The sequence below is a fragment of the Algibacter marinivivus genome (assembly GCF_003143755.1).
Lineage (GTDB): Bacteria > Bacteroidota > Bacteroidia > Flavobacteriales > Flavobacteriaceae > Algibacter_B > Algibacter_B marinivivus.
On sequence record NZ_QFRI01000001.1, the window covers coordinates 1,298,079 to 1,355,749 of the forward strand.

Sequence of the window (57,671 nt, forward strand, 5' to 3'; positions counted from 1 at the left end):
AACTCTTGTTATTTGCAAAAGATTTATAATACTCTTCTATTAAGAAAAGTTTATAGATAAACTTTTAAATAAATAAACTTATTTTATGATTATATATAATGTAACAGTAAACATAGACGAATCCATTCATGATGAATGGCTTGTTTGGATTAAAGAACATATCCCACAAGTTTTAGGTACTGGCAAATTTGAAAAAGCAACCTTATCTCAAGTTTTAGTTGAAGAAGATATGGGAGGCGTTACTTATTCAATTCAATACCGCTCCTATTCTCGAGAAGCTTTAGATGCGTATTATAGAGAAGATGCTGAAAAATTAAGAACTGAAGGCATGAAAAAGTTTGCAGATAAAATGTTGGCTTTTAGAACAGAACTTCAAATTGTTGATGAGTATACGGTTAATTTTAAATAATCTGAAACTATGATTTTCAGAAAAGCTACAGAAAAAGATTTACCTCAAATAATTGAAATGATAGCTGATGATGAGCTTGGGAAAACAAGAGAAAATTATCAAACACCATTGCCAAAAGAATATATTAATGCTTTCAAGAGAATCGATTCTGATGAAAACCAAGAACTCATAGTTGTTGAAAACAAAAATTTTGAAGTAATAGGGACTTTACAGCTTACATGTATTCAATACTTAACTTATAAAGGAGGAATTAGAGCACAAATAGAAGCTGTAAGGATAAGAAAAGATCAAAGAGGCATTGGCTTAGGCAAGAGCATGTTTGAATGGGCCATTAACAGAGCTAAAGAAAAGAAGGCTCATGTATTACAGTTAACAACTGATAAAAAAAGATTACAATCCATAAAATTTTATGAAGATTTAGGATTTAAGTCATCCCATGAAGGCATGAAAATGCATTTCAATTAAATGTTTGCAACTTACCATCTTAGAGAGCAAAACTTATTATCTTCGTAGTATCATAAACACCCTTAAACTTGTGGCATATAAACCCAATCAACATCAAGTAAAAGCAAAAAAACATTTAGGACAGCATTTTTTAAATGATGAATCTGTAGCAGAAAAAATAGCAGATACTCTTCTTTTAAAAGATTACAAAAATGTTTTAGAGATTGGTCCTGGTATGGGTGTACTTACAAAGTATCTACTCAAAAAAGATATTACAACATATGTTATTGAAATAGACACTGAATCAGTTGAATATCTTCAATCAAATTACTTAAATCTTGCACCAAGAATTATAGAAAAAGATTTTTTAAAATATGATTTAAACGAGGTTTTTAATCTAGAACCTTTCGCAATCATTGGTAATTTTCCATATAATATTTCAACTCAAATCGTTTTTAAAACTCTAGAAATGCGAGATCAAATTCCAGAATTTTCTGGAATGTTTCAAAAAGAAGTGGCACAACGTATTTGCTCAAAAGAAGGCAGCAAAGTCTACGGGATTATGTCTGTATTAACCCAAGCCTTTTTTAATGCTGAATATTTATTTACAGTGCCACCAAATGTTTTTAATCCGCCACCAAAAGTAGATTCTGGAGTTTTAAGATTGACTAGAAAAGCAGATTATACGTTGCCATGTGATGAAAAATTCTTTTTTAAAGTGGTAAAAGCCGCTTTCCAACAGCGCAGAAAAACACTTCGTAATAGTTTAAAAACATTCAATTTATCTGATAATTTAAAAGCAAATAGTATATTTGGCAAACGTCCAGAACAATTAAGTGTTCAAGCTTTTATAGAGCTTACGCAATTAATAGAAAAAGACGAATAAAATCTTTTTGTCATTTCGACAGCATGTAACGACAAGAAATTTCATGTCAGAAGAAACAGAAAACATACAATTTCAACTCACGGATGAACTCATCAAGCAAGTCGAGTTATTTATCGAACAAGAAAACGATAAAGAACTTAAAACTTTATTAGACGAGTTTCATTACGCTGATATTGCTGAAATTTTAGATGAATTAAATCTAGATCAAGCAGTGTATGTTATTAAACTTCTTGATTCTGAAACCACATCAGATATTTTAACGGAGTTAGATGAAGACAATCGAGAAAAAGTCTTAAAAAATCTTTCTGCCAAAGAAATTGCCGAAGAAGTTGAAGAACTAGATTCAGATGATGCAGCAGATATTATTGCAGAACTTCCTGAAGCACGACAACAAGCTGTAATTTCTCAAATTGAAGATGAAGAACACAAGGCTGAAATTACCGAGCTTTTAACATATGAGGAAGATACTGCAGGTAGTCTTATGGCAAAAGAGCTTGTTAAAGTTTATGAAACTTGGACGGTTGCTGGCTGTATGCGTAGAATACGTGGTCAAGCTAAAGAAGTAACTCGCGTCCATTCCATTTACGTTGTAAATAAAGAAGAAAAGCTTATCGGCAGACTCTCTTTAAAAGATCTTATTGTTGCAAAAAGTGAACAAAAAATAGCAGACCTTGTTAAGGTTAACGTAGATTATGTGAACGTAGAAGAAGACGTGGAAGAAGTTGCTAAAGTCATGGCAAAATATGATTTAGAAGCTATTCCAGTAGTTGATGAAAACAAAACACTTTTAGGTAGAATTACCATTGATGATATTGTTGATGTTTTAAAAGAAGAGGCTGAAAAAGATTACCAAATGGCAGCTGGTATTACAGGAGACGTAGATTCAGATGATAGTATTTTAGAACTTACTAGAGCTCGTTTACCTTGGTTGTTTTTAGGTTTAGTTGGTGGTATAGGAGCATTTTTAATCATGGAAGGTTTTCAAGATACATTCAAAACATACGCCGTTTTATTCTTTTTTACACCATTAATTGCGGCTATGGCTGGTAATGTTGGTGTTCAATCTAGCGCTATCATTGTACAAGGTTTAGCTAACGATGATGTAAAAGGAAGCATCAATAGTCGATTAATAAAAGAAATGCTTTTAGCAGCACTAAACGGGCTCATATTAGCTATATTTCTTTTCTTTTTTGTTTGGGTAAGTAAAGGCGAAATGAACACTGCTTTTGCCATTTCAGTATCACTTGTTGCAGTCATAATTGTTGCAGGACTCATTGGTACTTTTGTGCCATTATTTTTAAATAAACGTGGTATAGACCCAGCTATAGCAACTGGTCCTTTTATCACAACAAGTAATGATATTTTAGGAATTCTACTCTATTTTTGGATAGCAAAAATGATTTTAGGTATTTAATATTTGGGTGTTACCACAAGGGTCGGGCTTTTATTCATGCATTCTATTGTAAATTTTGGAATTCATGAACATAAATGTATCGTTACAATCTTTTTCCTCGTGCCTTACAAAAAGGATTTCCTCTGCAATCCCTAACGTAAAACTTCGTAATTTTATAGCATGAACACAATTAATATTAAAGAAAAGTTTACCAAGTTTAGTAAAAATTGGCATCCACATCAAATTGCTGTTGTAGATGGTATGCAAGTTATTTTAGCAAAGTTAAAAGGCGAATTTGTATGGCACAGTCATGAAGATGAAGACGAGCTATTTCAAGTTATTAAGGGTACATTATACATGCAATTTAGAGATAGAACAGAAGTTGTAACCGAGGGTGAAATTATTGTGGTTCCTAAAGGTGTAGAACACAAACCATGCACAAAAAATGAAGAAGAAGTTCATGTATTACTTTTTGAAAAATTAAGTACTGCGCATACAGGAAAAGTTGAACACGAAAAAACCCAGACGCATTACCCAAAAATATAATCAAATGTCAGGTCGAGCGCAGTCGAGATCTTTATCATTCACATATGAAAATATTACACTTAGATACCAACCACGAATTACTAATAAATCAACTTAAAGATTTGGGCTTTACAAACCACGAAGATTATGCGTCTTCAAAAGAACAAGTGGAAGCTAAAATTCATCAGTATGATGGTATTGTATTAAGAAGTCGTTTTACTATAGATAAACAATTTCTAGATGCAGCAAAAAATCTAAAATTTATAGGGCGCGTTGGCGCAGGTTTAGAAAATATAGACTGCGATTATGCTAAAAAAAAGGGCGTGTATTTAATTTCTGCACCTGAAGGCAATAGAAATGCAGTTGGAGAGCATACATTAGGAATGTTGCTATCCCTTTTTAATAAACTTAATAAAGCTGATGCTGAAGTTAGAGAAGGCAAATGGCTAAGAGAAGATAATAGAGGTATTGAACTTGATGGAAAAATAGTAGGTTTAATTGGCTACGGAAACATGGGTAAAGCCTTTGCAAAAAAACTACAAGGTTTTGATGTTGAAGTACTTTGCTACGATATAAAAGATAATGTTGGGGATGTAAATGCAAAACAAGTATCGCTTTCAGAATTTCAAAAAAAAGTAGATGTGGTAAGTTTACACACCCCACAAACACCATTAACCTTAAATATGATAAATGACAGATTCATTAATCAATTTAAAAAACCATTTTGGTTTTTAAATACCGCAAGAGGAAAAAGTGTAGTAACTAAAGATTTGGTTTCAGCAATAAAATCGGGTAAAATACTTGGAGCTGGATTAGATGTTTTAGAATATGAAAAGAAGTCTTTTGAAAGCTTATTTTCTTCCAAAATACCAGAAGCTTTCCAATATTTAATAGACTCAAAAAATGTATTACTTTCACCACACGTAGCTGGTTGGACTATTGAAAGCAAAGAAAAGTTAGCCCAAACTATAATAGATAAAATTAAAGCTAAATTTTCTTAATTTTAAAGCATGAAGAAAACCGTTCTTGTTTTTTCTCTGCTTATTTTGGCATTGTTACTTCTATTTCAATTTAGCAAGTATACTGTTATTAGTGGTGACTTAAATATTGAATACATTATGGCAATAATTGCTATTGCTTTTTTAGGTATAGGTATATTTATTAATAAGAAAACTCAAAAACAACCAGAAACCTATAACGATCAAATAAACCTTCAAAAAGTTGAAGAATTAGGACTTAGTAAACGAGAGTATGAAGTTTTAAAAGAAGTAGCCCTAGGGTTATCTAATCAAGAAATAGCAGAGAAACTATTTGTTTCAGAAAGTACAATTAAAACTCATGTTTCCAACTTACTTTTAAAGCTAAATGCTAAACGACGCACACAGGCAATTCAAATTTCAAAAGACCTCAATATTATATAATTCAGAAGTTTTACAACTAAAGTAGTATCAATTTAGTACTTTAGTATGAGCTTCAATTCTTCCTGTCACCTTACTTTTGAGTTACTAATCAATACATAATTTAAAATGAAAAACACTGTAATTAAGTTTGGCCTTTATGCATTAATAAGTGGCTTTGTATTATTTGGGTTGCCCTTCTTTTTAGGAATGGGTGTAGATTTCGACTATGGAGAACTTATAGGTTATACATCTATGATACTCTCTTTGTTGTTTGTTTATTTCGGAATCAAACACTACCGAGATAAAGTAAATTCTGGAAAAGTATCTTTAGGAAAATCAATCAAAATTGGAATGCTAATAGCGTTATTTTCTGCTGTTGGAGTTGCAGTTTTCGATTACATTTATACTTCTCAAATAAATCCAGACTTTGCAAGTGAATATTTAGAGTATTCAGTAAAAAAAATGGAAGAAACGTTATCTGCTGAAGAAGTAAAACTTAAAACGGCTGAGTTAACTCAACAAATGGAAGATTATGGAAGTCCTAGTTTTATGGCTTTGATGATGTTTGTATCAGTTATGATTCTTGGATTTATCATATCTTTAATTTCAGGATTAATTCTTCAACGTAAATAAAACAACATGCAATCAAAAGCAACAACACCAAAACAATATCTGGATGAATTACCAGAAGACAGAAAAGAACCAATTTCTAAATTAAGAAAACAAATCTTGGATAACCTTCCTAAGGGAATAGAAGAAACCATGAATTATGGAATGCTTGGATATGTTATTCCGCATTCAGTTTATCCAGATGGTTACCATTGCAATACAAAATTGCCATTACCATTTATGAATTTAGCATCTCAAAAAAACTTTGTTGCGGTTTATAGTATGGTAATCTATGCAAAAAAAGAGTTGATGGATTGGTTTGTTTCAGAGTATGGTAAGCGTTGTAAATATAAATTGGATATGGGAAAAAGCTGTATCCGTTTTAAAAGGATGGATGATATTCCTTTTGATTTAATAGGAGAATTAACAGCTAAAGTTAGTGCTGAAGAATGGATAGAAATCTATGAATCTGCAGTAAAAAACAAATAAATATAAAATAGCACAATGAAATTAGGAGCATTTTCAATTAGTTTAACAGTTAAAGATCTAAATGCATCAAAGACATTTTACGAAACCTTAGGTTTTACAGTTTTTGCTGGTGATATGAATATGAATTATCTGATTATGAAAAACGGGAATTCATTAATAGGGCTTTTTCAAGGTATGTTTGATAATAATATTATAACGTTTAATCCTGGTTGGGATGAAAGTGCAAATAAGGTGGAACCATTTGATGATGTTAGAGCCATTCAAAAACACTTAAAAGACAATAATATAAAGCTTGAGAAAGAGGCAGGTAATAATACTTCCGGTCCAGCAAGCTTAGTGCTTTTTGATCCAGATGGGAATACTATTCTTATTGATCAACATGTGTAAATTATAAAAAGAAATATGAAAAATAGAGTAACAGGAATAGGTGGTTTGTTTTTTAAAACAAAAGACCCAAAGGCTTCAAAAGATTGGTATAAAAAACATTTAGGTTTTAATACCGATGATTATGGTTGTACCTTTTGGTGGAAAGACGATGAAGGAAAAAAATGCTCCACACAATGGAGTCCATTTCCAGAAGACACCAAGTATTATGAACCTTCAAAAAAAGATTTCATGTTTAATTATCGTGTTGAAAATTTACATGAATTACTTAAAGTTTTAAAAGAGGAAGGTGTAACTATTGTTGGAGAGGTTGAAGAACATGAATATGGAAAATTTGGTTGGATTTTAGATAACGATGGTAATAAAATTGAACTTTGGGAGCCAATTGATTCTGCTTTTTTATAAATTTATTCCTTATTAATAACTATTGACTTACTTAGAAATTCTACAATCATATAATCTAACTGCATTACAATGGGTTGCCATTGGATTTGCAGTTTTTTTATTGGGTTTATCTAAGTCTGGCATTAAAGGAATAGGAATTATTATAGTTATAATTCTTGCATTTGTTTTTGGCGAAAAAGCATCTACGGGTATTTTACTTCCTTTGTTAGTTTTTGCTGATATTTTTGCAATTATATATTATATAAAACATGTGCAGTGGAGCATCATTAAAAAACTAATACCATGGATGATTTTTGGTGTTTTGGTTGGTGTTTGGATAGGTAACGATATTTCAGAAATAGTCTTTAAGAGATTAATGGCTGTAATAATAATTGTTTCGGTTCTTATCATGTTTTATACAGAAAGTAGAGCCTCTAATAAAGTACCAACTAACAAATTTTTCGCTATTATTACAGGGTTTTTAGCAGGTTTTACAACTATGATAGGAAATCTTGCTGGTCCTATATCAAATGTTTATTTCCTAGCTATGCGTTTTCCTAAGAATGAATTTATAGGTACTGCAGCGTGGTTATTTTTTATTATTAATGTGTTTAAACTACCTTTTCATATTTTCATCTGGAAAACCATTACAACGCAAACATTAGTTTTAAATTCAGTGCTTATTCCTGCGGTTGTAGTTGGTTTTTTCTTAGGTGCTTATATTGTAAAGTTAATATCTAATGTAAATTACAGGCGCTTTATTTTAATTGTTACCGCTATCGGTGGTGTTATTATGTTGTTTAAATAATCTGTAACATTATACTTAGTTAATATACATATAGTTAATAAAGAGTTATTTTTATTAACTTTATAGTCTAACCAGAAAAACAAATATTAAAATGTCTGATGAAAAAAATTTAGGAGATGATCTTAACGATATGTTAGGTGACGCAAAAGAAGGAGCTAAAAAAGCTGCTGATAAAGCTGAAGAATTAGCAGGAGAAGCGAAAGAAAAAGCTAAAGAATTTGCTAGTGAAGCAAAAGAAGCTGCATCTGATTTTGCTGATGAGGCAAAAGAGGTATATGAAAAGGCTACAGGAGAGAACAAAAAAGTTCTTGCTGGTGTTTTAGCTATTTTACTAGGAGCATTAGGAATTCATAAATTTATTTTGGGTTATAACAAGGAAGGAATTATTATGCTTGTTATCACATTAATAATTGGAGGATTTACTTGTGGTATCGGAGTTGGTTTAATGAGTATTGTTGGTTTAATAGAGGGAATTATCTATTTAACAAAATCCGATGAGGAATTTTATAATACTTACCAAGTTGGTCAAAAACCTTGGTTTTAATAGCCTTTAAGAAGATATAAATAATTAAAAAAGTCAAAATAATTGTTTTGACTTTTTTAATTTAAATTAATATCGTAATATTGCAATATATAATTTAAATCATGGGAATAACAAAAACTCAAATATTTACAGATAAGCAAAATGACTTAGCACAATTTTTTAAAGTGTTAGGGCATCCAGCTCGTGTTGCGATTCTGCAATACATAAGTAATCAAAATGCATGTATTTGTAATGATTTGGTAGAAGAAATAGGTTTAGCACAAGCTACCATATCTCAGCATTTAAAAGAATTGAAAAGTATTGGTCTATTAAATGGGGAGGTTGAAGGTAAAAGCATGTGTTATTGTATAAATGTTGAACGTTGGACAGATATTCAAAAGAAATTAAACACTTTTTTTAATAAAACAAAATCTAATTGTTGCTAGCCGATAATCGGCATTTGGCAATTCACTCAAACGCAAAAGTTAAAAATATATAGTATTATGAAAACTCAAGAATTTTTTAAAGTATTAGAAGTAAATAAAGATAAATCTTTATTGTTTGAATATGCTCCAAATCTATTGGTTGGTGCTAATTACCATATTACTGAAGTTAAGCACACTAAAGTTGACTCAGTTGACTGTGGATCGCAAACTGATGCATGGAATGAAACTATTATTCAATTATGGGAAAGCCCACTTGAGCTTGGTAAAACAGAATATATGTCTGTTTTTAAAGCTGCAGCTATTCTTAAAAAAGTAGGAGAAATGAAACCTTATGATTTAGATTCTGAGGTGAAATTTGAATATAGTAATGCAAACTTTCATACAGCACAATTGTTTGTTAATGATTTTGAAATAAAAGAAAATAACTTAATTATTAAATTAGCCATTCAAAAAACGGATTGTAAAGCAAAAGAACTTTGTGGTGTGCCAGAACAGGTTGTTGAATTAGCCGAAAAAGTGGTTGAAAAAGTAGAATCTTGTTGTTCGCCAAGTTCAGGTTGTTGTTAATTAATATATAAATATGAATAAAATAAAGTTATTTGATGCGGTTTCTAAAACGATAAGTTCATTAGAAATTAATACCGTTTCAGAAGATAGAAAAGCAGTTCTAGAACCATTAATAGATTATTTAAAATTGAAAATTAAATCTAATGAATCTATTCGATTAAATTTTATTTGTACACATAATTCAAGAAGAAGCCATTTATCTCAAATATGGGCGCAAACTATGGCATCTTATTATAATATTAAAGATGTATCATGTTACTCAGGAGGTACTGAAGCAACTGCAATGTTTTCAAAAGTGGGAGAAACATTAGTTAATCAAGGGTTTAAAATAGCCAAATTATCTAATGAAAGTAATCCTGTTTATAGCATTAAATTTTCTGAAAACGAACCAGCTATTATAGCATTTTCAAAACAGTTTAGTGATGATTTTAATCCAGCATCTGAGTTTGCTGCTATTATGACTTGCTCTTCTGCTGATAAAGGTTGCCCAATGGTTTTTGGATGTGATAAACGCATTGCAGTAACTTATGAAGACCCTAAAAAATCTGACGGAACACCACAACAAACCGAAACGTATTTTAATAGAAGTTTAGAAATAGCTACTGAGATGAAATATGTGTTTTCTAGTTTGGTTTAAATAGTAGATTTTATAAAAAGTATTTCTAGAGACTCTTCAGGTTTATAAAATTTGAAGGGTCTTTTTTTTGCGTTAGGGATTGAACGGTATGTTTGATCTCCCCGACGCAGGAGGGAGCGAGTAGTGAAAGCCCGACCCTTGTGGTAACGCCCTAATTAAGATTTTAGTAATGTATTTGCGTAATTTAATTGTTGTTATTGCTAAAAACTTTGCGCTCTAACTCTGCTTGAAATTCTTCCATAACAGGGCGCACAGTACTTTCTGGCAAGTCTGCAATTTTAATATACATTAACCCATCTACAGAATTATTAAATAGAGGGTCTACGTTAAAAGCAACTAAGCGTGCATTTTGTTTAATGTATTTTTTAAGAAGCACAGGTAAGCGTAATGCTCCTGGTTCGATTTCATCAATAAACTTATCGAATTTATTTAAATCAGCTTCGGCTTCATCAAAAACAAAATCTTTATCGGCATCCTTTAATTTTACTTTAAATTCTTTTTTAGGATGCACATATTGCGCGATATATGGGTCGTAATAATGAGATTTCATAAACTCAACCATAAGCGATTTTGAGAAGTTAGAAAACTGATTACTTATACTTACGCCACCAATTAAATATTTGTGTTCTGGAAAACGTAATGTTGTATGTACTATACCTTTCCAAAGTAAAAATAATGGCATTGGTTTTTGTTGATACTCTTTAATAATGAAAGCCCGACCCATTTCAATAGACTGACTCATCATTTTGTACAACTCAGGCTCAAACCTAAATAAATCTTGAAGATAAAAACCATCAATACCATAGCGTTCAAAAATCTTTGAACCTAGACCCATTCTATAAGCACCTGCGAGAACATTTTTTTGATTATCCCATAAAAACATATGATGATAATAATTATCGAAAACATCTAAATCTATAGCTTCGTTTGTGCCTTCTCCAATTTCTCTAAAGGTAATTTCTCGTAATCGACCAATCTCACGCAGAATGTTAGGAATTTTACTAGCCTGAGCTAAAAAAACTTCGTAATTCTTACTTTCTAAAAGTCTAGAATCATCTTTCCTGAGCGATTCAACTTCTTTAATCATTAATCCATTGTCAACTGGCGTTACAATGTTTTTAGGTGCTTTTGGGGTTTTTAAGCTAGAGGATAAGTTGTCTAATATTTTAGGTTTATCTTCAAATGCATTGGAAAGCATATATGTTTTTCGTCTTAAGAAATCAGTAAATTCCTGAAGTGAACCATATTCTTTTTGATCATTAACAGATATAGCTTTCCCGATTCTTACTCGAATAGTTCGCCTTTTCTGAGTAAGTAATTCAGAAGGTAATTTAGCGGTTCTAAAGGTGTCACTAATTTTAGAAAGCTTGTAAAACAACTTACTGTTTTTTGCATGGAAATATATAGGTACAACTGGAACTTCTGCTTTTTTAACCAATTTCATTGCAGCTTCTTCCCAAGGTTTATCAACTACTAATTTTCCATCTCTATAAGTAGAAACCTCACCAGCAGGAAAAATACCTAAAGGATGTCCGTCTCTTAAATGAAGAATGGCATTTTTAAATCCTGCAACACTAGATTTTACATCCTTTCTATCTTCAAAAGGGTTAACAGGCATAATGTAAGGTTTTAAAGGCTCAATTCTATGTAATAGAAAATTAGCTATAATTTTAAAATCTTTGCGTTGTTCTAGCATTAATTTTAAAAGTAAAATACCATCTATTCCACCAAGAGGATGATTTGAAATAGTTATATAAGCGCCATCTTTTGGCAAGCGTTTTAAATCTTCTTCAGGGATTTCAAACTTTATTTGAAAATCATCTAAAATGCCATTCAAGAAGGGTAACTCGTTAAGGTGTTTATTACGTTTATATATTCTATTGAGCGTAGATATTTTAAGAACTTTCATCAGAATCCAACCAATAAAAGTGCCAATAAAGCCGTATTTATCTAATTGAATAGCTTTTGCAACCTCTTTTGCATTTACTAATCCTATATCTTCTGGTTTGCTCATGAGTGTAAATGTACTAAATAAACTATTTAGTTACTATCTGAACGGTCTCTTGTGTTAATTGTTTCAGCAAAACTGTTTTATCTGTTTCAATTTGATTTATTGCAGAGGCGTTGTAATGACGAATAGTATAAAGCGATACATTTTGGTTGCATGTTACTTTAAATTTAGCTTTTAAATGGAGTAGTAACTTGTCGAGATTATTGTAAATATTATCTACACAAACTGAAAAGCTAATTGCTGAATTTTGAATAACATCTACCTTCATTTTGTATTTATGAAGCAGATTGAAAATTTCGCTTATGTTTTCTTCAACAATGTAAGAGAAATCTAGAGAAGACAAAGATATTAATACTTGATTCTTTTTCACAATAAAACAAGGAATCATAGGCTCTAAAGTAGTGTTTTTGCCTATTTGAGTGCCTTTAGCTTCAGGGTTTAAGAATGACTTTACATACAATGGAATTTCTTTGCCTTGGAGAGGTTGTAATGTTTTAGGGTGAATTACTGAAGCACCATAAAAAGCCAACTCTATAGCTTCTCGATATGATATTTTATTTAATAGTTGGGCGTTTTCAAAATACCTAGGGTCTGCATTTAAAACTCCAGGAACATCTTTCCATATAGTAACACTGTTAGCATTTAAACAGTAGGCATAAATAGCTGCGGTGTAATCACTACCTTCTCTACCAAGCGTGGTGGTGAAATTATTTTCATCGCTCCCCAAAAATCCTTGAGTGATATTCAAAATTGATTTATCAAATGTTGATGAAATAATTTGTTGTGTTTCATCCCAATTAACATTAGCGCGTCTGTAATAATTATCTGTTTTAATTTGATTTCTAACGTCAATCCAATTATTTTTTAATCCAATAGTGTTTAAATACTCACTGATTATTGTTGTTGATACAAGTTCTCCAAAACCAATAACTTGATCATACACAAAATTATAATCTGGAGATTTATTAGTTTTAAAAAAGCTTTCTAACTCATCAAATAAGCTATTAATTTTTTTAAATGCTTGATGGTTTTCATTCTCAAATAAATCAAGTAAAATTTGATTGTGGTACTTTTTTACCTCTTGAAGTGAACTTTGAAACTCTTTTTTGTTTTCAAGATAGTTTTTAATAACAAGCTCAAGAGCATTGGTGGTTTTTCCCATAGCAGAAACAACAACCAAAGTGTTATTATACCCGATTTTTTTTAAAACTGAAGCTAAATTTTTGACTCCTTTTACATCTTTTACTGATGCTCCACCAAATTTAAATACTTGCATCTTATAATTTTGCTACATAATTTTTTATGCCAATTTCATCTAACCAAACTACATCCCAATCACGTAGTACTTTAGCGCCTTTTTTCTCGTAAAATGCAATAGCTGGTTCATTCCAATCTATTACCTCCCAGTTAACACGTTTTACACCTAAATCATAGGCATGTTTAACCACTTTATCTAAAAGCGCAGTGCCTAAACCAGAGCCTCTCATAGATTGACTTACAATCAAATCTTCTAGATGTAAAATTTTTCCTTTCCAAGATGAATAGCGGTTATATATTAAAGCAATGCCCTCAATTTTAGAATTTACTTCAGCAACAAAACAATGAAATGCTGGGTGCTTTCCAAATCCATCTTCTTTTAAACTTTCAGCTGTAACTTCAACAGCATCAGGTTCTTTTTCAAAACTAGCAAGTTCTTTAATTAAATGTAATACCTGAGGCATATCATTTTTTACGGCATTTCTTATTGTGTAATCCATAATTTTGTAATTCGTCCAAATATAGTTTAAAGTTGTTAATTTATTAAGCTTTATACTTAACGAAAGCGTTGTAGTTTGATAAAATTTATTGATATTTGTAAAAATTAAAATATTGTTATATATGGCTCATAAAAAGCAAACTTTAGGAGAATTTATTATTGAAAATCAATCTTCATTTCAATATTCTTCTGGAGAATTGTCTAGTCTAATAAACTCAATTCGGTTAGCTGCAAAAGTGGTAAATCATGAAGTTAATAAAGCTGGATTAGTTGATATTATTGGAGCAGCTGGAGACACTAATATCCAAGGTGAAGACCAGCAAAAGCTAGATGTATATGCCAATGATAAGTTTATACAAACACTTACCAGACGTAATATAATTTGTGGTTTAGCGAGTGAGGAAGAAGATGATTTTATTTCAATAAATAGTCAAGATGAAAACCATCAAAATAAATATGTTGTTTTAATTGACCCTTTAGATGGTTCATCAAATATAGATGTAAATGTTTCTGTGGGAACCATTTTTTCAATATATAGACGTGTTACTCCTCTGGGTACTCCAGTAAAAATTGAAGACTTCTTACAAAAAGGAAGTGAACAAGTAGCTGCTGGATATGTTGTTTATGGTACATCTACTATGCTAGTTTACACAACTGGTGATGGTGTAAATGGATTTACGTTAAATCCAGCAATTGGGTCGTTCTATCTGTCTCATCCAAAAATGCAATTCCCTGAAGATGGAAACATTTATTCAGTAAATGAGGGGAATTATATTCATTTTCCGCAAGGGGTAAAAAATTATATAAAATATTGTCAACAAGAAGAGGATAATAGACCATATACTTCTAGATATATAGGGTCTTTAGTATCTGATTTTCATAGAAATATGATTAAAGGCGGTATTTACTTATACCCACAAAGCTCAAAAAACCCTAACGGGAAATTACGTTTGTTATATGAATGTAATCCTATGGCTTTTTTAGCAGAACAAGCTAATGGTAAATCTAGTGATGGCTTTACAAGAACTATGGATGTAGAACCAACTGAACTTCATCAGCGTGTTCCATTTATTTGTGGAAGTAAAAACATGGTAGAAAAGGCTGAGGAGTTTATGCGTAATGCTAAATAATAAAACTCATTATCTTAATATAAAAAATGCGAACTTCTTGAGTTCGCATTTTTTATATAGACTAATATTTATAAACATTACATAGCAACCAAGTCGCCAGTAATATCTTTAGAAGGTAAATTAGATTTACCCATTAAATATAAATCTACTTGTCTTGCAGCTTCTCTTCCTTCTGAAATAGCCCAAACAATTAAAGATTGTCCACGACGCATATCACCAGCAGTGAATATGTTTGGAATGTTTGTTTGATACTTTCCGTATTCTGCTTTGTAGTTTGAACGGGCATCGGTTTTAATACCTAATTTATCAGCAAGCGTGCTTTCTGGTCCTGTAAAACCAAGTGCTAATAAAGCTAAATCACAAGGCCATGTTTTTTCTGTACCTTCAATTTCAATTAATTGAGGACGTTCACCAGGAACCATTTTCCACTCTACATTAACCGTTTTTAAAGCCGTTAATTTTCCGTTCTTATCTTTTACAAACTCTTTTGTATTGATTAACCAATTACGTTCAACACCCTCTTGATGAGACGACGATGTTTTTAGCTGTAATGGCCAAAAAGGCCAAGGTGTAGTTGGTGAACGATGTCCTGGTGGCTTAGGCATAATTTCAAAATTAACTACCGATTTTGCACCATGACGGTTTGATGTTCCAATACAATCTGAACCTGTATCTCCACCACCAATAACAATTACGTTTTTATCAGTAGCCATCACTTGGTTTTCAACCTTCTTACCAAATAATACTTTGGTTTGTTGTGTTAAGAAATCCATAGCTTGCACAACGCCATCAGCATCAATGCCTGGAGTTGGTAAACTACGTCTTTCTGTAGCGCCACCACAAAGTACAACGGAATCAAATGCTTTTAAATCTTCAACATCATAATTAATACCAACATTTACGTTAGTTTTAAAAATGATGCCTTCAGCTTCAAGAATAGCAATACGGCGGTCTATAATTTCTTTTTCCATTTTGAAATTTGGAATACCGTAACGTAATAATCCTCCAACTTCATCATCACGTTCAAAAACAGTTACTGTATGTCCAGCTCTGTTTAATTGTTGCGCAGCAGCTAAACCAGCAGGTCCAGAACCAACAACAGCAATAGTTTTTCCTGTTCTTGTTTTTGGTGGTTGAGGCTTAATCCAACCTTCTTTAAATGCACGTTCTACGATGTTTTTCTCTATATTTTCAATAGATACAGGATCTTCTATGATACCTAACACACATGATTTTTCACATGGTGCTGGACATAAACGACCTGTAAACTCAGGAAAATTATTTGTTGAATGTAATATCCAAGAAGCTTTTTGCCACTCTCCTTGATGAACCATGTGATTAAAATCAGGAATTAAGTTTCCTAATGGGCAACCACTATGGCAAAAAGGAATACCACAATCCATACAACGTGATCCTTGTTTTTCTAATTCTGGCTCACTAAGTGATACAGTAAATTCTTTATAATTTTTAACACGATCCTTTACAGGCTTGTAGGCCTCATCTTGTCTTTCAAATTCTTTAAATCCTGTTACTTTTCCCATAACACTATGCTGTTGTTAATTCTTCTACCATTTGTTCTTCAGTCTCTAAACGTTTTAATGCACGTTTATATTCAATAGGCATCACTTTTACAAAGTTTCCTAAACTAGCATCCCAATCTGCTAATAATTTTGAACCTAGACTACTGTTAGTATAAAGCACATGCTTTTCAATAGTTTGTTTTAAATCATTTGCATCTTCACTGGTGATGTCTTCAAATTCTATAGTTTCTGTATTGCATAATCCGTTTACAAATTTCTTTTCAGAATCATAAACATAAGCAATACCACCACTCATACCTGCAGCAAAGTTTCTTCCTGTTTTACCAAGAACAACTACTTTTCCTCCAGTCATATATTCACAACAATGATCTCCAACACCTTCAACAACTGTTGTTGCTCCGGAGTTTCTTACTGCAAAACGTTCTCCTGCTATACCATTTATATAGGCTTCACCTGCAACGGCTCCAAATAAACATACATTACCAATTATAATGTTGTTTTCGGCAATAAAGTCTGCTTTAACTGGTTTTTTAACAATCAATTTAGCTCCAGATAATCCTTTTCCTAAATAATCGTTTGTGTTTCCTTCTAAAGTGAATGTTAATCCGTGTGCTCCAAAAGCTCCAAAACTTTGACCAGCTGAACCTGTGAAATTGATATTTAAAGTATCCTCAGGTAAACCTAAATGACCATAAATTTTAGAAATTTCATTACTAACTATAGCCCCTACTGTACGGTCTATATTGTTTATTGGATATTCTAAAGTCATTTTTTCTTTTCTATATAAAGCTCTATGAGAATCTTTTAATATAGTAAAGTCTAAAACGTTCTTTAAATTATGATCTTGTTGCTCTGTATTTCTAACAGTCAACTCTCTATAGGCAGCTGGTCTGTGTAAAATACTTGATAAATCTAAGCCTTTTGCTTTGTAATGCTTAATCGCTTTATTAGCATTTATTTTATGTGTTTGACCTACCATTTCAGCTAGAGTTCTAAACCCTAACTGCGCCATAATACCTCTTAATTCTTCAGCGATATAATAGAAGAAATTAATAACGTGTTCTGGCGTACCTTTAAAGTTTTTACGTAACTCTTTATCTTGAGTTGCAATACCAACAGGACATGTATTTAAGTGACACTTACGCATCATAATACAACCTGAAGCTACTAAAGGAGCAGTTGCAAAACCAAATTCCTCAGCGCCTAATAAAGCAGCAATAGCAACATCTCTACCTGTTTTTAACTGGCCATCACATTCTACAACAATTCTACTTCTTAAATTGTTTAAAACTAGTGTTTGTTGTGCTTCCGATAAACCAAGTTCCCAAGGCAAACCTGCATGTTTTAATGATGTTAACGGAGATGCTCCAGTTCCACCATCATATCCTGCAATTAATACCACATCGGCTTTCGCTTTTGCTACACCGGCAGCAATAGTTCCTACACCTACTTCTGATACTAATTTTACATTAATTCTAGCTTCACGATTTGCATTCTTTAAATCGTAAATTAATTGTGCTAAATCTTCAATAGAATATATATCGTGATGCGGAGGTGGTGAAATCAACCCGACAAAAGGCGTTGAGTTACGTGCCGAAGCAATCCATGGTAATACTTTTTCACCAGGTAATTGTCCGCCTTCTCCAGGTTTAGCACCTTGAGCCATTTTTATTTGGATTTCTCTCGCATTAGTTAAATAATGTGATGTGACTCCAAAACGACCAGAGGCAACTTGTTTTATTGCTGAATTACGACTATCGCCGTTTATATCTTTTTGAAAACGCTTTCTATCTTCTCCTCCTTCACCAGAATTAGATTTTCCCCCAATTCTATTCATGGCAATCGCTAGGTTTTCATGTGCCTCACGAGATATTGACCCGTAAGACATGGCTCCAGTTTTAAATTTCTTAACAATCTCTGTCCAAGGTTCTACTTCTTCTAAAGGAATAGGGTCTAAGTTGTCAAACTCAAATAAACCACGAATGGTCATTAAATTTGCGGATTGCTCATTTATCGCTTTAGCATAAACATCATAACTGGCTTGATCACTTAATCGAACCGCTTGTTGCAATTTTGAAACTGTAGTTGGATTAAATAAGTGGCGTTCTCCATTACGTCTCCATCTGTAATCTCCACCAATATTTAAACCTAGTTTTTTATCTATACTATTATCTGGATAAGCTTGTTTATAACGTTGGTCAATTTCTTTTTCAATTTCATATAAACCAATACCTTCTATTCTTGAAGCGGTGTATGGGAAATATTTTTCTACAAATTGAGAATTAAAACCAACAATTTCGAAAATTTGAGAACCTCTGTACGAGTGCAGCGTGGAGATTCCAATTTTATTCATCACTTTTAAAATACCTTTTCCAATAGCTTTATTGAAGTTGTCAACTGCTTTTTGCTCATCCATACCAGTAATGAAACCTTCTTTCACTTGCATTCTGATAATTTCATTTACCATATAAGGATTTATAGCACTAGCGCCATATCCGAATAAAGTAGCAAAGTGATGCGGTTCACGAGGTTCTGCTGATTCAATTATTATATCGAAAAAAGAGCGCTTACGTAAACGATTCATTTCATGGTTTACATAAGAACACGCTAATAAAGCAGGAATAGGAGCAAATTCTTTATTTACACCTCTATCTGAAAGAATGATAATATTTGTTTTTCTTTCTAAAGCTTTTTCAATTTGAATGATAATATTATCTAGAGCATCTTCTAAACCATTCATTCCTTGAGCCTTTGGATAAAGCATTTGAATGGTTTCAGCTTTAAAGCTTTCAACTGAGATACTTCTGATTTTTTCTAAATCGGCATTAGAGATAACAGGATTTTGTATTTTTAATTTTCTACACTGTCTTTCTGTAATACTGAATATGTTTCTGTCTTTACCAAGATTTAAACTAATATCTGTTACAATTTCCTCACGAATACCATCTAAAGGTGGGTTTGTTACTTGAGCAAAAAGTTGTTTAAAATAGTTTGAAATCAATTGAGGTCTATCAGATAAAACCGCTAATGGCGTATCTATACCCATAGAACCTAAAGCTTCTTTTCCAACAATTGCCATTGGTGTAATTACTTCTTGAATATCTTCAAACGTGTAGTTGAATAAACGTTGACGCGTCTTGATATCAATAGTTTCAATTGGGCAAGTTTCGTTGTTATAAGGAATATCTTTTAGGTGTAATCTAGTTTTATCAAGCCATTCTTGGTATGGTCTTTCAGAAACAATTTTACTTTTTATTTCTTCATCTTGAATGATTCGACCTTTGTTCATATCAACCAAGAACATTTTCCCTGGCTCTAATCTACCGTGTTCTTTTACGTCTTCTGGAGCAACATCTACAACACCAATTTCTGATGACATAATAAGTTTTCCGCTCTTAGTTACCGTATATCGTGAAGGCCTTAAACCATTTCTGTCTAGTAAAGCACCAATATAGTCACCATCTGTAAAAGGTACAGAAGCTGGACCATCCCATGGTTCCATGATACTGGCGTTGTACTCATAAAATGCTTTACGCTCATCAGACATGGTAGCATGTTTTTCCCAAGCTTCAGGAATCATCATCATCATGATTTCTGGTAAAGAACGATCAGTATGTGTTAATAATTCAACCACCATATCCATAGAAGCTGAATCAGATTTTCCTGGTAAAATAATTGGAAAAAGTTTGTCTATTTGTGGTCCGAAAACATCACTTCTCATGATTTCTTCTCGAACACGCATTCTACTTACATTACCACGAAGCGTATTTATTTCCCCATTCTGACACATAAAGCGAAATGGTTGTGCTAACTCCCAAGTAGGCATTGTGTTGGTTGAGAAACGTTGGTGTACTAAAGCTAAACGTGTAACTAAATCTATTTGCTGTAAATCTGTGTAATATGGCCCAATATCTTCAGGCATAATAATACCTTTATATATTAGTGTTGTAGTAGATAAACTTGGAACATAGAAATAGTCACTTTCAGAGATTTTTGATGTTCTAATAGTATGCTCTGTTATTTTTCTAGCTGCATATAATTTAGCTTTAAAAGTAGCTTCATCAATAGGTTCTGTTTTACCAATAAATAATTGCTCTATATTAGGTTCAGATGCTAATGCGATTTGTCCTAATTGAGAAGAATCAACAGGCACTTGCCTCCATCCTAAAACGGATAAACCTTGTTCCTCAACTTCCTTTTCAAAAGTAGTTTTACAAAAGTTATATTGGTTGTCAACTTTAGGTAAAAAAACCATCCCTACAGCATACTCTCTTTGTTCTGGAATACTAAAATCGCAAACACGTTTAAAATAATCATGAGGGATGTCAATTAAAAGACCAGCACCATCACCAGTTTTTCCATCAGCACTAACACCACCACGGTGTTCTAATTTTACTAGAATCTCTAAGGCATCATGTATGATTTGATTTGTTTTCTCTCCTTTAAGATTACAAATAAAACCAGCGCCACAATTTTCATGTTCAAATTCTGGTAAATAAAGTCCTTGTTTCTTAATCATAATCAACAATAAATTAGTTTAAAAACTTGAGTTGAAAAGCTAAGATACGTGCTAGTTTTTGAATTACAATAGGGTGTATTTCATTATTTCGATTTTAGAAGTCATCGGGTTATAAAAATAATTATATATCAATATTAGACGGCTTTTTTAATAAATATTCAAACTCTAATTTTTTATCAATTAATAAGGATATGTGAATTTCTTCCAAGAAATCACCTTTTTAATGAAAAAAATTGCATTAAAATTTAAAGAAAACTAGCAATAATTCAATTTACAATATTGTTAAAATATCAAAAAATACATTTTTTAAATGAATACCCTCAAAAAAATAGGGTAAAAAATCGAATATTGATAAAAGTAATTCAAATACCCCTATTTTTTATGGGGGTTAGATTTTTTTAATATAGTTTAGCCCCGTTCTTAAGGGAAATTAGATCTAGAACTATTTAACTTAAAATAAAAACTAATCAAAATCTAGGTCTAAGAATTTAAACAACTTAAAAATGAAAACAATGATGAAAAAAATTATTACACTTTCAATGCTTTTTGTAGCAACAGCGTTATTTGCTCAAGAAGAAGCAACAAAAAAATTAAATTTTTCAGGTAGTGTTGATACTTACTACAGAACAGTTTTAACAGCATCTGATGCTTTATCACCAGCAACTGAGTCTTCATTTGCAGATCAAACAGGTTTTGCTTTAGGTATGGCTAACATTATAGCTTCTTATGAAGGAGATAAAACTGGAGTTGTAGCAGATTTAGCTTTTGGTACTAGAGGTTTACAAGCTGTAGGCGGTGGTACTGATGTATTTATCAATCAATTATATGCTTACTGGAATGTGTCTGAAGGTACAACTTTAACTTTAGGTCGTTTTAATACTTACTTAGGTTACGAGGTAATTTCTCCAGTTGGAAACTTTAATTATAGTACTTCTTACATGTTCTCTTACGGACCATTTTCTCACGTAGGTTTAAAAGCTGATTTTGCTTTATCTGATGATTTTAGCTTAATGACAGCTATAATGAATGTTACAGATGTAAATAATAATACTACAGGAGATTATGCTTTAGGTGCTCAATTAGGGTATGCAGGTCAATTCTTAAACTTCTACTATGATGGTGGAGCTGGTATTGGATTTGAAGTAGATTATACAGGTGGATTTGATTTATCTGATGATTTCTATTTAGGAATTAACGCTGCTTATCAAGATAATGATGGTGCTGGTTTTTACGGTGCTGCATTATACCCACAGTTAGCAACTTCAGATGCATTTACTATTGGTTTAAGAGCTGAATATTTCCAACAATTAGAAGATGGAGGAGTTTTAGCAGCTTTACCAGCTGATGAAAGTATCTTAGGTGTTACTCTAACAGGTAGCTATACTTTAGAAAACTTAATTATCAAACCAGAATTACGTTTAGATAGCGCTTCTGAAGAGGTAGTTAACTTCCCAGATAGCGATGGTGCTCCTTCTAAAAGCTTAGCGGCATTTACATTAGCTGCAATCTACTCTTTCTAACAAAAAAATTGAGACCATCTTCATAATATTATGGAGATGGTTTTATACTAATCAATTAATACATATATAATATGAAAAAAGTTGAAGCAATAATAAGAAAGTCCAAGTATAGTGCAGTAAGAGATGCATTGCATAATGTTGGCGTAAACTTTTTCTCTTACTGGGATGTTACTGGTTTAGGAAATGAAAAAGAAGGACATGTATACAGAGGTGTATCATATAGTACAAGTGATATACAACGTAGACATTTGTCAATAGTTGTAAATGATGACTTTGAAGAGATAACTGTTAAAACACTTCTTGAGGCTGCGAGCACAGGAGAAGTAGGAGATGGTAAAATATTTGTTTCAGACATCAATGAGTGTTACAGAATACGAACAGGAGAAAAAGGTGGAGACACTTTAAAATAAAAACCAAAAAACTTTTATAATTATGGAAGGATTATTTACAGCTAATAATGTATGGATGATGGTCTGTACAGCCCTAGTTTTCTTTATGCACACAGGTTTTGCATTTTTAGAAATAGGATTAACAAGACAAAAAAATACGATAAACATATTATTTAAAAATATCTTTATCATTACAGTAGGATTATTACTTTATTACTTAATAGGATTTAACTTAATGTATCCTGGAGAATTTAATGGATATATTGGTTCAATTGTTCCTGGTATTGGAGCTCCAGAAAATGGAATGACACCAGAATACGCAGATGGCGGATATACATGGTGGACAGATTTCTTATTCCAAGGGATGTTTGCTGCAACAGCTGCAACAATTGTTTCAGGTGCTGTTGCTGAACGTATGAAAATAGGACCATTTATGATTTTCACAGTAATCTACGTAGGGTTTGTTTACCCAATTGCAGGTTCTTGGAAATGGGGTGGTGGATTCTTAGATGAATTAGGATTTTATGATTTTGCTGGTTCTACTTTAGTACACTCTGTAGGTGGATGGGCAGCCTTAGTAGCTGTTTGGTTATTAGGTTCTAGAATTGGAAAATTTAAAGAAGGAAAACCTCAAGCAATCCCAGGTCACAATATACCTTTAGCAACTGCTGGTGTGTTAGTACTTTGGTTAGGATGGTTCGGATTTAACGGAGGTTCTGTACTTTCTGCTGATCCAGAATTAACATCATTAACTTTAGTTACAACATGTTTAGCTGCGGCTGCAGGTGGTGTAGTTGCTGCACTAGTATCGTTTATCAAATACAAAAATTTAGATTTAACAATGTTCTTAAATGGTATTTTAGGAGGATTAGTTGGTATTACAGCTGGAGCAGATGTTATGACACCAGAAAGCGCAATTATTATTGGTGCTATTGCCGGAGCGCTTATTGTATTTGCTGTTGCTTTTATAGATGCTATTAAGTTAGATGACCCAGTTGGAGCTATTGCAGTACACTTAATATGTGGTATTTGGGGAACTTTAGCAGTTGGTATTTTCTCAACAAATCCAGATCATACATTTTTGGCACAATTAACAGGTGTTGCTTGTTATGCTGGGTTCTGTTTAGTCACTTCTTTCATCATCATATTCACACTTAAGAAAGTTGTTGGAATTAGAGTTTCTGAAAGAGAAGAATTAGAAGGATTAGATGGTCATGAACACGGAATGAGTGCATACTCAGATTTCCGAATGAATGAGCATTAATATATTTTAGTTTAGTTAGTTTAGTTTGAAGAAAAGGGTGTCTTTTATAAAGGCGCCCTTTTTTTGTTTTATCTAAATTGTACAGATATAATAGTTTATAATGTTGCTAATATTTTTTACTTTTATACAAAGGAACTCATAAATAAATAGTAATGAAGAAAATAGAAGCCATTATAAGAAAGTCTAAGTATAAAGTCGTTAGAGATAGATTACACGAAGCAGGTGTAAACTTCTTTTCTTACTGGGATGTAACAGGGCTAGGAAACGAAAAAGAAGGACATGTTTATAGAGGTATATCGTATAGCACCAGTGATATACAACGCAGATATTTATCAATAGTAGTAAACGATGATTTTGAAGACATAACCATAAAAACACTTCTTGAAGCAGCAAGTACAGGTGAAGTTGGCGATGGTAAAATATTTGTGTCAGATATTAACGAATGTTACAGAATACGAACAGGAGAAAAAGGGCGAGATGCTATAAACTAAAAAAAACGTTTTTTTCTTTGGGCGTTACCCCAAAAGGGTCGGGCTTTCGGCAGTCGCTTCCCGATAAAAAAATCGGGAGAGCTTCAACAATGCCTCAATCCCTAACGCATTTATTTGCTAGATTGGAGGGTGTTAAATTGAAGGAAGTTTTGTTTTGGAGGAGTTTGTTTAACGGTTTGTGTATGATTTAGCTGTGTTGGTTTAAGCAATCAATATAGCAATGGGAAACCAAAGGTTAGAGAAATCCGAAGGGTTTTCCGAGTACACAAAGATCTAGAACAATTAAATTATACACGTTGTTTCCATTTCGTTGTAATTTGATATAGTTATAATTTTACTAAAGGTTCAATTCCCACATTTGCTCTTCTAAATTTTCTTTCCAAAGAGAATGTATTTTAGTTTCAGTCATTGTGAAACCATTTTTTTCATAAATTGTGTGTGCACCGTCTAATCCTTTATGAGTCCAAAGGAACAAATGTTTATATTTTGTTTTTTTAGCAAAATTCATGATTTTATTCATTAAAATTCTACCAATTCCAAATCCTCTTAAAGCCGGTGATAGATAGAAAAAGCGTAGTTGAGCTGACTCATTAGAGCGATGCTGTAAAGCGATTGAACCTTCAACTTTTCCATTTTTTTCAACTATATAAAATACATCTTTTTTTTTGTCAAAATTTAATATGAATTCAGAAAAATCTTTTGCTACAAAAGCCTCAAAAATTTCTGTATAGCCGTAAGTGTCAGCGTAATATTTTCCATGAAAATGAGTAATAGTCCCTAAATCACCAGGTTGATGTGTTCTAATTATTGGTAAGCTTTCTTTTTTAGGATTTAAACAAGAGTAAGCTGTATCAATAGCATCTATTAGTTTAGATTGAGAATCACTATCAAGTTTTTCGAGTATACTGTTAATTCTTTGATTTTCAAATTTATTTATGTCATCTGCAATTTTTTCACCTAAGGTTGTCAAGCTTAAATAATTCGACCTTTTATCATTGTTATCTGAAACTTTGCTTATATAACCTTTATTAGTGTACTTTTTTATTATTCTAGAAGCATAACCTGTATCAATATGTAATACTTCAGATATTTCTTTTAATGTTAATTTGTTGTGAATGCTTAATTCATACAAAATGCGAGTTTCGGTAACAGAAAAATTATTATTGTAATGTGAATCAAAAACCCTTAATCTATTAAAGTAATCTCGATTAAATTTTCTTAGAAGTTTTATTTTATTTGACATAAACACCTATTTAATTGACTTTGTCAAATATATTAAAATTAATTTTAATATCAATTTACTTTTTTAGGTAATTTTTATTCAATTACTCTATTATTAGTTGTTTTAAATTTCTATTCCCGATAAGTTTTGGGACAATGAATAGCAATACTTCATGGTTGTGAAAATCGTTTCAATATTTCATATCCACATAAACGAAGTTTGCTAGTTTTTCTGATAAAACCAAGTGCTGTATAAAGTGGTTATTAAATTTGAAGCGTCTAATAGTTTTAATGGGAGTTAATAATAGCCCGCTCCTTTTCTGGTAACGCCCAAAAAACAAAAAAGCCCTCACGTTTTAAATGAAGGCTTTCGTTTTTAATATTTTAAAATGGTTTATGCAGAATTTCTACTGGCATTAATATTACCAAATAGAGAACGTGTTACAATCTTTTCGAAAATTAACTTTTCAGGATCGTCTGCAGCTACACCAGCTTTTTCAAACTCTTGTATTTTTTTAAGCGCGTATTGCTGTATAGTTAATAACGGTAAAACAATAGACTCTCTTACCTCAATAGAAGCTTTTCCAGAAGGCTCGTTTTCCATTAATTCTGTATAACCTGTTAGCTTTAACAACAATCTTTTAGTGGTTTTGTATTCTTCAAAAATGATGTTCCAAAAACCACCAAATTCTTCGTCTTTAGACATGTATTTTGTTAAATCGAAGAACGATTTTGTTAAGGACATCATACTGTTTTCTAAAAGTGTTTTAAAGAATTTAGAGTTATGGTAAAGTTGCTCTACTTTATGCCATTCGTTATTATCTTCATAAACTTTTAATGCTGTACCAACACCATAAAAACCAGGAACGTTTTGTTTTAACTGACTCCAAGACCCTACAAAAGGAATGGCTCTTAAGTCTGAAAACACTAGTTTATCTGATTTCCCACGTTTTGATGGTCTACTTCCAATATTGGTTTTTGCATAATATTTTAAAGTACTCATGCGCTCCAAATAAGGAATGAACATAGCGTGACTTTTAAAATCTTTATAAGTTTGGTAACTTGTTTCTGCAAGATCATTCATCACCGCTCTATCTTCATCAGATAAACGATTCTTTTCGCCATCAATTCTATTTTTAATACCAGAACTTATTAATTGCTCTAAGTTATATTGTGAAGAATCATTGGTTCCGAAATTAGAACTTACTGTTTGTCCTTGAATGGTAATTTGTACTTCTTTATCCTCAATGGTTGGCCCTAAAGATGAGTAGAAGTTATGTGTTTTTCCACCACCACGTGCTGGAGGTCCACCACGACCATCAAAGAATATAACCGTAATATCGTATTTTCTAGACATCTCAGTTAGTAACTCTTTGGCTTTGTAAATACCCCAGTTGGCCATTAAATAACCACCATCTTTTGTGCCATCAGAGAATCCTAACATAATATGTTGTTTGCTTCCTCTTGCTCTTAAATGAGCCATATATTCTGGGTTTAAGTACAATTGTTCCATAACCCCTGGTGCATTTTCTAAATCAGGAATAGTTTCAAATAAAGGCGCAACATCTACAGTTAAATCGTCTTTAAAAGCAACCATTCTTAACATAGCAAATAATTGCATCACATTTAATGCTGTTTGGTTGTTACTGATAATGTATCGGTTAGCACCACGCTCTCCATTGCTTTCTTGAATGTCTTTTATTATGGCTATGGTTTTTAATGTATTCCTTACCATTTCATCTTCAAAAGCATCTAAATCTCCAACATCATCGGTAGCTTTTGATAAAATTTCAATTTGTTCAGATTCAGATAAATCATGATAATTATCTGGAAAAGATGATTTTCCCGTAGCAATCAAAGCATCTATAACTGTAGTAAATACACTGTGGTGTATTCTACTATCTTGTCTAATATCCAGAGATGCAAATCTGTAATCAAAAAGATGTACTCTATTTATTAAGTTGTTAACCTCGTTTACATATAAAGATTGGTGCTCTTCAACAATAACATCTCTAATACTTAAAAGCTCTGCTCTTAGTTCTTTGGCGCTAATGGCTTTTTTAGTTTTTAAGTCGATGCTATACTCATACATGATAGTTTCAAGACGAATAATACGCTCTTCAACACCTCTAAAAGTTAATTTTTTTCTTAAGCCTCTTAAGTCTTGGTAATATTTTTTAAGAATAGATTTTTTTAATTTTTTGGCAACTTTTAAAGTAGTTTCTGGCTTTACAAACGGGTTTCCATCACGGTCTCCACCTGGCCAGAATCCAATATTTATAATATCGTTATGCTTTTTACCATCATCATAAATACTAGTTTGTATGTAATTATAGATATCACCAAATGATTTATAAAATACATTTTCAAGATACCACATTAAGCTTTTTGCTTCTTGATAAGGCGTTGGCTTTTTATGCTTGAAAAAAGGTGTTTTTCCTAATTGACCAAATAGATTATTTATTCCATTTAAATCATTATTCTTTATAGCTTCTGTTAGGTTTGTAATAATTCCTAAAACCGACCCTGGATAAAATTGTGTTGGGTGAGCAGTTAAAACAATACGAACCTTAAATTCTTCAAGAAAATCTTTTAGTTCTTCAAGATTTCCTTCAGATTTAGCAGAGCCTTTTAGGTTTCTTAAAGTACCTACGCCATCCATATTATTTACAGTAGAAAATGCTGCATCTTCAATGGCATCAAATAAAACAACTTGTCTTTCTATATATTGAATAAATCTAAACAATAAGTTTATCTGACTTTCCTTATTTCGTCTAGCCTGATATTTTTCAAAAAAGGTATCAACAATTGTTGTAGGATCATCGCCATTACTAAATCCTTTTTTACAAGTTTCATGGAATAAAGGAAGTAAAACTCCAGTTTTTGTTACAGCATCAAAAGGTAATGTCATAAATATACTATTGTATATTTGATATTTTGATAAAACGCTTTGATTGAATCTAGTTAATTTTGGCTCTACGGACATATATCGTTCTGTTGAAAATTAACCATAAAAATAGTGAAGCTTGAGTTAAAGAACACGTTGTTTAAAAAGATTTATCGATTTTTTTACATTCAGGATTTATGATTGTGAATAATTAAAAAAAAGTGATAATAAATAGGAATCTTCATAATAGAATTATCCTAGTAGATAAAATAAAACAGGGCGTAACTTAAAGTTGCGCCCTGTAAAAAGATGTTATGAGAATTTATTTTCCAAGCATTAACAATTCGCCACAAACAATTTCTGTGATGTAACGCTTGTTGCCATCTTTATCATCATAACTTCGCGATGTTAATTTTCCCTCAATCGCAACCTCTTTTCCTTTAGTTACATATTTCTCAATAATTTGAGCTGTTTTACCCCATGCAATAATATTATGCCATTGGGTATCTGTTATTTTTTCACCTTTGTTATTAGTGTAACTTTCATTTGTAGCAATATTAAATTTTGCTAATGTTTTTCCTGATTCTAGATTGATTATTTCAGGATCATTTCCTAAGTTACCAATCAACTGTACTTTGTTTCTAAGTGTGTTCATAATTTTAAATTTTTTCGTTAAACAGTTAATACTATCGAGTTCTTATGTTTCGACACTGCAAATATCTAACGGCTTCCAAATTTTATTCGGTTATTACTTGTTTAAATTCGTTTGTAAATGTTTGTAGTCGTTTGTAAACGGTTTAAAAATTTTGCTTACATTTGCATGAAATCAATTGTAATAAGGGTTATCATGCAAATGCAACAAATAAAAGAGACGTTAAAAAGTGTTGCAAGAACTATTTTGTCTCCTATTGAAGAATTGCGAAAAAGGTTAATGACTTTGGAGATTTCATTGTCTATTTTATTGATTTTAACACCAGCAATTTTAATTTGGTTGGATGGTTCGATAAGATCTAGCATTAGTAATTATGCATACTCAGATAGAAGCGAATGGTTTGTTTTTTTAATAACACTTGCCGCGTCTATGTTTATATATAATGGCACCGCTTGGAAAACTAAATGGTACAACATTATTCTAGGAATTACATTAGTAGGAGTTGTATTAACACCTCACTTAGAATTTGAAATTATACATTTAATATTTGCTATATTATTTTTTGCAGGCAGTGTTTTTGTTATGATATATTTTAGCTCAAAAAAGCAACGCTTAGCTAAAATTATTTGTGGGGTATTTATATTATTTGGTATAGCTAGCTATTATCTGTTTGAATGGTATTCATTATTTTGGGCTGAGTGGATAGGGATGTTACCTATATGTGTACATTTTATTGGAGAATCTTTAGGGAAAATAGATTAACAAATTATGATATTTGAAATAGAAACAGAGCGACTTATCTTGAGAGATATGAGACTAACTGATATAGACAGTATGTTTGAATTAGATTCAGATCCTGAAGTTCATAAATACCTTGGGAATAAACCTGTTAAAACTAAAGAAGAATCAAGGCGTATTATAGAAGGCGTTCTTAAACAGTATGAAGAAAGGGGTATTGGTCGATGGGTAGCCATTGAAAAAAAGACAGGAGAATGTATTGGCTGGTCGGGAATTAGATTAAACAATGAATATAACATGAATGGTTTTGATGAGTATTATGATGTTGGTTATAGGTTGATAAAACGATTCTGAGGAAAAGGTTATGCCACCGAATCTGGTAAAGCTGCAGTGGATTATGCATTTAATACTCTTAAATTATCAGAAATTTATGGAATAACAGAAATAGGGAATGAAGCATCTCACAATGCACTTTTAAAAATAGGATTACACTATGTTGAAGATTTTTATTTTGAAGAAGAAAAAATGAATCTTCGCTGGTATAAAATGGAAAATAAATAGATGGAACAAAAACAATGTTTAGAATGTGGCGACAAGATTGTTGGCAGAATTGATAAAAAATTCTGTAGTGATGGTTGCCGTAATGCGTATAATAATAAGGTTAATAAAGACAGTAAAAACTTAATTAGAAATACTAATAATAGATTGAGGAAAAATTACAGGATTTTAGAAGCACTAAATCCAAATCAAAAAACAAAAACATCTCGAGCAAAATTGATTGAAGCTGGTTTTGATTTTAATTATTTTACAAGTATTTACACTACAAAAGCTGGAACTATATATTACTTTGTATATGATCAGGGATATTTGCCTCTTGAAGGAGATTATTATGCTTTGGTAAAACGGGAGTAATTTTACCGTAACTTTTGTGCTTAATTTTATACTAATAAGCAATAACAAAAACCTATAAACTAAAAAATGAGCACACCAATTATTGTTACTATAGCTATTTGTGTTATTGCGTTATTGGCTTTTTTAATTTATTACTACCAGCCAAAAACAATTATATTAAGACGCTTAAAACACTTACCAAGTCAGCGTATAGGCAGTTTGAAAACTAAAACGTATTCTAAAGTTGAAGGGAAAGCTTTAAATATTGAAGAACCATTAATTGCGCCTTTAAGTAAACGTAAATGTGTGTTTTATAAAATGAAGATTCAAAAAAAAGTAAGTACTGGTAAAAGTTCTCATTGGAAAACAATTGTTCAAGAAGAGCATGTTCAAGATTTTTTTATTGAACAAACAGGAGAACGTATTGTTGTGCTCCCAACTGAATCTCCAAAAAATTATTACGATTATTTAGTAACTGATAAAAAAACAAGTTCTGGCTTATTTAAAGAACTCACGCCAGAATTTGCAGAACTTTTAAAGGCTTACAATATTAAAACTGAAAATATATTGGGTTTTAATAAACAGCTCCGTTACTCAGAAGCCATTGTAGAAGTTGGAGAGCGTATTACTGTAGCTGGTTATGTTAATTGGATGAAGTTAGATAATCCTGTAAAAGATTATAAATATTCTAGTATTGCATCAGTTACTGCAAAAGGGAAAGATAAAATTCTGATAACTGATAGTCCAGATGCATTAAAGCCTAAACACGGACGTGTATAAAAAAAGCTTTAGGTTATAGATAACCAAAAGCTTTTTTACGGTTAATGATAGATTGTATTTGTTAACCTTGTAATTTTACTCTAAAAAAAAGAATCAGAAAAACATGTTTACTTCCAATTTTGCCCTTTTAACTGCATGGCAGCTTTAAGAACATCTTTTTGACTTATTTGTCCAACTAATTTTCCATTTTCTACAATAGGAAAACGTCTGCGTTTAGCTTCTAAAAACTTTTTTGCAGCATCAAAAATATTCATATTACCATCAATAGTTTCAACATTACCTGCCATATGCTTCTCAATGGTTTGGTCTTGCATGGGCATGTTGTAATATCTACTTTCACTTATTTGCTTTATACAATCACCTTCAGAAATTATTCCGATAAGTTCATTTTTTTCATTAACAACTGGTCCTCCAGAAATTCTGTGTTTAATCAAAGATTGCATCACACTTTCAATGGATTGGTCAGGAGTAAATGTTATCAAACTTGTAGTCATGTAGTCGCTCACTGTTAACGACGTCGTGTCAGCAGTATTAGATTGCTGCCTTCTTGCTCCTTGAAAACTCTTTATTCCCATAAATATTTATTTTTTAGTAATCTTAAATATAGCTTTTTTTTTTGAAAATTCCTAAAACTCCTTTTGATTGTTAACCCAAAATGTATCAGATTATATAAGAATAATGTTATTTTTCCATAAATAATTAGCATTCTTTTAAGAGTTTAACTGCTATTTTTTTTTAGTTTTAGCCACTGAAATTAAATTTTATTAAAATGAAAAAATTATTTGGATTGGTTTTATTGACGGTTAGTTTTATGGCGGGTGCACAAACTAACTCAGAATTATTAAAACATTATGAAGCTTATTACAAGCAAATGAAATCTCAAGGAGATACTCAAGGGATTATTAATGCTATGACGCATTTGAACATATTAACACCATCTGAGGGAAGAAAAGATACCTTGGCGTATATATATATGAGTGGTAATCAATATATGCAAGCCCTTAATACCATTGGAATAGAGCAGAAAGCTACAGATTCTGATATTGCAGTTGAGGTTAAAGCAGTGTCTTTAAAATCTCTTAAACAACCTAAACTTGCTATTGAGCATTTTGATGAAATGTTTAAAAGACAACCAAATGCATTAATAGCTTACGAATTAGCAGAACTTAATATGCAAATTAAAAATGTAGCAGAAACAGATAAGCATATTGCGTATGGTTTAGCAAATTCTAAAGCAGAGGATAAAAAAGCTTTTTATGAAACTCAAACACCTTACGAGGTGCCATTAAAAGCAGCTTTTATGTATTTAGATGCATTATCAACATTTGGTAAAGACAACAAAGCTAATATTGATGCAGCTGTTGATATTTTAGATGCAACCCTGAAAGAAGCTCCTAACTTTAACTTAATTCAAATTACAAAAAACGAATTATTAAGGCAAAAGCAAGTATTACAACAAGCGGCTCAACCAAAAAACTAACACCAGTAAGTAAAAACAAAAAAAGGAGTTTCTAATATATTAGAAACTCCTTTTTTTGTTTAATTTAAATTCTAAGGCCGCTCAATAGAACGATTATCAAATTCTACTTTTTTATTCATTTGGAAACTTAGTGTGTAAAACGACACAAAAAATTCTTTTATAGTTTCTAGAAGTTCTTCTTTACTAGTAGTAGATAAATTTGTTAAACTCTCTAGCTTAAGAATTTTAGTTTCCAAAACCAAAACTCTAGCTGTAATGGATGGAGAGTTCACCTGTTCAGGAATATTATCTTTTAATTCTCTTAAAAGTAATTTTACAGTTGCCTTACTATCATCAAAAAAAGTTAAATCTCCTTTTTTAATATCTGCTACTAAATCTTCAACTTGTATATATTCATCCCAATCTGCAATAATGTCTTCCGTTTTAGAGTCTAAAGCATATTCAATATACTTTAATTTAGAAACGTCTAACTCTGTAATTTCTTGACTTTTTGTTTGCTCAATTTCCGTTTCATCAGTAATTTCTTGAGTTTTTTTACAAGCGGAGAATAATAATAAAAAACTTAAAATATATAAGGGTTTAGCAAACATTACGCATCATTTAAAAAGTAGTATAGTGCAAATATATAGTAAACGTTTATTTTTTAATTGATTAACTAAAAATGAAATTGATAATATTTCGAATTTTTAATGCATTATTATCAATAAAAACTTATTATTTTTGAAATATCTTTATAATACAATGATTTAACAATGTCTAAAATACTAATAATTGGTGCTGGTGGACAAATTGGTTCGGAATTAACCTATAAGCTTAGAAGTCTATATGGTGATGATAATGTTGTAGCTACAGATATTAATCAGAACAATTTAGATATTGTTAATTCTGGTATTTTTGAAATTCTTGATGCTAAAGATTATGATGGCATAAAAAGCTGTGTTGAAAGACATGATATTGATACCGTATATTTAATGGCAGCCATGTTAAGTGCAACTGGTGAAAAATTTCCAGAAAAAGCTTGGAATTTAAACATGGACTCTCTGTTTCATGTACTGAATTTAGCACGAGATAAGTTTATAAAAAAAATATTTTGGCCGTCAAGTATAGCTGTTTTTGGTCCTACAACACCAACAAAATACACACCACAATATACAATCATGGAGCCATCAACAGTTTATGGGATTACCAAACAAGTAGGAGAACGTTGGTGTGAATATTACTATAATAAATACGATGTAGATGTTAGAAGCATCCGTTATCCTGGGATAATTAGCTGGAAAGCATTACCAGGTGGAGGTACAACCGATTATGCAGTAGAAATATATCACGAAGCTGTAAAAACAAAATCGTACGAATGCTTTTTGAAACCAGATACAGAACTTCCTATGATGTTTATGGATGATGCTATAAAAGCAACTCTTGATATTATGGCAGCCCAATCTGCTGATATAAAAATAAGATCGTCTTACAATTTAGCAGCCATTAGTTTTACACCCAAAGAAGTTGTAGAATCTATAAAAAAGCAAATTCCAGAGTTTAATATAACGTACAAACCAGATTACAGGCAAGATATTGCAGATAGCTGGCCAAAAAGCATAAACGACTCTTATGCAAGACAAGATTGGAACTGGAAACATGCATTTTCTCTAGAAGATATAACCGAAGAAATGATTTTTCAACTTAACAAAAAGTATAACAGTATTTCAGAAACCTCATAAACCGAGACTTTTGTGGAGCACTCGGTTAATTTGTATATTTGGCTACCCTAAATCTTAATTATTATGCTAGAAAATTTTTGGTTTAATGTAGAATACGGCATCAATCATGTGCTAGATATTAATGCCTACGATCACGTTTTATTTCTTATCGTTTTAACGGTACCATATGTATTTAAAGATTGGAAACGTGTATTATTACTCGTTTCTATGTTCACACTTGGGCATACGCTATCATTAGTTTTAGCGGCTTACAATGTGGTAAGTGTAAACGCCACCGTTGTAGAATTCCTTATACCTATTACCATTTTAATAGTCGCTCTTTTTAACGTATTTACCTCAGGTAAAGGTGCACAACGAGAAAAAGTTGGTGTGCTATTCTTGTCTACCCTATTTTTTGGTTTAGTGCACGGTTTAGGTTTTGCACGCGAGTTTCAAATGCTATTGGGAGACACCGATAACAAACTCGTTTTACTTCTAGAATTTGCCCTTGGTATCGAGCTTGCACAAGTCATCATCGTATTTGTCGTCCTCTTTTTAGGCTACGTAGTACAAACCATTTTCAGGTTCACAAAACGCGATTGGATTATGGTTATTTCCGCCATTGTAGTCGGTTTGGTTATCCCCATGATTTTAAATTCCGATTTCCTGTCTTAAAAAATTATTTGAGCGTTACCACAAGGGTCGGGCTTTCATTACTCGCTCCTCCTTTGGTCGGGAGCTCAAACATACCATTCAATCCCTAACGCGGGTTAGGTGCTTTAAACCAAACTTTCGTAAAACTTTAACGCATTTAGCGTTGTAATTAAAATACTAACTAACTATATTCGTTATACGAGAAGTGCGTTAAGGATAGAAGCGGCATCCTTTTGCTTTTTCTGCAAAAGATATAGCGGATAGCCTGACCCGAATTACTATAAACCTCAAGATTTACTAGAAATATTAAATGAGGGTAACGCCCAAATAAAAAGTTAATGCCAAAAAACAAACAACTTAAGTACGATAAAGCCTATTTAAGAATTGCGCAAGAGTGGGGAAAATTATCGTATTGCAAACGGAAGCAAGTAGGTGCGATAATTGTTAAGGATAGAATGATAATTTCGGACGGGTACAACGGCACACCATCGGGCTTTGAGAATTTTTGTGAAGACGAGGAAGGTTACACTAAGTGGTACGTGTTGCATGCAGAGGCTAATGCTATTTTAAAAGTGGCAGCATCTACACAATCATGCAAAGGTGCAACGCTTTATATTACATTATCACCATGTAAAGAATGTAGCAAACTAATACACCAAGCGGGTATTGTAAAAGTGGTTTATAATAAAGGTTATAAGGATGATTCTGGTTTAAAATTTTTGGAAAGAGCGGGGATTGAGTTAGAACTTATTGAAGATTTAAAAGCATAATGGCGTTTCAAAAAAAATATTTACCCTTAGTTTTAGGTGTTGCTATTGCAATAGGCATTTTAATTGGCGGAAAATTAGATTTTGCCGACTCGCCAGATCGCTTATTTTCTACAAATAGTAAAAAAGATAAACTTAACAGACTTATAGATTACATTGAATACGATTATGTTGATGATGTAAATACGGATAGCATTGTAGATGTAACGGTTAATGGTATTTTAGATAATCTAGATCCGCACTCGGTTTACATTCCTGAGGAGGAAATGGCTCGTGCTGCAGAAGAAATGAAAGGCGATTTTGTAGGTATTGGCGTTAGTTTTTACACCTACAGAGATACTATAGCTGTAATTCGCGCTATTGAAAATGGACCAAGTGCAAAAGCAGGCATAAAAGGAGGTGATAGAATTATAACTGCAAACGGCGATTCTTTATTTGGAAAACACCTTGAAGACGGTGAGCTTATAAAGAAGTTAAAAGGCGAAATAAACTCTAAAGTAAAACTGGAAGTTTACAGGCGCGGAGAGCCAGAACTTTTAAAATTTACAGTAAAACGTGGTACCATACCTATTAAAAGTGTTGATGCAGCGTATATGCTAACCGAGAAATTGGGATATATAAAAATCAATCGTTTTGCAGAGTCTACTTATAAAGAATTTAAAGCAGGAATTGAAAAATTAGAAGCTCTAGGTGCTACAGAAATAGCATTGGATTTGCGTGATAATCCTGGAGGTATTTTAAACATTTCAAAACAAATTGTAGATGAATTTTTAGAAGACGATAAACTCATTTTGTTTACTAAAAATAAACGGGGTGATGTTGAAAATTATTATGCTACAAGCAAAGGCGATTTTGAAGATGGTAAGGTCTATGTTTTGATAGACGAGAATTCTGCTTCGGCAAGCGAGATTGTTGCGGGGGCTTTACAGGATCATGATAAAGGTACCATTGTTGGGAGGCGCTCTTACGGAAAAGGACTCGTACAACGCGAAATGGATTTAGGAGATGGTAGTGCTATACGTTTAACAGTGTCTCGTTATTACACGCCAACAGGTCGTTCTATTCAGCGGCCTTATAATAATGGTAATAAAGATTATTACGATGAGTATTTTGAAAGGTTAAATAGCGGAGAATTGCTAGATCCTGAAAAAATAAAAGTTGACGATTCTTTAAAATTCAGAACCCCAGAAGGTAAAATTGTTTATGGTGGTGGCGGTATTATTCCAGATGTTTTTGTGCCTATTGATAATAGCATGCAAAACGAAACGTTGTCTTTTTTAAGACGACGCGGATTTTTTGGAAATTTTGTATTTGAAGAATTGGAAAAAGACCGCCATGTATATGATGATGCTACCAGACAAGATTTTATAGATACTTTTGAAGTAGGAGACGATTTAGTTTTTGCATTTCAAGATTACTTAAACCTCAGAACCGAATCTAAAGTTACTTTTGTAGCCTATCATGAAGAAGTAAAACAATATATAAAAGCCACTCTTGCAGATCAGCTTTTTGGTGCTGGTGCTTTTGAAGAGGTTTTTAATCAGCGCGATATTATGATTGATGAGGTGATTAAATTGAGTGATGGGAAATAGGTTTGTCATTCCTGCGCAGGCAGGAATCTCTTAAATTGAAACTCAAAGTTAAAAAATTTTTCTTTATAAGACTGTATTTTATGGGTTTCTCACAGCGTCAATATGATTTTTCATAACTACTAAGTAGGAATTTACGATAAATTTATTAGATTTACTTCATAGCAAAATCTCTCTCTTAAAAGTTTAATAGCATATAGTAATTAATTTATTAATCTTAATTATATATGTTTATGAAAATTTATTTTAAAATGATCCCAAACCTCAAGACGTTACTTTTTTTTATGTTTAATGGCTTTATTCTTTTTTGGTTGTGAAAAGGAAACTAATTTAGAACAAGTAGAAACCATAGAAGAATCTCAAGAGTCACCATTAAGTATTACAGTAGTTGGAAGTGATAAAATTGAACAGAATCAAGGTTTGTTTCAGCACTTACAAGGGTTTAGTAATAAAACCGAAGGTGTAAAAACATCTAATGAACATGATTTTGTAATAGATACTCATCATGTAAGTCATATAATTAATACCGATGAGGATTATGAATCTTATACGTTTCCAATTTATAGAGATGAATTTAATCCTAATAAGTTAGAGAATTTGTTAGTATCTGTTTTTCCAAATGGTACGTATAATACTATATTAGTTACCTACGGAAAAGTCGAAGGAGAAAACACATTTAGTGAAGTTATTGGAATAGAACAGGTTCAAAATAGTGAAGGTCTGTTTTCTAAATTAACGCAAACATGTGTGAATGTTGCTCATGAGTGTTGTTGGAAAGGAAACCATTCAGACGGGAGGAACCCTGATGGAAGTAAATGTCTAGCACATTCCGTTTGTTATTCAAGGTTTTGCACTAGTGGAGGTGGTGGAAGTCCAACAGTCATTCCTACTTATAGTAATACAGGAAATACCTCAGGAGAAACAGGAGAGGAGGGCGTTCAAGTTCTGGACCCGCTGGAGATACAACAACACAAACTATTTCGCCAGTACAAGAAATTATGAACTGTATGGGTTCTAATTTATTAGAAATTGAAGGAGCAACTAACTGGTTGTCTAATTCAGATAATATATTTAAGGTTAGAGTAATAAATGATTATTTAAAACAAAATAGTTGTAATGCTGAATCTAAAAATTTTAGTGAATTAGCTGTTGAGGCTTGGTTGAATGATGGGGATTTGGAATTTGAAAAATTAGAGAAATTTTATGTTCAAATGAATAAAGAATGTCAAGCTGAGAAAGTTTTCGATTTAATAATCAATAGTAATGTATCTTTGACAAATTTTATTAAAAATGAATTTGGAAAAAGTACTGAACATCATATACAATTTGAGGACATAGATTTACCTGATGATGTAATTGCTGGGACTATTTTCCCTGACGAACCAATTTTAAACGATGAAGGTCAAAATGGAATCATATTAAATTTTGATAACTCTTATTTAGATAATGCATCTAATTTATCAATAGTGTTAACGGCTGCTCATGAGTTTGTACATATTCGTTTGGGCTATTTATATATTAAAGGTGAATTGCTTAATGTATATCCAGATTATACAGATATAAATGATGCTTTTATAACTTATTATGATGATAAGAGTAATGCGAATAGAACTGCCTTAGATCAATCAATGCACGATGTTTATGATGACTTTTTAGATGAAATAACAGATAGTGTATTTAATTATGCAACAAATAATAATATTACTGGTGCTACAAGAGATTATTGTGAAAAAATGGTCTTAGGTGCGCATCAAAATACTAATGCATTCCAAGGTTTAACTCCAGAACAACAAACGGAATATTCAACAATAATAGTAAACGAAAATGAAGGTAAGGCAAATGCTAAAGGTTCTAAATGTGAATAAAATTATAATGTTTATAATAATGATAATCATCATTGTTTCTTGCTCATCTTCTGAAAAGAAGAGTGAAGACATCTCTTTATTGAAGGTCTATATAGAAAATTATAAAGACAAACAAAAGAAAGATTCTGTCTTCTTAGGTTTGGATAACACTAATAGCGAAGTATTTAAAATCATTAGAAAATATAATTCAAAATCTGAGGTTATACCTGATGAGTTGAAAAATGTCTTTACAAAAAAGAATTATGATTATTTGAAGAAGCAGATGACCAAAGAAAACAGTGTTTGGGAATTAGACTTCACTAATTTAGATAATGTTTTTTCTGTAAAAAATTATCCTCATAAAAATAATTTGGAAGTTATCTATTTATCTAAACCTATTTATACTGTTGATGGGGAATATGGACTCATACAGAAATTACAAAAGACTGATGAAAATGTCTATTTTATATCTTCAGTTGAAGTTTATAAAAGGTATGATGAGATTTGGAAAAAAATTTCAGATATAAGTCGCTATTAGTAGGAATTTTTTTAAACTACTTTAAAAACATAACCTGCCGTCATTAGTCTTTAATAAATTGCGGTAAGAGTATGAACAATAAAAAGCCACATTTTAGAACAAAATGTGGCTTTTTATTTTATAAGTTTTCAACCTTATCATGCACCTTAGCATGTTTCCCACCATTCCAAAGCGTTAAAATATCAGTAGCTACATGTGCGCCACTTCCAGAGGCCATAGCAAATTGACTGCGCCACCCTGCTAACGTTCCTGCAACATATAAATTCTTTTCAATTAAATGGTCTGTATTTTTTAACCAAATACGGTCTTTTTCAATAGCTGCTCTTGGATGCGGTTCAATATAATGTTCTAAACCTTTAATCGTCATTAAATTGGTGTAGCCAACAGCAATAACAACAATTTTAGTTTTGTACAAACTCTTGTTAGTCTTGATAAAAAAAGAGTCAGGGCCTTTTGAAATGGCTAAAACTTTTTCATTTTCAATTTGCTCAATATGTGGATACAAATTTGAAAGCTGTGCTTTTCCGCTTTCTAAAATTGAAGCGCCAGTTGTTCCAGGAGCTAATCCTAAAACGTTATTAAATAAAGCGGTTTGTAAATGCGAGGTTTTTTGATGCGTAATAATACCAATAGTTTTATTAGCTGCATAAGCTTTTGGTTTAGCAGATCCTAAAACCAAGGCGCAAGACATACCAGCGGCACCACCACCAATTATTAATGCATCATACATAATTAAATTCTTTATTTCTTTCCTTTTACTTGGTCTTCAATACGTTTAGAAGTTCTTAAAATAGCCATCATAACTATTACACAGAGTGAAGCAACAATGGTTATAATTGCAATAATACTATCACCTTCAAAAGGGGCATTAAAGTCAACTTTAGTAAAATTAAAAATGATTAATCCTAAAGCAATAACACTAAGTAGTATGGTGAAAATTTTCATTTATTTATAACTTTTAATATCGTTTTACTAAGATAATCTTTGTTTTTCAAATACCTCTATTTGTATTTAAGCAAGATCAAATAATGCTTTTATATTATGTGCAAATAATTTAACAGCTATAGCTAGTAAAATAACACCAAAAACTTTTCGGATTATATTAATACCATTGGCACCCAAAAAACGTTCAATTCTAGAAGATGTTTTAAGTACAATGTAAATAATAACCACATTCATTAAAACGGCAACAATAATGTTTTCTATACTAAACTCAGCTCTTAACGAAAGTAGCGTTGTTAAACTACCAGGACCAGCAATAAGCGGAAATGCTAATGGGAAAACAGCAGTTGTCATTGATGCATTTTCATCTTGCTTATAAAGTGTGATACCTAAAATCATTTCTAAAGCAATAAAAAATAATATAAAGGCACCAGCTACGGCAAAAGAGTTTACATCAATACCTATAAGATTTAAAATACTGTTTCCTAAAAACAAAAATATAATCAAAATAATACCTGCTATTAAAGAGGCTTTTTCACTTTGGATATGGCCAGCTTTTTTTCTTAAATCAATAACAATTGGAATGTTTCCAACAATATCAATCACCGCAAACAATACCATGAATGCTGTGAATATTTCTTTGAAGTTAAACTGCATAATTTGAGCGTTTTATATTAAAAAAAGGTCTTGCATTTTTTTTGCAAATCCTATTGAATTGTCATTCTCGCGGATGCGGGAATCTAAAATTAAAAATTCTAATTATAGAAGGTTTTTAATTTTCCGCAAAAGTATAGCATTATTAATTAAATATCTTAAAAAAGTACTCCAAAGTTTATCTATTTTTGCATAAGCTTTTAATATATTTTTTATGTTTCAATTAGGGAAAACTATAGTTTCAGAAGACATTATAGAAAAAGATTTTATGTGCAATTTATCTGCATGTAAAGGAGCGTGTTGTGTTGATGGAGATGCAGGAGCACCACTAGATGCTGATGAAGCAAAAATTTTAAAAGAAATTTACCCAAAAGTGAAGCCTTTTTTGCGTCAAGAAGGCATTGAGGCTATAGAATCTCAAGGCGCATATATTACCACAGAAGAAGGTGAATTAGAAACGCCGTTAATTAATGGTGCAGATTGTGCCTATGTTATTTTTAATGAAAAAAAAGTGGCGCTTTGTGGTATTGAAGAAGCTTATAATCAAGGCGAGGTGACTTGGAAGAAACCTGTATCTTGTCATTTATATCCAATTCGTGTTCAAGATTATTCTGAATTTTCTGCAGTAAACTATCATAAATGGCAAATTTGTGATGATGCTTGTACACTTGGAAAAGAATTACAAATTCCTGTCTATAAATTTGTGAAAGAAGCGCTCATAAGAAAATTTGGTGAGGATTGGTATATGGAGCTCGAAAAAGTTGCAAAAAACTTTTAAAAACAAGGCTAAAGTACTGTGAAAATAAGGCTTGCGACGCATGCAAATCTTTTATTTGAATTCCTTTTGTAATTCCAGTAAATTAATTTTAATAAATTGATTTACAGTGTATTACATTTTATTTTTTGGCAAACCAATTTTTTGTGTAAGATTTTACATTGTTAAAAACTTGTTGAAAACGTTTCATTAAGTTTCTTAAATCGTGTTAATCATTTTGCAATCTTTGTTGAGAGCAAAAAACAGAATATATTTTTGTTTTTTTTTCTGAAAAATAAAATTTTAATTTTTTTTTCATTTCACCTTTTTTCGAAGGAAATTATAACAGATTTTACGGAAATTACTGAAGAAGTTTAGAAACACACTAATATTCTTATGAATATTTAATCTTTTAAATTAAAAATATCTTATGGAAATTACGCAGATTATAAAAAGAGATTATGAAACAAGCCCCTTTGTTTTAAATAAAATTTCTAATGCCATTGAAAAAGCAATGCTTTCTGTTGGGAATGGTACAAAAGAAGATGCGAATACAATTTCTGTAGATGTTTTAAAAACGTTATTAGAACGAAAAGGAAGAGATCATAAATATTTGCCTACAGTAGAAGAAGTGCAAGACCTTGTGGAAGAAAAATTAATGGTAAGTTCTTTTCCTGGTGTAGCAAAAGCATATATTTTATACAGGGATGAACAAGCTAGAAACAGAAAAACAAATATTTTTGAAAAACGTATTAACTTAAAACCTTACGAATATCCTGCGCTTAACGAATATGTAGATGCTATTAGGCACTCTTATTGGATTCATTCAGAATTTAACTTCACAAGCGATATTCAAGATTTTAAAACAAGACTTACTATAGTAGAGCAAAATGCTATTAAAAATACAATGCTTGCTATTTCGCAAATTGAAGTTGCAGTAAAATCATTTTGGGGCGAGATTTATAATAAAATGCCAAAACCAGAAATAGGAGCGGTTGGAGCAACATTTGCAGAAAGCGAAGTACGTCATCACGATGCTTACTCACATTTATTAGAAATATTAGGCCTTAACAATGAGTTTAAAAACTTAAAGAAAAAGCCTGTAATAATGAGACGTGTTCATTATTTAGAAACCGCTTTAAAGAATGCAAAAAGTGAGGATAATAAAGAGTATGCAGAATCTATTTTATTGTTTTCGCTTTTTATAGAACACGTGTCTTTATTTTCTCAATTTTTAATAATCATGGCTTTTAATAAGCATAAAAATATGCTTAAAGGAGTATCTAATGTTGTTGAGGCGACCTCTAAAGAAGAGCAAATTCATGGGGATTTTGGAATTGATATTATTAGAATTATTAAAGCTGAAAACCCAACATGGTTTGATGAAGAGCACAGTATTATAGTTAGAGAATTGTGTGAAGAAGCTTTTAAATCTGAAAGTAAACTTATCGATTGGATTTTTGAAGCAGGAGAATTAGATTTCTTACCTAAAGATGTTATTAATGAGTTTTTGAAAAACAGATTTAATAATTCTTTAGAAAGTATTGGTATTGAAAAAGTATTTGAAGTTAACGAATCATTAATAGCACAAACCGAATGGTTCGATGACGAAATTATAGGAACAAAACATGGAGATTTCTTCGTGAAACGTTCCATCAACTATAGTAAAAGAACAAAAAGTATAACCAGCGACGACCTATTTTAAACTATGAACAACCACATTAATCCAGACCTCGAACAAAAAGTGAATCAAGAAGCAACAAAAACTTCTAACCACGATGAATTAATTAAAGCCAGAAAAGAAGCTATAAAAGAATTGAAAGCTGAACCAGAAATAAAATGGTTAACAGAGCATAGTCGTCAATTTTTAGCATCTGGTTACCTAACCGAAGGTACAACACCCGAAGAACGTATTAAGGAGATAGCCATTAATGCAGAAAAAATCTTAAAAATAGATGGTTTTGCAGACAAGTTTTATGGCTACATGGCAGAAGGTTATTATTCTTTAGCATCGCCTGTTTGGTCTAACTTTGGTAAAAAACGTGGCTTACCAATTAGTTGTTTTGGTTCGCATATTTCTGATGATATGGGTGATATCCTTTATACACAATCAGAAGTAGGTATGATGTCTAAATTAGGTGGTGGTACTTCTGGTTACTTTGGTAAACTTCGCCATAGAGGCGCACCAGTAAAAAATAATGGAGAATCATCAGGAGCAGTACATATTATGCAACTGTTTGAAAAAATGGTAGATGTTGTAAGTCAAGGTTCTGTGAGAAGAGGGCGTTTTTCTCCGTATTTACCTATTGAGCATAATGATATCAATGAGTTTTTAGAAATAGGAACAGAAGGTAATCCAATTCAAGAGTTAACACATGGTGTTACAGTTGGTAATGAATGGATGCAAGAAATGATTGATGGTGATACTGAAAAAAGAGCTATTTGGGCAAAAGTTTTACAACGTAGAGGAGAAATAGGTTACCCTTATATTTTCTTTAGAGATAATGCAAATAATGCTGCACCAGATTGTTACCAAGATAAGAAACATGAAATTTACGCAAGTAATTTATGTTCAGAAATCATGTTACCTACTAATGAAAAATGGTCTTTTGTATGTGTGTTATCTTCAATAAACCTATTGCATTATGATAAATGGAAAGATACAGATGCAGTTGAAACTATGGTGTATTTTCTAGATGCAGTTTTAGAAGAATTTATTACCAAGTTAGAAGTTTACAGAGATTCAACAGATCGTGATGATAGACAAACATTCTTGTTTATGGAGAAAGCCTATAATTTCTCGAAAGAAAATAGAGCTTTAGGAATGGGCGCTTTAGGTTGGCACTCATTATTACAATCTAAAATGTTAGGTTTTGATAGTCAGGAGGCTTTTAATTTAAATAGTGAAATATTTAAAACGATTCAAGAAAAATCTAATAAAGCGTCAGTAGAATTAGCAAAATTATTTGGAGAGCCAGAAGTGTTAAAAGGATACGGAAGACGTAATACAACTTTAAATGCTGTAGCTCCAACAACATCTTCTGCTTTTATATTAGGACAGGTATCACAAGGTATAGAGCCAATTTGGTCTAATAGTTATGTTAAAGATATTGCAAAAATTAAAACAACGATTAAGAATCCTTTCTTATTAGAGCTTTTGGAAGAAAAAGGAATGAATACACCAGAAATATGGAGAAGTATTCGTGATTACGATGGCTCTGTTCAACATTTAGAAGGTCTTACTGAGCATGAAAAAGATGTATTTAAAACCTATTCTGAAATTGATCAAATGACTATTATTTATCAGGCAGCAAACAGGCAAAACCATATAGACCAGGGGCAATCCTTAAATATTATGGTGCACCCAGATATGCCAGTTAAGGATATTAATAAGATTTATGTTAACGCATGGAAACTAGGTGTTAAATCATTGTATTACCAACACAGTATGAATGCAGCACAGAAATTTAAGCAAAAGAAAGAATGTGCTAGTTGTGAAGGTTAATAGAATAATTTAATGTTTGAATTATAATATTAATATTGGGTTTGTTCCCCCGCAAGGGGGAACCCCAAATTTTTAGAAAAGCACCTCGGAAGAGGTGCTTTTTTATATCATAATGTTTAAAACAAAAAAGCATCCCAATGGGGATGCTTTTTATAATATTAGTAATGGATTAAATTAATCTAATATATTGTTTTCGGCAATTGTATTATCGTTTTCAGACATTAAAGCAAAAAACTTATCAATGTTTGGAAGGATGATAATTCTTGTACGTCTATTTTTTGATCTGTTTTCTCTAGAATCATTCTCAGCAATAGGTTGGTAGCTACTTCTACCAGCTGCAATTAATTTTTCTGGAGCTACATTGTATTTCTCTTGTAGCTTACGAACAACAGATGTAGATCTTAAAACACTTAAGTCCCAGTTATCAGCAATGTGTCCAGTATTTATAGTTCTAGAATCAGTATGTCCTTCAACCATAACATCTAAGCTAGGTTCAGAGTTAATTACATCAGCTAATTTTTGTAAAACTGTATCCGCTTTAGAACTTAATCTATAGCTACCAGAATTAAATAACATATTATCTGCAATAGAAATCATTACAACAGTTTCATTAATATTTACAGCAAAATCATCATCTTCATTCATGTTGCTTTCGCTAATTGTCTTTTCAAGATTATAGGCTACAGCCAAATTCATGGAATCTTTAAGTGTCTTTGCTTGAGCTAATTTATTGGCATCAACATTTTTTAAAGTTTCACGCATATTCTCTTTAGAAGCATTAGACATTACTGCTATATTACCAACAGCATCTAATTTAGTATTGTTTTCTTGTTTTAGAGAGGCTATTTTAGAATTGTAAGCTTCAACTCTTGATTGAATTTTATCAAACTTTGCTTCTAAATCTTCTTTAGCAACTCTTGTTTTTTGTAATTCACTTTTAATCTCACCATTTTCTTGTTGTAAGGCTATATATTTCTTTTTTGAAACACAAGAAACAGTAAAAATTGTAACTAATAATAAAATTGAAATTTTCTTCATAATAATAACTTTAGGTTTGTATTATTTACGATAGAAATGAAAATATAGATGTTGGAAAAAATATTTTTTTCATAAAAAAAGCACCTCTTTCGAGATGCTTTTATGAGATTGATTTTATAAAAATATTACATTATTCTTCAGTATCAGAAATTGTTGCTGGTTCAACAGAACTATCATGAGAGTTATAATACTCTTCTAATAAATTCATGGTTGCCGTTAATAAATCTTTAGTTTCTAATAAAACTCCAAAATATAATGTTGTGTTTTTAGGACTAGATTCTTCTGTTCTTGTTCTAGAAACTTGTTTAACAATTTTAGATGTTACTAAATCGAATAGCTCTTTCTTACGATTAATTATAGAACCTATTTGTTCAAAAGATTGCGAGTCGAAAGCCACTTTAGTATCATTAAAAAGAGATTCAAGAGCATCATCAACTTCCTTCAATTCTTTAATCTGACTAAATTTAAGTTTCTTGTGATTATTATTAATATGCTTATGACTTGTTTTAGAGATGTACTCTAAAGATTGTGTCATATCTTGTAAATACCCTAAAATATTAATGTAGAAACTACTTGCACGTAAGCTAGTTTCGTCTAGATTCTTAATGAAATAGAAGATATTATCACGAAGGTTATCAACCTCTTCGGATAGTTTATCAACCTGCTTTTTATTCTTTTTTAATAAGGTTAAATCTTGTTTAGCTAACCCATTTACAGCATTTGAATAAATTTTATTTCCACGTTTTACAACATTAGAAATATTTCCAGCACTTTCAAGAATAACACCCTGTACAGAACTACTACCAGTTGTTTTTAAACTATCTTCATCAGGAGTTTTAGACGATTTGTTTTTATGAGATTTGTAATTTCTGTATAATAAAATTGCAGTTAAAAGTAATAAAATTGGGATCATTACTTTAGGATTCCAACTGATTAAGAATACCACAGTTCCTGCAGCAATAAATGCGCCAAGAGCAGTACCAAACCATCCACCAATTACGTTTAATACACCAGCAACTCTATATACAGCACTTTCTCTTCCCCAAGCTTTATCAGCTAAAGAGGTACCCATTGCTACCATAAAAGTAACATAAGTAGTAGATAATGGTAATTTCATTGAAGTGGCAATTGCAATTAATACACCAGCCACCATTAAGTTTACAGATGCTCTAATCATATCAAATGCAGGCGCATCTATACTCTGATCTTTAGTTAGAACTATTTCTGGTTTATCAAAGCTTTTAGCAAGCTTTTTCTGAACTGATTTTGGTAAAAGAACACTAAAATAGTTGGATAATTGAGTTGATCCTTTTACAATTGATCTAGATAATAAATTAGGTTCAAATTTTTCGTGTGTCTCACCCTGGCGCGACAAACTTAATTCTGTTTCTGCAACTGTTTTTGCTTTTTTAGAAAACCATAAGGTTAATACCATTATAGTACCAGCTATAAAAAGTAATAAAGGTTCTGCAGGTACTTTTTTGTCTAAAACTTCCATTGACATAGCTACATCCATACCGCCAGAAACCCAAGCTTCATAAGAATGATAAGCTGCCATTGGCACACCTATAAAGTTTACTAAATCGTTTCCTGAAAATGCTAAGGCTAATCCAAATGTACCAATAGCAATTACTACAAGTAGTACAGTTTTTTTAGTCAATTTTTCGAATATGAATGAAAACAATGTCCAGAATACAAAACTTCCAAGAATGGTGTATACCTCATTACCTTCTAATAATCCTTTTAATTCTTTATAGTAAGGTGTGCCTTTAAGTCCTTTTAAAAATATAAAGTAAGTAATTGCTGTAAGTGCAACACCTCCAAAGATGATTCCAAAACTCTTTATTTTTTTCTCGTAATTAAACGTAAAAATAAGTCTAGAGACCCATTGCACAATTGCACCTACTGAGAAAGCAATAACAACAGATAATAAAATACCTGAGATAATTGTAATAGCTTTTTCAGTATTTATATAGTTGACCAAATCTGAAAAAGTTTCAGTTTCAGAATGACTTATTTTAATTAATGACATTACTACAGCTGCTCCTAATAAATTAAATACAATTGAAACAGTTGTTGATGTTGGAAGCCCAAGTGTGTTAAAGAAGTCTAATAGTAAAATGTCAGTAATCATTACTGCCATAAAAATTAGCATAATCTCTCCAAACTCAAATTGTGCTGGAATAAATATACCTTTTCTAGCTACTTCCATCATTCCGCTAGAAAAAACGGCTCCAATAAAAATACCTAAACTAGCAACAATCATTATTGTTCTTAAAGACAATACTTTAGAACCAATTGCAGAATTCAGAAAATTAATAGCATCATTACTTACGCCAACAATAATATCAAACACAGCTAGTGCAGTTATGGCAATTAGCATTAATAAATAAATATTATCCATAATTTTTTAATTAAAATAAGTTTGCAAATATTACAATACTATGTGAGTATAAAGTTACCTAAATGTTATGTTTTAGAAATGAAAATCAAATCCTAATCTAAATGTAATGTTATCATCGTTTCCATCAAGGGATGTATAGCTTATATCGCTTTGTACTTTTAATTTGTGCCCATGAACAAACTTATTAAAGCCTAAAGTATATTGTTTAACTGGAAGTGCATTTGTAATTGCTTCATAATCTAAAGTTGTAAACCTACCCGCAATCTCATAATTGCTTTTAAATAAATATCCAGCTTGTAAGTTTAATGCATTACCTGTTAACACAACATCTCCAGTTGGTGTTACACCATCAAGTTCTGTAGCAATTTCATTATCTGCTGTTCTTTTAGCATACTCTCCCATAAAAGAGAATCCATTGTGCTTATACATAGCATCTACAAATATAGTGGTTTGGTCTGTCTCGTATATAGAACCATCTGTTCTAATCATATAATCGCCAGCAAAACCTCTTTCTCTAACGGCATTTTCATTAAAGTTATAAGTGAATGTTAAAGATAGTTTTGGCTTTTCTTCTCTTTTTAAATCTGAAGCACTGTAATCGCCTTTAGACTTAAAAGCACCAAATGGTAACAATTCTAAACGTCCAGTATATTGTAATCCACCTTCGTTTCCTTCTGTAACATTTCTTCCTTCACCTTGAGAAAGTGCTACTTTTTCGCGTATTAAAAAGTTGTTACCTAAATAAAACTTATGACGTAATTGAACACCAATATCACGGTCTAAAGTAAAACGACTGTTAAGTAAAGAACGGTCTATAAGTTGAAGATTACCAGAAGATATTACACGCTCAACGTTACCAGGTAATTTAGTTTGGCCAGCCCAAAGCTCCCAGTTTTTGGCAAAGTGCCACATTAAAACGGCATCAAGAATGTAACGCGGTGTATTTCGATTAAATTGATTACCACCAGATAAATCTCGGTTAGAAAGTCCTAACTCAATTTTGTATTTTAATTTCGGGCTATAAGCAAAACCGTCAAATTTTAAACGTGCACGTCTTATAAGTATGTTATGTTCCGGAGCGCCATATTGATCTCCATCATGATTCCATGATCCCATATATCGCATTTGAAAACGAGGTGCAAATTTTATACTGAATGAGCTGTCTTTAGCTGTAAAATTGATTAGACCTTTCCCGAATGAAGTGTCACTTATTTCCTGTGATGTAACTGTAAAAATAGCGCTAAGACATAGCACTAAGAAAAATTTTAATTTCATTAGTAATTTATTAGTTTTTGTCGCTGCAAATAACCAAATATTTTGTGGGTCTAATGTTTCCTTATTGTTAAATTATTTAACAAAAAAAGACTGCCTTGGCCAAAGGCAGTCTCATTAGAAATCATGATAATGTAGTCGACAAAAACTAATAGTTATATGAAATACTAATTGATTTTGTCTTAAGACATTACAAATATCGCTGTTTAAGATAATCTTAACGTAACCTCAATATTAATTAATTATTAATATTCCAATGTTAAATCTTTAAAATTAAATATCTGACAAACAAATAGTTACGTCTTTAATGTTATCTTAATGTTAAGTAAAAGTTGTGTAAATGTTATCGATTATATATCTTTGAGAGATAATGTTAAAACCCCCATAATTATGAAGAAGTTATTATTTGTTTTTGCCTTTTTAATTACTGTGGTTTCTTTTGCTCAAGAGCAGAAGAGAGATTTAAAACTTAATAAAGACACGAATTTAATTGATGTAGTTTATTATCACGACAATGGTGTTGTAAGCCAAACAGGATCTTACACAGCAGATGGTAAACTTCAAGGTGTTTGGTTAAGATATGACACAGAAGGCAAAAAAACAGTTTCTGCAAATTATGATAATGGAAAAAAAGTCGGCAAATGGATCTATTGGATTGACGGAATTAAAAAAGAAGTCAATTACGAAAATAACGTAGCATCTCTATAACTTTTATAGAAAAATGAAACACAAAAAAAGCATCCTATTTAGGATGCTTTTTTATTTTGTATTATTTAATGCTACTACTTAGTCCAACCTGCTCCCCAAGTGGCATAATCTGTAGCTGTACCTGTACCTTCGCCAGTATAAAAATCTGCATCAGTAAAAGTTACTGTTGTATCGTTTTTCATGTTAGTTGTTACATCAACAAAGGTAACACCTGTTACTTGTAAGTCATCACTAACTACTCCGTTTCCTGTATCTAAATCGTCAAGATCAAATCCTTCAATGTACCCTGTAATATGAACATTTGAAAAGATACCTTGTGTTCCTGCTCTTAGTCTTACAGCTTCTGAGTGTCCTGCAGCAGTTCCTTCGCCTACAATAGTTAAATTATTAACTATAGGTTTAGAGAATATACCTGTTGCATTACTGAAATCTGTATTGTATCCATCAGCTTCAATAGCTTTATCGTCAGTTATTCTGTTTGAAATATATACATTAGTTAATGTTCCTGAATATCCTTCAGTCCAATCTACTGAATCATCTTCTGCATTAATCACAGAAACAAAACTTGCATTTACAGTTCCTCCAAAAAATTCAATACCATCATCTTTTCCAGCGTAAGCTTGAATATAATTTACATCTGTTCCGTTTCCTACACCGTAAAAAGAAAATCCATTGTTTTCAGATTGTCCATCTGCTGCACCACCAGAATATTCAACGCGAACATAATTTAAAGATCCAGAGTTGTCATCTGCAACATTTCCACCGTAAGGTAAACTTGCTATTTCTGAAGTTGCTGTTGCAGTTCCTGTTACAGAGTTTATAGGTGCATTACCTAATATAATTAAACCTCCCCAATCTCCAGATGCAGGACTAGAAGCATCAGAAGTGAAAACAATTGGATTATCAGCGGTACCATTAGCAATAATTTGAGCGCCTTGAGAAATAGCAACATAAACATCTGCTCCAGAAGCTAAAGCTTCAATAGTCATACCTGCTGGAATAGTTAATGTTGTTCCGCTTGTCATGATTAACGACCCATTTAATTTGTAGGTATTATTAGCGTCTAGAGTTAAATCTTCTGTGTAAGTTCCAGATAAGAAAATAGTTGCAGAATTTGTTGTTCCTCCTCCTGTAGTGTTGTTCACAACGCTGTTATCGTTTATTACAATATCAGCAGTGTCGTCAGTTGAGCATGAGAATACCATTGAAACTAATGCTAAGCCTAAGATTATTTGTTTTTTCATTGTTATCGTTTTTAATTTAATTTTTGATTAATTTTTTTTAAAATTTATATTTAAGTTGAAGCCCTATGTTTAGCCCTCTTTTGTAATCTGTTACGCCTTTTCCGTTTGCAGAAACAACCAAAACATCTCCTAAGTTTTGATCTTCTCTTACGTATTGAATGGTTGGATTTAATATGTTTTTAGCACTGAAGTTGATTTCGAAATTTTCTTTAATAGTATTTTTCCAAATAAAATCTAGAGTAGGAACACTTTTTTCAACAATGTTTCCTAAATCTCCTGAACCTAATGCATCAATACGATCTGAAAAATATGAGAATACTAAATTGGCAACAGGCTTATAGTTTTTAAAGTTTGTTGGTGAATAACTAACATCTGCGTTTAATAAGAATGGAGAAGCACCTTGTAATTCGTCTTCATTTCTATTGAATGCTAAATCGAAAGTCCCATCTATAGTTTCATATAAATCTTGCTTCGTATTCATATACGTAGCGTTTATTCCAAAAGAAAGATTGGTGTTTTCATCTTCATCAATTAAAAGATTTTTTCTTAGTTCTACTTCAAAACCATAAATAGTTGCTTGGTCTCCAGTTCTTACATAACGCTGTGTTCCTGTTGCATCACCAACTACTACTAAATTAATTGGATTGTCAATTTGTTTTGTAAAAGCCCCTAAAGAGAAGATTTCACTTTTTCCAAAAAACCACTCGTATTTTAAATCGATGTTTAAGATGTCTGAATATCCAAGGACATCTGGATTACCACCTATTCTTGTTGATACATCTTCATAAACAAACGGAGCAATTTCCTTAAACTCAGGAGTAGAAACCGTTCTACTTGCTGATAAACGAAGGTTCTGCTCATCGTTTAATGCATATTTGATGTTTAAACTAGGTAGGATGAACGTTTCTTTTGATGTTTTTGAATCGACTCCATCATTCCCTAAGTTAATTACATCATATGAAATATTTTGTTCAAAGCTTTCAAGTCTTACACCAGGGACAAACAACCATTTTTCTCCAGCAGTAATTTCTGCATCAGCATAACCAGAATAAATATTTAATTTTCCACTATACGTGTTTTCAAAAAGGCCTGGTCTGTTTGTGTTTGATAAACCTGGATAAGGATTGATAACTTTTAATTCATAAATTCCGTTAGAAGATTCATTAAGATTTAAATTTTCTAGGTTGAAAACTGAATCAAAATTATTTACATCAGTAATTTGATACCCACCTTCAACAATATCATAACCATACCTTATGTTATTAAACTGTCTTGTTTTATGGCGCCCATTATATCCAAAATTCAATTTTAAATTATCATTGGCTTTGTAAGCTAAATTAATGCTACCATTATATTCATCGTCTTCAATTTTTTGAAAATAACGTTGGTTGTCAAATACTACATTACTGTAAAATGTTGGGTTAGTATTTGGGTCGTTATCTAGTGCAAATTGATAATTTTCAACACTAAAACGCTTTCTGTCAGGTTGATCTGAGAATACTTTATTGTATCCAAATCCCCAATCTAATTCTAGTTTACCAGATTTGTGATTTCCTAATAACTGATTTACAAACATTCTAGTTTGATCGAACTGTATGTTTTGTTGATAAAAACCTTGGTCTGTATCTAAAATAGCATCTCTGTTTCTACCATTTCCATCAATACCAAAATAACCAACTTCATCTGAAGAACTATTGATAAAAACCGAATTAAAACTCAAGCGATTATCATCATTAATTTTGTATTTTAAGTTAGCCATTGCTGTTGATGTAGTGCCGTATTCAAACTCTTCTGATTCTTCAAAAGCTTTCTTTTCTACAGTTGTAAAATCAACATTTTTTCCGCTTCTGTATTCATAGTTATTCTCAAAACTACCGGTAAAAAACATGCTTAATTTAGAACCATTTTCAAATTTGAATGAATTTCCAATAGAGGCTCCATAAGCCACATTTACTGGAGTATCAACATTAACAGGATCTACACCATGCGATAAAATTATTGCAAAAGGATTGTGATCATATCTTCCATAGTATCCAAAATAACCTGACCCTTCGCTACGTACAAAATTTTTACCAATAGCGTTGGTGTTAAAACCAGTTCCTGAAAATACATCAACAAAGAAACCACCGTTGTGTTCTTTTGAAGTAATATCTACATTACCCGCAGCAAAATCACCATAAAATTGTGCAGCATAAGCTTTACTTATAGATACATTTTGAATCACATCAGAAGAGAATAGGTTTAAATCAATATTCTTTTTGTTTATATCATTTGATGGTAATGATAAACCGTTCATGGTTGTATTTAAATATCTATCACCTAAACCACGCACGTAAACATTGCTTGACCCTTCTTGTTTTGAGACCCCCGAGATTTTTGCAACCGCCCCAGCAGCATCACTTACACCTTTTCTTGAAAGTTCTTGTGCACCAATACTTTGTTTAATCTCAACAGCTTTTCTTTGCTGAGTCAATAAAGCTTGTTCACTTTCTCTTGTAGTAGTGGTTGTAATAATTACTTCATCTAAAGATGCAGCACTAGCACTCATCGATACATTTACTTCAGTATTATTTCCAGCCGTAATTTCTACTGGAATTTCTTGTGTTTCGTATCCAACAAAACTGAATACTAAAGTATAAGACCCTATTTCTAAATCATTAAAAGTATAAAGTCCGTCAAAATCAGAAGTGGTTCCTTTAGTTGTTCCTTTTATTAAAACATTAGCAAACGCTAAAGGCTCATTATTATATTCTTTATCAGTTAGCTTTCCGCTTACAGAACCTGTGTCCTGAGCATAAGTAAACGCAGTGATTAAGAGTGTAAATAACAGTATAAATTTTTTCATTAGTTCATTTAATTTCTTGCCGCAAAGAAACTACCGTATTGTAAATACTGTGTTACCTTAGGATTAAAGAACCGTAATAAAAGCGTTAGCTTAATGTTACCAATTTGGTACTGTTTTCCCTATAAGGTTACATTTAGTTAACATTGAAAAATTATTTGCTATAAATCAGAATAGTTAAATGATTGAAGGAGAATAGAAAAACAGTATATAATGAAAAAAAGAAGCTTTCCTTTTTGAAGGAAAGCTTCTTTTTTAAAATGTATTTATTGTTAACTAGACAATAAATATGACTAACTAAACTAACTAATTATTTACAGTAGAAGATGAGCTATTATCTGCGCTTGCCATTGTTGCAACTAAATCTTCTAAAGATATGGTACTTGCTTCTAAAACAATTTTAGCTGTAACTATTTTGTTTGAAGCAACTGTAATTTTTGTTTCCTTAGTATTATAGCCTGTAAAGCTACTTACTAAAGTATATTCACCATCGTTTAGGTTTTTAAACTTAAAAACACCTTTTTCATCAGATAAAACTGTAGCACCGGTTTCTTTAATTGAAACTTTAGCAAACATTAAAGGCTGGTTATTAGATTCAAAATCTAATAAGTTACCGTTTATAGAACCGGTACTCTGTGCATACGATAGTGCAGAGATAAAAAATAAGGCTATATATAAAATTTGTTTCATTGTATTATTCAAAATTACACTGCAAAAATACACTCAGACACCACAATTATGTGTTACCAAATTATTAAACAACCATGATTAAAATGTTACCTTAATGTTAACTGATTTCTCAAGATATTTTTTACCGAATTTATTATCTTGCCGTAACTTAAAAAATGACTATGAACTGGGAACAACTTCTCTCCTTAAAACGCTATGGCGACACCAATAAACGCATCCGTAAAGAACAAGATGAAACCCGTTTAGGTTTTGAGGTAGATTACGATCGTGTTATCTTTTCATCAGAGTTTAGAAGTCTTCAAGATAAAACGCAAGTTATTCCACTTTCTGAAACTGATTTTGTGCACACACGTTTAACACACAGTTTAGAAGTAAGTGTTGTTGGGCGTTCGTTGGGTAGACGCGTAGGTCAAAAACTATTAGAAAAACACCCACATTTACAAAGTACGCTTGGGTATCAAGCTAACGATTTTGGAGCCATAGTTGCAGCAGCAGCCTTAGCGCACGATATTGGAAACCCTCCTTTCGGACATTCAGGAGAAAAAGCCATAGGCGAATTTTTTAAAACAGGAGAAGGTAAGCAGTTTAAAAGTCAACTAACCGATAAAGAATATCAAGATTTATGCGATTTTGAAGGGAATGCTAATGGGTTTAAAATTCTAACTGAAAGCAGAGCAGGACGCGAAGGCGGATTACGATTAAGCTACGCCACTCTTGGTGCATTTATGAAATACCCAAAAGAGTCGCTACCTAAAAAGCCAACAAACCACATAGCAGATAAAAAATATGGATTTTTCCAATCCGAAAAAGAAGCCTTTCAAGACGTAGCAAACGAGTTGGGATTACTAAAACGTAGCGATAAACACATTAGTTATACACGTCATCCACTCGCATATTTAGTAGAAGCCGCAGACGATATTTGTTACACCATTATAGATTTTGAAGACGGTATAAACCTAGGCCTCATTCAAGAAGAATTTGCGCTAGAATACCTCTCCAAAATTATTAGAGAAACCATCAAACCAGAAAACTATTATGCGCTTTCCACTAAAGAAGACCGCGTAGGCTATTTGCGCGCTCTAGCCATTGGCTCGTTAATTAATGATGCTGTTAATATTTTTATGAAACACGAAGATGCTATTTTAAACGGCAATTTCGATTGCGCCTTACTAGATAAAAGCAAATACGAAGCCCAAATAAACGACATTATAAAAATTAGTATCGAAAACATTTACCAATCTACAGAGGTTATCGATAAAGAAATTGCAGGTTATGGCGTTATAAACATGCTACTAAACACATACACAAACGCTGTAAATAATAGTTTTAACAACACTGCATCAAATTACGATAAA

57 protein-coding genes and 1 pseudogene (2 of these 58 cut by a window edge) are annotated in these 57,671 nt (G+C 31.8%); 39 read left to right on the plus strand and 19 right to left on the minus strand.

Annotation, left to right across the window (positions count from 1 at the left end; all coding sequences use genetic code 11):
* The 17 genes from DIS18_RS05965 to DIS18_RS06045 form a co-directional block, all read left to right on the plus strand.
* Positions 1-29 carry the 3' end of a GNAT family N-acetyltransferase gene (locus DIS18_RS05965; RefSeq protein ID WP_109352093.1) on the plus strand. It extends 484 nt beyond the left edge of the window, so the window shows 29 of its 513 coding nt (coding positions 485-513); its start codon lies beyond the left edge, outside the window; its stop codon occupies positions 27-29.
* A gap of 56 nt (positions 30-85) precedes the next feature.
* Positions 86-409 (plus strand): DUF4286 family protein, encoded by a 324-nt coding sequence (locus tag DIS18_RS05970; protein ID WP_109352094.1) that lies wholly within the window; start codon positions 86-88, stop codon positions 407-409.
* A gap of 9 nt (positions 410-418) precedes the next feature.
* Positions 419-874: a GNAT family N-acetyltransferase gene (locus tag DIS18_RS05975; protein ID WP_109352095.1), complete on the plus strand. Its 456-nt coding sequence runs from the start codon at positions 419-421 to the stop codon at positions 872-874.
* Positions 875-944: 70 nt separating this feature from the next.
* The gene (gene rsmA / locus DIS18_RS05980) at positions 945-1,739 is read left to right on the plus strand and encodes a 16S rRNA (adenine(1518)-N(6)/adenine(1519)-N(6))-dimethyltransferase RsmA (RefSeq protein ID WP_109352096.1); all 795 of its coding nucleotides are present in this window, start codon (positions 945-947) and stop codon (positions 1,737-1,739) included.
* A 43-nt stretch (positions 1,740-1,782) separates the two neighbouring features.
* Entirely contained in the window at positions 1,783-3,153 is a 1,371-nt protein-coding gene (gene mgtE, locus DIS18_RS05985) for a magnesium transporter (RefSeq protein ID WP_181363990.1), read from the plus strand.
* A 159-nt stretch (positions 3,154-3,312) separates the two neighbouring features.
* On the plus strand, positions 3,313-3,678 hold the full coding sequence (locus DIS18_RS05990; RefSeq protein WP_109352097.1) for a cupin domain-containing protein: 366 nt from the start codon (positions 3,313-3,315) through the stop codon (positions 3,676-3,678).
* Positions 3,679-3,722: 44 nt separating this feature from the next.
* Positions 3,723-4,658 carry a 2-hydroxyacid dehydrogenase gene (locus DIS18_RS05995; protein ID WP_109352098.1) on the plus strand — a complete coding sequence of 312 codons (936 nt, stop codon included), beginning with the start codon at positions 3,723-3,725 and terminating at the stop codon, positions 4,656-4,658.
* A gap of 9 nt (positions 4,659-4,667) precedes the next feature.
* The gene (locus tag DIS18_RS15100; protein ID WP_109352099.1) at positions 4,668-5,078 is read left to right on the plus strand and encodes a response regulator transcription factor; all 411 of its coding nucleotides are present in this window, start codon (positions 4,668-4,670) and stop codon (positions 5,076-5,078) included.
* 105 nt (positions 5,079-5,183) lie between these two features.
* A complete protein-coding gene (locus tag DIS18_RS06005; RefSeq protein WP_109352100.1) occupies positions 5,184-5,690 on the plus strand; it encodes a DUF4199 domain-containing protein in 507 nt (168 codons plus the stop codon).
* 6 nt (positions 5,691-5,696) lie between these two features.
* On the plus strand, positions 5,697-6,155 hold the full coding sequence (locus DIS18_RS06010) for a DUF1801 domain-containing protein (RefSeq protein WP_109352101.1): 459 nt from the start codon (positions 5,697-5,699) through the stop codon (positions 6,153-6,155).
* Between the two features lie 15 nt (positions 6,156-6,170).
* Complete coding sequence (locus tag DIS18_RS06015) at positions 6,171-6,542, plus strand: VOC family protein (RefSeq protein WP_109352102.1); 372 nt, start codon at positions 6,171-6,173, stop codon at positions 6,540-6,542.
* Between the two features lie 15 nt (positions 6,543-6,557).
* A complete protein-coding gene (locus DIS18_RS06020) occupies positions 6,558-6,944 on the plus strand; it encodes a VOC family protein (protein WP_109352103.1) in 387 nt (128 codons plus the stop codon).
* Between the two features lie 22 nt (positions 6,945-6,966).
* Positions 6,967-7,731, plus strand: a complete 765-nt coding sequence (locus DIS18_RS06025) for a sulfite exporter TauE/SafE family protein (protein ID WP_109352104.1) — start codon at positions 6,967-6,969, stop codon at positions 7,729-7,731.
* A gap of 91 nt (positions 7,732-7,822) precedes the next feature.
* Positions 7,823-8,275, plus strand: a complete 453-nt coding sequence (locus tag DIS18_RS06030; RefSeq protein ID WP_109352105.1) for an NINE protein — start codon at positions 7,823-7,825, stop codon at positions 8,273-8,275.
* A gap of 101 nt (positions 8,276-8,376) precedes the next feature.
* Positions 8,377-8,700: an ArsR/SmtB family transcription factor gene (locus DIS18_RS06035; RefSeq protein ID WP_109352106.1), complete on the plus strand. Its 324-nt coding sequence runs from the start codon at positions 8,377-8,379 to the stop codon at positions 8,698-8,700.
* A 57-nt stretch (positions 8,701-8,757) separates the two neighbouring features.
* On the plus strand, positions 8,758-9,267 hold the full coding sequence (locus DIS18_RS06040; RefSeq protein WP_109352107.1) for a DUF6428 family protein: 510 nt from the start codon (positions 8,758-8,760) through the stop codon (positions 9,265-9,267).
* A gap of 13 nt (positions 9,268-9,280) precedes the next feature.
* Positions 9,281-9,904: an arsenate-mycothiol transferase ArsC gene (locus DIS18_RS06045; RefSeq protein ID WP_181363991.1), complete on the plus strand. Its 624-nt coding sequence runs from the start codon at positions 9,281-9,283 to the stop codon at positions 9,902-9,904.
* Between the two features lie 184 nt (positions 9,905-10,088).
* Here the strand turns inward: DIS18_RS06045 and DIS18_RS06050 are convergent, their stop codons facing one another.
* From DIS18_RS06050 to DIS18_RS06060, 3 genes are read right to left on the minus strand one after another with little or no spacing between them, the layout of a single operon-like run.
* Positions 10,089-11,918, minus strand: coding sequence for a GNAT family N-acyltransferase (locus DIS18_RS06050; RefSeq protein ID WP_109352108.1), 1,830 nt, complete (start codon positions 11,916-11,918; stop codon positions 10,089-10,091).
* Between the two features lie 22 nt (positions 11,919-11,940).
* Positions 11,941-13,191, minus strand: coding sequence for an aspartate kinase (locus DIS18_RS06055; protein ID WP_109352109.1), 1,251 nt, complete (start codon positions 13,189-13,191; stop codon positions 11,941-11,943).
* 1 nt (position 13,192) lies between these two features.
* A complete protein-coding gene (locus DIS18_RS06060; protein WP_109352110.1) occupies positions 13,193-13,672 on the minus strand; it encodes a GNAT family N-acetyltransferase in 480 nt (159 codons plus the stop codon).
* A 121-nt stretch (positions 13,673-13,793) separates the two neighbouring features.
* Here DIS18_RS06060 and fbp point away from each other — a divergent pair, with 121 nt between their 5' ends.
* The gene (gene fbp / locus DIS18_RS06065; RefSeq protein WP_109352111.1) at positions 13,794-14,801 is read left to right on the plus strand and encodes a class 1 fructose-bisphosphatase; all 1,008 of its coding nucleotides are present in this window, start codon (positions 13,794-13,796) and stop codon (positions 14,799-14,801) included.
* Positions 14,802-14,878: 77 nt separating this feature from the next.
* Here fbp and DIS18_RS06070 read toward each other — a convergent pair whose 3' ends face one another.
* Together DIS18_RS06070 and gltB are read right to left on the minus strand one after the other, a co-directional pair.
* Entirely contained in the window at positions 14,879-16,342 is a 1,464-nt protein-coding gene (locus DIS18_RS06070; protein ID WP_109352112.1) for a glutamate synthase subunit beta, read from the minus strand.
* A gap of 4 nt (positions 16,343-16,346) precedes the next feature.
* Positions 16,347-20,861, minus strand: a complete 4,515-nt coding sequence (gltB, locus tag DIS18_RS06075; protein ID WP_245925591.1) for a glutamate synthase large subunit — start codon at positions 20,859-20,861, stop codon at positions 16,347-16,349.
* A gap of 515 nt (positions 20,862-21,376) precedes the next feature.
* On the opposite strand from gltB, the gene DIS18_RS06080 reads away from it, so the two are divergent.
* The 4 genes from DIS18_RS06080 to DIS18_RS06095 all read left to right on the plus strand — a co-directional run bounded on the left by DIS18_RS06080 (position 21,377) and on the right by DIS18_RS06095 (position 24,525).
* Positions 21,377-22,381 (plus strand): outer membrane beta-barrel protein, encoded by a 1,005-nt coding sequence (locus tag DIS18_RS06080; protein WP_109352113.1) that lies wholly within the window; start codon positions 21,377-21,379, stop codon positions 22,379-22,381.
* A gap of 71 nt (positions 22,382-22,452) precedes the next feature.
* Positions 22,453-22,791: a P-II family nitrogen regulator gene (locus tag DIS18_RS06085; protein WP_109352114.1), complete on the plus strand. Its 339-nt coding sequence runs from the start codon at positions 22,453-22,455 to the stop codon at positions 22,789-22,791.
* Positions 22,792-22,813: 22 nt separating this feature from the next.
* Positions 22,814-24,034, plus strand: a complete 1,221-nt coding sequence (locus DIS18_RS06090) for an ammonium transporter (protein ID WP_109352115.1) — start codon at positions 22,814-22,816, stop codon at positions 24,032-24,034.
* Positions 24,035-24,186: 152 nt separating this feature from the next.
* A complete protein-coding gene (locus tag DIS18_RS06095; protein ID WP_109352116.1) occupies positions 24,187-24,525 on the plus strand; it encodes a P-II family nitrogen regulator in 339 nt (112 codons plus the stop codon).
* A gap of 337 nt (positions 24,526-24,862) precedes the next feature.
* Here DIS18_RS06095 and DIS18_RS06100 read toward each other — a convergent pair whose 3' ends face one another.
* The 3 genes from DIS18_RS06100 to DIS18_RS06110 form a co-directional block, all read right to left on the minus strand.
* Positions 24,863-25,768: a bifunctional helix-turn-helix transcriptional regulator/GNAT family N-acetyltransferase gene (locus DIS18_RS06100; RefSeq protein WP_109352117.1), complete on the minus strand. Its 906-nt coding sequence runs from the start codon at positions 25,766-25,768 to the stop codon at positions 24,863-24,865.
* Between the two features lie 372 nt (positions 25,769-26,140).
* Positions 26,141-28,732: a phosphoenolpyruvate carboxylase gene (locus tag DIS18_RS06105; protein WP_109352118.1), complete on the minus strand. Its 2,592-nt coding sequence runs from the start codon at positions 28,730-28,732 to the stop codon at positions 26,141-26,143.
* Positions 28,733-28,955: 223 nt separating this feature from the next.
* A complete protein-coding gene (locus DIS18_RS06110; RefSeq protein ID WP_109352119.1) occupies positions 28,956-29,288 on the minus strand; it encodes a single-stranded DNA-binding protein in 333 nt (110 codons plus the stop codon).
* A gap of 165 nt (positions 29,289-29,453) precedes the next feature.
* Here DIS18_RS06110 and DIS18_RS06115 point away from each other — a divergent pair, with 165 nt between their 5' ends.
* The 4 genes and pseudogenes from DIS18_RS06115 to DIS18_RS06130 all read left to right on the plus strand — a co-directional run bounded on the left by DIS18_RS06115 (position 29,454) and on the right by DIS18_RS06130 (position 31,694).
* Positions 29,454-30,047, plus strand: a complete 594-nt coding sequence (locus DIS18_RS06115; protein WP_146191805.1) for a DUF7103 family protein — start codon at positions 29,454-29,456, stop codon at positions 30,045-30,047.
* Positions 30,048-30,053: 6 nt separating this feature from the next.
* A pseudogene (locus tag DIS18_RS06120) lies at positions 30,054-30,584 on the plus strand (GNAT family N-acetyltransferase).
* Positions 30,585-30,935, plus strand: coding sequence for a hypothetical protein (locus DIS18_RS06125; protein ID WP_109352121.1), 351 nt, complete (start codon positions 30,585-30,587; stop codon positions 30,933-30,935).
* 66 nt (positions 30,936-31,001) lie between these two features.
* Complete coding sequence (locus DIS18_RS06130; protein WP_109352122.1) at positions 31,002-31,694, plus strand: hypothetical protein; 693 nt, start codon at positions 31,002-31,004, stop codon at positions 31,692-31,694.
* A gap of 107 nt (positions 31,695-31,801) precedes the next feature.
* Here the strand turns inward: DIS18_RS06130 and DIS18_RS06135 are convergent, their stop codons facing one another.
* On the minus strand, positions 31,802-32,269 hold the full coding sequence (locus tag DIS18_RS06135) for a CBS domain-containing protein (protein WP_109352123.1): 468 nt from the start codon (positions 32,267-32,269) through the stop codon (positions 31,802-31,804).
* Between the two features lie 194 nt (positions 32,270-32,463).
* On the opposite strand from DIS18_RS06135, the gene DIS18_RS06140 reads away from it, so the two are divergent.
* Complete coding sequence (locus DIS18_RS06140; protein ID WP_109352124.1) at positions 32,464-33,174, plus strand: hypothetical protein; 711 nt, start codon at positions 32,464-32,466, stop codon at positions 33,172-33,174.
* A gap of 71 nt (positions 33,175-33,245) precedes the next feature.
* On the opposite strand, the gene DIS18_RS06145 is transcribed toward DIS18_RS06140, so the two are convergent.
* Positions 33,246-33,764 carry a hypothetical protein gene (locus tag DIS18_RS06145; protein WP_109352125.1) on the minus strand — a complete coding sequence of 173 codons (519 nt, stop codon included), beginning with the start codon at positions 33,762-33,764 and terminating at the stop codon, positions 33,246-33,248.
* A gap of 162 nt (positions 33,765-33,926) precedes the next feature.
* Between DIS18_RS06145 and DIS18_RS06150 the strand changes: the two genes are divergently transcribed.
* The 7 genes from DIS18_RS06150 to DIS18_RS06180 all read left to right on the plus strand — a co-directional run bounded on the left by DIS18_RS06150 (position 33,927) and on the right by DIS18_RS06180 (position 40,263).
* Positions 33,927-34,892: an NAD-dependent epimerase/dehydratase family protein gene (locus DIS18_RS06150; RefSeq protein ID WP_109352126.1), complete on the plus strand. Its 966-nt coding sequence runs from the start codon at positions 33,927-33,929 to the stop codon at positions 34,890-34,892.
* Between the two features lie 63 nt (positions 34,893-34,955).
* Positions 34,956-35,546, plus strand: coding sequence for a HupE/UreJ family protein (locus DIS18_RS06155; RefSeq protein ID WP_109352127.1), 591 nt, complete (start codon positions 34,956-34,958; stop codon positions 35,544-35,546).
* Positions 35,547-35,863: 317 nt separating this feature from the next.
* Complete coding sequence (locus tag DIS18_RS06160; protein ID WP_109352128.1) at positions 35,864-36,295, plus strand: deoxycytidylate deaminase; 432 nt, start codon at positions 35,864-35,866, stop codon at positions 36,293-36,295.
* Positions 36,295-37,884 (plus strand): S41 family peptidase, encoded by a 1,590-nt coding sequence (locus DIS18_RS06165; RefSeq protein ID WP_109352129.1) that lies wholly within the window; start codon positions 36,295-36,297, stop codon positions 37,882-37,884. The genes DIS18_RS06160 and DIS18_RS06165 overlap by 1 nt, the downstream gene beginning before the upstream one ends.
* 288 nt (positions 37,885-38,172) lie before the next feature.
* Complete coding sequence (locus DIS18_RS06170; RefSeq protein WP_109352130.1) at positions 38,173-38,883, plus strand: hypothetical protein; 711 nt, start codon at positions 38,173-38,175, stop codon at positions 38,881-38,883.
* Positions 38,884-38,888: 5 nt separating this feature from the next.
* Positions 38,889-39,746, plus strand: coding sequence for a hypothetical protein (locus tag DIS18_RS06175; protein ID WP_109352131.1), 858 nt, complete (start codon positions 38,889-38,891; stop codon positions 39,744-39,746).
* A 19-nt stretch (positions 39,747-39,765) separates the two neighbouring features.
* A complete protein-coding gene (locus tag DIS18_RS06180; protein ID WP_146191806.1) occupies positions 39,766-40,263 on the plus strand; it encodes a hypothetical protein in 498 nt (165 codons plus the stop codon).
* Between the two features lie 118 nt (positions 40,264-40,381).
* Here the strand turns inward: DIS18_RS06180 and DIS18_RS06185 are convergent, their stop codons facing one another.
* The 3 genes from DIS18_RS06185 to DIS18_RS06195 all read right to left on the minus strand — a co-directional run bounded on the left by DIS18_RS06185 (position 40,382) and on the right by DIS18_RS06195 (position 41,862).
* A complete protein-coding gene (locus DIS18_RS06185; RefSeq protein WP_109352133.1) occupies positions 40,382-40,993 on the minus strand; it encodes an FAD-dependent oxidoreductase in 612 nt (203 codons plus the stop codon).
* A gap of 11 nt (positions 40,994-41,004) precedes the next feature.
* Positions 41,005-41,208 (minus strand): hypothetical protein, encoded by a 204-nt coding sequence (locus tag DIS18_RS06190; RefSeq protein WP_109352134.1) that lies wholly within the window; start codon positions 41,206-41,208, stop codon positions 41,005-41,007.
* 66 nt (positions 41,209-41,274) lie between these two features.
* Complete coding sequence (locus tag DIS18_RS06195; protein WP_109352135.1) at positions 41,275-41,862, minus strand: MarC family protein; 588 nt, start codon at positions 41,860-41,862, stop codon at positions 41,275-41,277.
* A 211-nt stretch (positions 41,863-42,073) separates the two neighbouring features.
* Between DIS18_RS06195 and DIS18_RS06200 the strand changes: the two genes are divergently transcribed.
* From DIS18_RS06200 to DIS18_RS06210, 3 genes are all read left to right on the plus strand, one after another.
* A complete protein-coding gene (locus DIS18_RS06200; RefSeq protein WP_109352136.1) occupies positions 42,074-42,637 on the plus strand; it encodes a DUF3109 family protein in 564 nt (187 codons plus the stop codon).
* A gap of 406 nt (positions 42,638-43,043) precedes the next feature.
* Entirely contained in the window at positions 43,044-44,318 is a 1,275-nt protein-coding gene (locus DIS18_RS06205; protein WP_109352137.1) for a ribonucleotide-diphosphate reductase subunit beta, read from the plus strand.
* A gap of 3 nt (positions 44,319-44,321) precedes the next feature.
* A complete protein-coding gene (locus tag DIS18_RS06210) occupies positions 44,322-46,118 on the plus strand; it encodes a ribonucleoside-diphosphate reductase subunit alpha (RefSeq protein ID WP_109352138.1) in 1,797 nt (598 codons plus the stop codon).
* Positions 46,119-46,292: 174 nt separating this feature from the next.
* On the opposite strand, the gene DIS18_RS06215 is transcribed toward DIS18_RS06210, so the two are convergent.
* The 3 genes from DIS18_RS06215 to DIS18_RS06225 all read right to left on the minus strand — a co-directional run bounded on the left by DIS18_RS06215 (position 46,293) and on the right by DIS18_RS06225 (position 50,835).
* The gene (locus DIS18_RS06215) at positions 46,293-47,156 is read right to left on the minus strand and encodes an OmpA/MotB family protein (protein ID WP_109352139.1); all 864 of its coding nucleotides are present in this window, start codon (positions 47,154-47,156) and stop codon (positions 46,293-46,295) included.
* A gap of 130 nt (positions 47,157-47,286) precedes the next feature.
* A complete protein-coding gene (locus DIS18_RS06220) occupies positions 47,287-49,560 on the minus strand; it encodes an inorganic phosphate transporter (RefSeq protein ID WP_109352140.1) in 2,274 nt (757 codons plus the stop codon).
* 72 nt (positions 49,561-49,632) lie between these two features.
* The gene (locus DIS18_RS06225) at positions 49,633-50,835 is read right to left on the minus strand and encodes a porin (RefSeq protein ID WP_109352141.1); all 1,203 of its coding nucleotides are present in this window, start codon (positions 50,833-50,835) and stop codon (positions 49,633-49,635) included.
* Positions 50,836-51,222: 387 nt separating this feature from the next.
* Here DIS18_RS06225 and DIS18_RS06230 point away from each other — a divergent pair, with 387 nt between their 5' ends.
* Positions 51,223-51,540: a toxin-antitoxin system YwqK family antitoxin gene (locus tag DIS18_RS06230; protein ID WP_109352604.1), complete on the plus strand. Its 318-nt coding sequence runs from the start codon at positions 51,223-51,225 to the stop codon at positions 51,538-51,540.
* A gap of 74 nt (positions 51,541-51,614) precedes the next feature.
* On the opposite strand, the gene DIS18_RS06235 is transcribed toward DIS18_RS06230, so the two are convergent.
* The 3 genes from DIS18_RS06235 to DIS18_RS06245 all read right to left on the minus strand — a co-directional run bounded on the left by DIS18_RS06235 (position 51,615) and on the right by DIS18_RS06245 (position 56,316).
* Complete coding sequence (locus DIS18_RS06235) at positions 51,615-52,784, minus strand: multidrug transporter (protein ID WP_109352142.1); 1,170 nt, start codon at positions 52,782-52,784, stop codon at positions 51,615-51,617.
* A 37-nt stretch (positions 52,785-52,821) separates the two neighbouring features.
* The gene (locus DIS18_RS06240; protein ID WP_109352143.1) at positions 52,822-55,629 is read right to left on the minus strand and encodes a TonB-dependent receptor; all 2,808 of its coding nucleotides are present in this window, start codon (positions 55,627-55,629) and stop codon (positions 52,822-52,824) included.
* Positions 55,630-55,932: 303 nt separating this feature from the next.
* The gene (locus DIS18_RS06245) at positions 55,933-56,316 is read right to left on the minus strand and encodes a carboxypeptidase-like regulatory domain-containing protein (RefSeq protein WP_109352144.1); all 384 of its coding nucleotides are present in this window, start codon (positions 56,314-56,316) and stop codon (positions 55,933-55,935) included.
* Positions 56,317-56,477: 161 nt separating this feature from the next.
* On the opposite strand from DIS18_RS06245, the gene DIS18_RS06250 reads away from it, so the two are divergent.
* A protein-coding gene (locus DIS18_RS06250) for a deoxyguanosinetriphosphate triphosphohydrolase (RefSeq protein ID WP_109352605.1) crosses the window boundary here: on the plus strand, positions 56,478-57,671 show its 5' portion. It continues 147 nt past the right edge of the window; the window shows 1,194 of its 1,341 coding nt (coding positions 1-1,194); its start codon is at positions 56,478-56,480; its stop codon lies off the right edge, out of view.

Coding starts and splice junctions, on each gene's coding strand:
- DIS18_RS06245 (WP_109352144.1), bottom strand. CDS start 56,316: ATGAAACAAATTTTATATATAGCCTTATTTTTTATCTCTGCACTATCG.
- DIS18_RS06240 (WP_109352143.1), bottom strand. CDS start 55,629: ATGAAAAAATTTATACTGTTATTTACACTCTTAATCACTGCGTTTACT.
- DIS18_RS05995 (WP_109352098.1), top strand. CDS start 3,723: ATGAAAATATTACACTTAGATACCAACCACGAATTACTAATAAATCAA.
- DIS18_RS06080 (WP_109352113.1), top strand. CDS start 21,377: ATGAAAAAAATTATTACACTTTCAATGCTTTTTGTAGCAACAGCGTTA.
- DIS18_RS06220 (WP_109352140.1), bottom strand. CDS start 49,560: ATGGATAATATTTATTTATTAATGCTAATTGCCATAACTGCACTAGCT.
- DIS18_RS05990 (WP_109352097.1), top strand. CDS start 3,313: ATGAACACAATTAATATTAAAGAAAAGTTTACCAAGTTTAGTAAAAAT.
- DIS18_RS06095 (WP_109352116.1), top strand. CDS start 24,187: ATGAAGAAAATAGAAGCCATTATAAGAAAGTCTAAGTATAAAGTCGTT.
- DIS18_RS06115 (WP_146191805.1), top strand. CDS start 29,454: ATGAAATCAATTGTAATAAGGGTTATCATGCAAATGCAACAAATAAAA.
- DIS18_RS06125 (WP_109352121.1), top strand. CDS start 30,585: ATGGAACAAAAACAATGTTTAGAATGTGGCGACAAGATTGTTGGCAGA.
- DIS18_RS05970 (WP_109352094.1), top strand. CDS start 86: ATGATTATATATAATGTAACAGTAAACATAGACGAATCCATTCATGAT.
- gltB (WP_245925591.1), bottom strand. CDS start 20,861: ATGATTAAGAAACAAGGACTTTATTTACCAGAATTTGAACATGAAAAT.
- DIS18_RS06045 (WP_181363991.1), top strand. CDS start 9,281: ATGAATAAAATAAAGTTATTTGATGCGGTTTCTAAAACGATAAGTTCA.
- DIS18_RS06100 (WP_109352117.1), bottom strand. CDS start 25,768: ATGTCAAATAAAATAAAACTTCTAAGAAAATTTAATCGAGATTACTTT.
- DIS18_RS06050 (WP_109352108.1), bottom strand. CDS start 11,918: ATGAGCAAACCAGAAGATATAGGATTAGTAAATGCAAAAGAGGTTGCA.
- DIS18_RS06105 (WP_109352118.1), bottom strand. CDS start 28,732: ATGTCCGTAGAGCCAAAATTAACTAGATTCAATCAAAGCGTTTTATCA.
- DIS18_RS06110 (WP_109352119.1), bottom strand. CDS start 29,288: ATGAACACACTTAGAAACAAAGTACAGTTGATTGGTAACTTAGGAAAT.
- DIS18_RS06070 (WP_109352112.1), bottom strand. CDS start 16,342: ATGGGAAAAGTAACAGGATTTAAAGAATTTGAAAGACAAGATGAGGCC.
- DIS18_RS06085 (WP_109352114.1), top strand. CDS start 22,453: ATGAAAAAAGTTGAAGCAATAATAAGAAAGTCCAAGTATAGTGCAGTA.
- DIS18_RS06055 (WP_109352109.1), bottom strand. CDS start 13,191: ATGCAAGTATTTAAATTTGGTGGAGCATCAGTAAAAGATGTAAAAGGA.
- DIS18_RS06205 (WP_109352137.1), top strand. CDS start 43,044: ATGGAAATTACGCAGATTATAAAAAGAGATTATGAAACAAGCCCCTTT.
- DIS18_RS06170 (WP_109352130.1), top strand. CDS start 38,173: ATGGCTTTATTCTTTTTTGGTTGTGAAAAGGAAACTAATTTAGAACAA.
- DIS18_RS06060 (WP_109352110.1), bottom strand. CDS start 13,672: ATGGATTACACAATAAGAAATGCCGTAAAAAATGATATGCCTCAGGTA.
- DIS18_RS06210 (WP_109352138.1), top strand. CDS start 44,322: ATGAACAACCACATTAATCCAGACCTCGAACAAAAAGTGAATCAAGAA.
- DIS18_RS06235 (WP_109352142.1), bottom strand. CDS start 52,784: ATGAAAAAACAAATAATCTTAGGCTTAGCATTAGTTTCAATGGTATTC.
- DIS18_RS06175 (WP_109352131.1), top strand. CDS start 38,889: ATGGGTTCTAATTTATTAGAAATTGAAGGAGCAACTAACTGGTTGTCT.
- fbp (WP_109352111.1), top strand. CDS start 13,794: ATGGCTCATAAAAAGCAAACTTTAGGAGAATTTATTATTGAAAATCAA.
- DIS18_RS15100 (WP_109352099.1), top strand. CDS start 4,668: ATGAAGAAAACCGTTCTTGTTTTTTCTCTGCTTATTTTGGCATTGTTA.
- DIS18_RS06180 (WP_146191806.1), top strand. CDS start 39,766: ATGATAATCATCATTGTTTCTTGCTCATCTTCTGAAAAGAAGAGTGAA.
- DIS18_RS05975 (WP_109352095.1), top strand. CDS start 419: ATGATTTTCAGAAAAGCTACAGAAAAAGATTTACCTCAAATAATTGAA.
- DIS18_RS06195 (WP_109352135.1), bottom strand. CDS start 41,862: ATGCAGTTTAACTTCAAAGAAATATTCACAGCATTCATGGTATTGTTT.
- DIS18_RS06185 (WP_109352133.1), bottom strand. CDS start 40,993: ATGTATGATGCATTAATAATTGGTGGTGGTGCCGCTGGTATGTCTTGC.
- DIS18_RS06140 (WP_109352124.1), top strand. CDS start 32,464: ATGAAAAAATTATTTGGATTGGTTTTATTGACGGTTAGTTTTATGGCG.
- DIS18_RS06030 (WP_109352105.1), top strand. CDS start 7,823: ATGTCTGATGAAAAAAATTTAGGAGATGATCTTAACGATATGTTAGGT.
- DIS18_RS06090 (WP_109352115.1), top strand. CDS start 22,814: ATGGAAGGATTATTTACAGCTAATAATGTATGGATGATGGTCTGTACA.
- DIS18_RS06230 (WP_109352604.1), top strand. CDS start 51,223: ATGAAGAAGTTATTATTTGTTTTTGCCTTTTTAATTACTGTGGTTTCT.
- DIS18_RS06225 (WP_109352141.1), bottom strand. CDS start 50,835: ATGAAATTAAAATTTTTCTTAGTGCTATGTCTTAGCGCTATTTTTACA.
- DIS18_RS06150 (WP_109352126.1), top strand. CDS start 33,927: ATGTCTAAAATACTAATAATTGGTGCTGGTGGACAAATTGGTTCGGAA.
- DIS18_RS06155 (WP_109352127.1), top strand. CDS start 34,956: ATGCTAGAAAATTTTTGGTTTAATGTAGAATACGGCATCAATCATGTG.
- DIS18_RS06040 (WP_109352107.1), top strand. CDS start 8,758: ATGAAAACTCAAGAATTTTTTAAAGTATTAGAAGTAAATAAAGATAAA.
- DIS18_RS06135 (WP_109352123.1), bottom strand. CDS start 32,269: ATGGGAATAAAGAGTTTTCAAGGAGCAAGAAGGCAGCAATCTAATACT.
- DIS18_RS06035 (WP_109352106.1), top strand. CDS start 8,377: ATGGGAATAACAAAAACTCAAATATTTACAGATAAGCAAAATGACTTA.
- mgtE (WP_181363990.1), top strand. CDS start 1,783: ATGTCAGAAGAAACAGAAAACATACAATTTCAACTCACGGATGAACTC.
- DIS18_RS06165 (WP_109352129.1), top strand. CDS start 36,295: ATGGCGTTTCAAAAAAAATATTTACCCTTAGTTTTAGGTGTTGCTATT.
- DIS18_RS06010 (WP_109352101.1), top strand. CDS start 5,697: ATGCAATCAAAAGCAACAACACCAAAACAATATCTGGATGAATTACCA.
- DIS18_RS06200 (WP_109352136.1), top strand. CDS start 42,074: ATGTTTCAATTAGGGAAAACTATAGTTTCAGAAGACATTATAGAAAAA.
- DIS18_RS06020 (WP_109352103.1), top strand. CDS start 6,558: ATGAAAAATAGAGTAACAGGAATAGGTGGTTTGTTTTTTAAAACAAAA.
- DIS18_RS06015 (WP_109352102.1), top strand. CDS start 6,171: ATGAAATTAGGAGCATTTTCAATTAGTTTAACAGTTAAAGATCTAAAT.
- DIS18_RS06215 (WP_109352139.1), bottom strand. CDS start 47,156: ATGAAGAAAATTTCAATTTTATTATTAGTTACAATTTTTACTGTTTCT.
- DIS18_RS06160 (WP_109352128.1), top strand. CDS start 35,864: ATGCCAAAAAACAAACAACTTAAGTACGATAAAGCCTATTTAAGAATT.
- DIS18_RS06130 (WP_109352122.1), top strand. CDS start 31,002: ATGAGCACACCAATTATTGTTACTATAGCTATTTGTGTTATTGCGTTA.
- DIS18_RS06145 (WP_109352125.1), bottom strand. CDS start 33,764: ATGTTTGCTAAACCCTTATATATTTTAAGTTTTTTATTATTATTCTCC.
- DIS18_RS06190 (WP_109352134.1), bottom strand. CDS start 41,208: ATGAAAATTTTCACCATACTACTTAGTGTTATTGCTTTAGGATTAATC.
- DIS18_RS06005 (WP_109352100.1), top strand. CDS start 5,184: ATGAAAAACACTGTAATTAAGTTTGGCCTTTATGCATTAATAAGTGGC.